The sequence below is a fragment of the Bradyrhizobium sp. WSM2793 genome (genome assembly GCF_000379585.1).
Taxonomy (GTDB): domain Bacteria; phylum Pseudomonadota; class Alphaproteobacteria; order Rhizobiales; family Xanthobacteraceae; genus Bradyrhizobium.
On sequence record NZ_KB902812.1, the window covers coordinates 1 to 48,945 of the forward strand.

Here is a 48,945-nt window from a genome sequence, read left to right on the forward strand (position 1 = left end):
CTCCCATCTTTCAAAAAACCGCAGGTTGGGGTTTGGCTATCATCAGCCAGAGTATAGCGGCTACGGCAGTGAACGCTGGAATGCCGAAGGCGAACCATAGCCAAAAAATTCGGTGATATTCAGGAGGCAAAGGCGAGCCTTTTGCCGCCGCGATTGAGGCAATGTCCCTAAGGCGCATTTGCATCCAAACAACGGGCAGCCATAGCGCCCCTGTGATGAGATACAGCACGATCGACCAAACGATCCATCCTTCCCAGAAGGAGTAACCGACGTGCAGCACAAGCAGCGAGCCTGTGACGGGCTGTGCAACGACGGCAGTGGCTGTGAAGATAAAATCCGCAATCACAACAATTCGGGCGACGCCCGCGATCACGGAGGGCTTTCCGCCGAGGTGAGCTGCAAGCATGAAGAATGCAATGCCGGATCCCGTGCCAAGCAAGACAGCGGCGCCGACGATATGTAAGTACTTGAGAACGAAGTACAGCATCATCGATCTTCAAGAACAGCTAGCGCTGCGAAATGCAGGACGATAATCGGCCAGATTTTCAGCATCGGCCCTAGAGGGTCGGCCCATAGGCGAGGCACAAGTATGGTCCCGATGATCGCGTAAGTGAAGGAAATCGCGATGGCCGCATAGACGCCGTACCGGCTGGTTGGGCGATAGGCAATCGCGAGTCCAATCACCAGGTCGGATAATGCGCCGGCGACCACCGTGAGCGCCGCACTCGCTCCTTCGACGCCGCCCTCGCCCATGAGACCCATACCGTAGCCCCAGCCCGGCCCGAGCGAGACAAAGGCAGTCGAGATCCAGAATAGAGACAACACAATAAGTATCGCTGGCTTGAGCAAATACATCCGCGCAAACCAGCGTTCCTGCACTGAAGCTGGTTCGGAGGCGAAGAACTCCGGCAGGCCTCTTGGATGCAGCCCAAGCCGCCGCATGTCTTCGAGATCGCCGACCGCGCCCCGCCTGATCTCCCGCTCGGCAGTGCTTCGTACGGGAGGCCGCCAGCCCAACAGCGAAATCATGTCACCGAATTTGTACATCACGCTCGAAGCGAAGTTCGGCAAACGGATCTCGCGCGCCGGAGGCCAACGGTACCAACGGCGGATCAGTGCAATGACTTCATGGAAAGAATGGCGATGCGGGCCGACCAGTTCGACAATTGTCCGTGTCGGCGCACCGGGCTCTAGAAAATGCTGCACTGTTTGCACGACGTCCTCGAGCAGGACGATCTGGAGCTGTCCCGTGTTCGGCATCACCGGCAGAGCCGGCAGGGCCGCCAAGCCTCGCATGAGCGCGCTGGCCCCATAGGCCGCCCGACCGATCACGACAGACGGCCGCAAGATGATCCAGTCGAGGTCACGCCCCATCAGAGCCTTGTCGCCAGATAATTTCGTTTCTGAAAACGCGCTGGGAGTTTGCCGGTCTACCCCGATTGCGGAGAAATGGATGACGCGGCGGATTTTGAGTTGCTCACAGGCGGCAAAAAGATTCGCAATGCCCTGATGATGGACCATTGACGTGGAATCCTTTGGGCTATCTTGGAGTACCCCGGCGCAATTCACTACGGCCTCTACGCCATCGAGGTGGGGCAGCCAATAAGACGGAGACGTCGCCTGGTTAAGGTCGACCGAGATAGCACTCGGACTCCCAAAATCCACGCTTCTACTCATAGAAACAATTGAATGGCCGCGCGAGGATAGGTAAGCCACAATCGCGGATCCCAATAGTCCTGTCCCTCCGATGACAGCAACCTTCATTGATGGTCCTCCGCGTTCGGAGCTAAGCCCTGTTCCGCGATCGCAAACCTCGAACGAATTCCTCCATATAGGGAAGGACTTCAAACAGCAGGACTGCGAATAAGAATGCAGCCACGTAGGTCCAGGGTAATGGCTCTCGCTTCAAGACGAGTTCGTAGCGTGCGGGCTCAGACCCCATCCCCCAGAGGCTAAGGAATTGCGGCCAGTTCAAGATAATCACGATGACCATCGCCATGAGGGGCATCAGTTCAAGAAAACTATGGACCTGCTGTTCGATGGGCGTGATGAGCCGCTTATGGCTAGCGAATGTTGTGTCCCAGAGGGCTGTCAGCTGATGCGCAACAAAGCCCGCGATCATAGTCGCGATAATAAGAGCGTTAATCTCCAAAAAAATCGCCGCCAGCATCGGTATCGCCAGCTCGATCAACATCAATAGATGAAGCAGAGTTTCCTTATAACCGCTCGTTATCTCAATCCGAGAAGCGCGATGGCAAAGGTAATCAGCAAAGCCGGCCAATAGCCAAAGGGGCAGCACAAAGTACAGCAATATGGTTTCGGCTGCTGCGAAATGAGACATTCGGCAAGCGCTCTCCTCTCTACAGGCTGCCTGGAGTGCGGAGGGGTTATGACCTGTCCTCATTTCGCAACTCCTGGTTCGCCAACTGGAAGAATTCTTCCTCCCTGCCTTCGGGTTTGCCGTTCCGCCCATATTTCATAAGTGCGCTTCTCGATTTTCTTTTCGGTCGGTTGGGCCACCACGACCTCCTTCAACTCTGTAGGGATCGTGGGGTTGTCGGCTAATCGCGACCTCTTCAACAGTTCGCGCCAGCGATGGCTGGGCCGTCTGCTGCCGAAGCTCCATATTTTTCACTCGTCGGGGCGAATCCCCCCTCCGCTGATAAGCACGACAAGTCCGCGAGGTTCCTTCGCTGAATGAACGCGGCGGGCGCGGCTTGCGTTCCTCGCTTCTCACTTCCCAGTGCACGGTCAGGGAATGATCTGCAGCGATCCCGTGCTCTTATTTCCTGCCTGTCGCGCTCCGGTCTCGAAACGGCGTAGCGCGCGTTCACTTGCTGGATGAGGTCGAGCCGGGGCGTTGTTCGGAGTCGTGGTGGTGGTCTGATGTCCGACATCGCGTCCATTGTAGAAGACTGCCGCGACGACCGCTATGACGAAGATGGCGCCGACCATCCAGCCACTGCGCTGTTCTGCCGTGACCGAACGATGGTGTGGTCGTTCTGATCCATGCTGTTCTCCCGTGACTGCCTTCGAAAACATGTCGCCGGGAGAGATGTTCCTAACTCGGCTTGCTCGGTCGCGGCACAACATCTACCGATCGAAGACGCATCGGTTGGCCTCCCGGCGGGCGACAGGATAGTCGACGATGCATCGGATGCCTGGCGTCGGCGGGCGACCATGACGCCGACACCAATGCCGCGGCCAGGGACCGGAGCGGTGCCGCGATGGCGATGTCCCGCAGTTGCTGGGGAAATGAGCGCTGTGGCTGCCTTCGCAGGTGCTCCATGCCGCGGGGTTTCCGCTCTCCGGGCGCCGGTTGCTGCCGAGGGGTTACCAACGCTGGGATCATCAGAAAGGCCGGATGCTTCGGTCATTGCGGACGCGTCTTTCAGGTCCATGGGAAACCTCGTGTGGCAGGTTCGAAGCAACCGTTCGCTGCCCGTGCGGTTCCTCGATCGGCTTGCAACAACAGAAGCGCGAAAATAACCCCATGCACAGTAAGCCACAATGGAATCAATGGATTAGCGGCCGATCGCGACGTACTTCTGTTTTTTCGAATCCAGCTTGACGCGTCGGGCAAAATACTCCTAGACAGACATCATCCCGAAACGGTACGTCCTGAATTGCTAGCCGCAACCAGGATTGCTGAACGCGGGCGCCGCCCCGCACCTGTGTGCATTGGAACAGATGAACGGCTGACGGCCAACGTGGCCCCCGACGCATAGCTCGAGAGCGGGTTGGGCAGCAGCACATAGGCCGCCGCGAGCTCGGAGGGCTTTCCGGCGCGCTGCGTCGGCACCTGCTTGCCGAAATTTTTGACGGAGTCCTCCGGCACGGTCGACGGAATGAGGGGGCCAGATCGGCCCGGGAGCGGCTCCGGAGTTTGCGCCGGTGACGGAAGCGACGGCAAGCGTTCCTGACCCGCAGTCAGACCTCTTCGTCCAAGCGCCATATGTCGGCGCTAGGACCGACCGAGCGTGTGCACGATCGGTCGAAGCTCGCCGCTCTCGTCTAGATCGAGCGTCGCAAGCGTGATCGGAAGCTTGAAGCGTCGCGGCCCGGCGCCCCCGGGATTGAGATAAAGTACCTCGTCAACCGTCCTGACGCTCCCCGGTGCGAATGACCGCAAATCACGGCAGCGGTGCCCTCAGGCGCAGGTTTGCTCCCGAGCCCGTTCAGATCATGCAGGATGTAGAAGTCGTACCGGCCGAGGCGCACAGTCTCCGTATCCCGATAGTCCCGCGCCCAATGGCCGGTATCGACATTCCCCCGAATCGCAGTGACAGGCGCAATCGTGCGCAGCCCTTCGAGCACCTGCCCGGCACCGATATCGCGGGCATGAATGATATGCGCGACTCCGTTAAGGCAAGGCGCCACTTCTGGCCGTAGGAGCCCGTGCGTGTCCGAGATCACCCCAATTCTGATCACAGCGCTCTCATGACGTCCCGCCGCGTTCCCGCGCTTAGGAACCACGGCAGCTTGCTCGCAGTTGGCGTCGTAGCGAATGCGCCCAGCTTGACCGGAACACCGAAGCGAGGCAACGCCGCGATGATCGACAAAAGCTGATGGCAAGGTGATCGAACGCGGAGGACGATATATGTTCGAAGACCTTCGCGCGATCGCCCAGCCCGGAGCGATGATTGCCATAGTCCTTGTCTTGCTGCTGATGGCCGTGGCTGACGGGGCAATCTTCATCGCAGCCAGGGGCTGGCCCTTCTGACTTGTGAGACCAGCCGCCTCGCTGCAATAGGAACCTTCATAGGATTGACCGGTTCGCCCTGCAACAGGAGAGCACGGCGAACATCGATGCCCGTCCGGATACGAACGGCTCTGGTGCCATTTACGACGTTGCCGCTGGCCGCATGTGCCGGCCGCCAGTCCGTGCTCGATCCGCAGGGACTTCAATCTGACGAGATCCTCCACACCCTCTTCATCTTCCTGATCGTGGCGGCCGTCGTCTGGATCGCCGTGGTGATCGTGCTTTGCGTGAGCATGCTGCGCCGGAAGCGCGGGGCTGACCAACCCCTCGCACTGGACGCGCCCTTTGAGCAAACGACCGGCCGCGTCGTCTTTGCCTTGGGGCTCGCAACCCTCGTCATCGTGCTCGGGCTCTCGATCGTCAGCTATGCCGGTCAGCGCACCGTCTTCGCCAAGGACGAGCACGCTCTCACCCTCAAGATTATAGGCCATCAATGGTGGTGGGAAGTCCGATACGAGGACGACAGCCCCGACAAGAGCTTCGTCACCGCGAACGAGGTCCGCATTCCGACCGGGCAACCGGTGAAGGTCGAGCTTGAATCCGCCGATGTGATCCACAGCTTCTGGGTCCCGAGCCTGACCGGAAAGATGGATCTGATCACCGGGCAGAAGAACGAGCTTCAATTCACGGCGAAAAATGCCGGCGTCTATCGCGGCCAATGCGCCGAATTTTGCGGCCTTCAGCACGCGCACATGGCCTTCGCCGTGCTCGCGCTATCGCCGGACGAATTCGGCCGCTGGCGCGATCACGAAAACCAGAGCGCAAGCAGCCCGACCGACCCGCTCGGCAAGCAGGGCGAGCAGCTGTTCCGCGGAAGAGGCTGTGCGCTCTGCCATACCGTCCGCGGGACGCTTGCCGGCGGGCAGCTCGGCCCCGACCTCACTCACGTCGGAAACCGAACAACGCTTGCAGCCGGAACGCTGCCGATGTCATCGGCAACCCTCGCCGCCTGGATCGCCGATCCCCAGCACATCAAACCCGGCAACATGATGCCGAGGATGCCGCTGCAATCGGATGAGCTCATCGCGATCCTTCACTATCTGGAGCAGCTCAAGTGAGCATGGTGGCCGAGCAACGCGAGCTGCGCGATGACGCTCTGAATGGTCTCCAGCTTTCGACCCGGCTCGAGGGCATCTGGCGCACACCTTCCGGCTTTTTCGGCGCACTGATGTCGGTGGACCACAAGGTCGTGGGGCGCCGCTACATCGTCACGGCATTCGCGTTCCTGCTGCTCGGAGGACTTCTCGCGGTGCTCATGCGCGTTCAGCTCGCCCGACCCGAGAACACGTTCCTGTCGGCGGACAAGTACAACCAGATCTTCACGATGCACGGCTCGACGATGATGTTCCTGTTCGCCGTGCCTATCATGGAGGCCTTCGCCGTCTATCTCGTCCCGCTGATGGTCGGAACGCGAAACCTTGCTTTCCCGCGCCTGAATGCCTTCAGCTACTGGATGTTCCTGTTCGGAGGCTGCTTCCTCTGGATCTCCTTTGCGGTGAACGTCGGCCCTGATGTCGGCTGGTTTGCCTATGTTCCGCTGGCATCGCTGCAGTACACGCCGACGAAGCGCCCAGATGTCTGGGCGCAGATGATCACCTTCACCGAGGTCGCCGCGCTCGCGGTTTCCGTCGAGATCGTCGTGACCGTGTTCAAGCAGCGTGCGCCCGGCATGACGCTCGACCGTATCCCCCTCTTCGTCTGGGCGATACTGGTTACGGCGCTCCTCGTAATGTTCGCGATGCCGTCAATCATGGTCGCATCGACGTCGCTGATCCTGGACCGCCTCGTCAACACGCGCTTTTACGATTCGTCTTCGGGCGGGCATCCCCTGCTCTGGCAGCATCTGTTCTGGTTCTTCGGCCACCCCGAGGTCTACATCATCTTCATTCCCGGTACGGGCATGGTCTCGGCGATCCTCGCCACATTCGCGCGCCGGCCGGTGGTGGGCTACCCGGTCATCATCCTTTCGCTGATCGCGACGGGCTTTTTGTCGTTCGGCCTGTGGGTCCACCACATGTTCGTAACCGGTCTGCCCCAACTCGGCGCCGGCCTGTTCACGGCGTCCAGCATGCTGATCGCGGTGCCAAGCGGTCTACAGATATTTTGTTGGCTGGCAACGCTCTGGGATGGCCGCCCGGTCTACCGCACCCCGCTCCTGTTCGTGATCGGCTTTATCGTCATTTTCGTGCTTGGCGGACTGTCCGGCGTGATGGTCGCGTCGGTCCCAATCGACACCCAGGTACATGACACCTATTTCGTCGTCGCCCACTTCCATTACGTCCTGATCGGCGGCGCCGTATTCCCGCTCATTGGCGCGGTCTACTATTGGTTTCCCAAGATCACCGGCCGGATGCTGAGCGAGTGGCTCGGCCGCTGGAACTTCTGGCTCGCCTTTGTCGGCTTCAATGTCGCGTTCTTCCCGATGCACATTCTCGGGTTGATCGGGATGCCGCGCCGCGTCTACACCTACACCGCCGACATGGATTGGGCGCACCTCAACCTGCTGTCCAGCGGCGGAGCCGCTATTTTTGCGCTCAGCTTTGCGCTGCTGCTCGTCAATGTGATCCTCAGTCTGCGCAGCGGCACGCTGGCGGGCGATAATCCCTGGGATGCCTCCACCCTGGAGTGGGCGACGTCCTCACCGCCGCCGCCGCAGAATTTCGACCGCATTCCCGTGGTCAAGCACCGCGATCCGCTCTGGCTCGACAACGCGAGCCTGGCTGTCGTTGCCGGCCTCAGCGTCGAGCGGCGAGAGGTGCTCCTGACATCGCTGGCCGAAGCGGAGCCGCAGATCCGGGAGGCGTCTCCCGAGCCGAGCATCTGGCCGCTCCTGACGGCCATCGCGACAACGGTGTTCTTCATCGGCTCGATCTTTACGCCTTGGGCAGTGCTGTGGGGCACGCCGCCGGTGGCTGTCGCCTTGATCGGCTGGTTCTGGCCGGCCGGCAGCAAGGAGGACGAAGAGTGAGACAAACAATCGTCTGCAATGTCGCCGAGCTGCCTACCTATGGCTACGGTCCGCGCAGCGGCCCCTGGTGGGGCGCCATCGGCTTCATGGCGCTGGAGGGGATGGGATTTGCCATCGCGATCGGCGCCTACCTCTATCTCTATGCCGTCAATCCGAACTGGCCGATTGGCGCAGCGCCTCCCGATCTTTGGCCCGGCACGGCCGAGACCATCATCTATCTCCTGAGCATCATTCCGAACGAGATGACCAATCGCGTCGCTCATCGGCAGGACCTTGCGAAAGTACGCCCAGGCCTCATCGTGATGGCGCTGATCGGAATTGCCCTGCTCGTCCTGCGCGGCTTCGAATTCGCTCATCTCAACACGCGCTGGGACAACTCGGCCTACGGATCGATCGTCTGGTTGATCCTGGGACTGCACACGACCCACCTTGCCACCGACGTCGGCGACACGATCGTGCTGGCAGTGCTGATGTTCACCCGGCACGCCAAGCCGCGCCGGTTCAGCGACGTCACCGATAACGTGTTCTACTGGAATTTTGTCGTGCTGGCCTGGCTGCCACTCTACGTCCTGCTCGACTGGGTGCCGCGCCTATGACCGCCGCCGAAAGACATACCAGACTGCTTTATTGGTCCGGTGTCGCCCTGGGGCCGCTAGCCTGGGGCATCAACCTGCAAGGCGTCTATGCGCTCGCCCATTTCTCGTGCGAGACGACGAAGCTTACCGGCACGATCATGAGCACGGTCCTGGTCGTTGTCGCCCTCGCGGGCACAGTGATATCGGCACGCGCGGTCCGGCGCGGCGCGGGGGCTCAGTGGACCGATGCCCAAGGCGGCGGCCCCCGGACGTTCATGGCGTGGCTCGGCGTCGGCTCCGGCGTGCTGTTTGCGCTGGTGATCCTAAACCAGCTTGCGGCATCGCTCATGATCAGCCCATGCCTGCGCTGAGCCTGTTGGCGTTCCTGCTTGGCCTCATGGCAACGCCTGCAATGGCGCACGGCATCGCGGACGTCGACACGGGCTCGCTCTGGAGCTCCGATCCCTGGCTACTGGCGCCGCTTTATGTCGTCGGCATCGGCTTCTATGTCGGCACGCAGCGGCTGTGGCGCCATGCCGGCGGCGGCCGCGGTGTCAGCTTCCGTCAGGTCGGCGCATTCTGGACTGGATGGCTGGTGGTCGCGCTCACGCTGACATCGCCGCTGCATTGGCTCGGGGAGCGCCTGTTCACGGCGCACATGATTGAGCACGAGCTGCTCATGGTGGTCGGCGCGCCGCTGATAGCCTACGCCCGGATCAACGGGCCGATAATGTGGAGCCTGCCCGCCTCGCTGCGTCCCGCTGCGGGCCGTCTCTTGTGTTGGTCGACTCTGGCGCGGCCATGGGCCGTCATCAGCCATCCTGTCAGCGCGACCGCCCTGCATGGTTTGGCGCTCTGGGCTTGGCACGCGCCGCCTCTCTATGCGTGGGCACTCGAAAACACCGCCATCCACCGCCTCCAGCACATCAGCTTCTTCGCGACCGCGCTGTTGTTCTGGTGGGTGCTTTTCCATGGCCGCGGCGTCGGACGCAGCCTGCGGCTGCGGGACGGGATCGCGATCGCTTGCCTGTTCGTCACCGTCCTGCATTCCGGCGTGCTCGGAGCACTGCTGACGCTGTCGACACGCATTTGGGTTCCGGGACAAGGCGCACTCGCCAGCGAATTCGGTTTGTCTCCCCTGGAAGATCAGCAGCTCGCGGGCATTTTGATGTGGGTGCCCATGGGTATGCTCTACACCGGCGCAGCGCTGTTCTTCGCCTATCGTTGGCTCATCACGATTCCTGCGCACTGCCACATTCCAGCGGCTCGGCATGCCGGCTGAATGACCTTAGACTCACGGCGAACATAGGAACCGCAGCTGTAATGCAACGTTCGCCAGCTGACTCTCGACCATCCCGTGGAGGCCATATGGGCATACGAACCGTCCGAGCGACTGTTATCATCGCGGCCGCTCTTGCGATGCTGCAAGGCGCGACAGCGCAAGATCAGCCGCGCCCGGGAATGTCATGTCCGGTCGACCATGATCAGCTGGCGGACATCCTGAAGAAAAGCGTCAAGCCCAGCGGCGGCCCCAGCAATGGCGGCCTCGACAACAACGAGTGGGCTGCCGTGGTGAACCGGCAGGGAGTGGTTTGCGCCGTCGCCTACAGCGGCAGCAAGGTCGACGACCAATGGCTCGGCAGCCGCGCCATCGCCGCCGAGAAGGCCAACACGGCAAATGCGTTCAGCCTGAAAAACAAGGCGATGGCCACTGCCAATCTCTACGCGGGCGCCCAACCCGGCGGCTTCCTGTTCGGCGCGGCGCTCAGCAATCCGCCGTCTCCGGAAGTTATCTATGCGGGCACGCCAGAGGAGTTCAGCACGGCAAAAGATCCGATGGTCGGCAAGCCCGTTGGCGGCGTAATCGTGTTCGGCGGCGGGCTCGCACTCTATGACGGCAACGGCATTGCCGGCGCGCTCGGCGTCAGCGGCGACAGCTCTTGTGCGGATCACAATGTCGCCTGGCGCGTGCGACACTTCCTCGGCCTCGATCACGTGCCGGCCGGCGTCAGCCCCAACATGAAGGACGCGATCATCTACGACATCGGGCCTGACGGCAAAAGCCCGTCGGGCTTCGGTCATCCCAAGTGCAACGGCAAGGAAGACCAGATCGCCGTCGATCTCGGTGCCGGCGTCTCGGGAAATGTCGTGAGATAGCGACACTCCGCAGAGCTTAGGAACCAAGCGGAAGCCAAACGTTTGTACGTTCGCAAACCGGCCTGGGCAAGGCCTCGTCGATGCCGTGGAGATCTTCACTTATGTTAGGTTTCGGCCTCAGGCGATTGCTGTGGGGAGTACTGAGTACGCTCTGCGCAGGCCTCGCATTGTTATCGCCTAGCTTTGCCCAGACCGATCTGGCCAGTCGCATGAAGGATCCCGATCAGTGGCCGATGGCTGCGCGCGACTACGCCAACACCCGTTACAGCGAGCTCGATCAGATCAACGCAGGCAATGCCTCACGCCTGCAGCTCGCTTGGACGTTCTCGATCGGAGCGGATCGCGGTCAGGAGGCCGCCCCCCTTGTGGTCGACGGGACCATGTATGTGGTCGGCCCCTATGCCGGCCCCTACCCGAACCGTGTGTTCGCGCTGGACGCAACAACGGGCGAGTTGAAATGGTCTTATGCGCCGAAGCCGGAGCCTGCTGCGGCGGGCGTTGCCTGTTGCGACGTCGTGAATCGCGGGCTTGCCTTCGACAACGGCAAGATCTTCCTCAATACGCTCGACAATCATTCCGTCGCACTCGATGCCAAAACGGGGAAGGAGCTTTGGCACACGAAGCTCGGCGAGATCAACAAGGGCGAGACCATCACGATGGCGCCCGTCATCGTCAAGGGCAAGGTTCTCATCGGCAACAGCGGCGGAGAGATGGGCGTGCGCGGCTGGGTTACCGCGCTCGACGAGAACACCGGAGCCATCGCCTGGCGCGCCTACGCCACGGGTCCCGACAAGGACGTCTTGATCGGCGACGACTTCAAGCCGTTCTACGACAACCTCAAGGGCAAGGATCTCGGCGTCAATAGCTGGCCTGCCGACCGCTGGCAGGTGGGCGGCGGCACCATGTGGGGATGGATCTCCTACGATCCCGACCTCAACCTGATCTACTACGGCACCGCAAATCCCAGTCCATGGAATGCGAACCAGCGTAGCGGCGACAATCTCTGGAGCACGACCATTTTCGCGCGCGATCCCGACAATGGCCATGCCAAATGGGCGTATCAGGTCAACCCGCACGATCTGTTCGATCATGACGAGATCAACGAGAACGTATTGGTCGACCTCGAGCTGAATGGTCAGCCGCGCAAGGTGCTGATTCATCCTGGCCGCAACGGCTACATGTACGTCATGGACCGCGCCACCGGCGAAGTGATCTCGGCGGACGCCTATGAATTCGTGAACGCCTACAAGGGCGTTGACTTCAAGACCGGCAAGATCATCCCGAATGAGGAGAAGACTCCCCTGGCCGGCAAGACGGTCGAGAACATCTGCCCGAGCGCGCCGGGCGCCAAGGATTGGCAGCCGTCAGCGTGGTCACCGCGCACCAAGCTTCTGTACGTTCCACATCAGCATCTCTGCATGAACTTCAAGGCGTCGCAGGTCGGTTATATCGCCGGCACGCCCTATGTCGGTGCCGATGTCGACATGTATGCCGGCCCGGGCGGCCATCGCGGCGAGTTCATGGCGTGGGATCCGGTCGCGCGCAAGAAGGTCTGGGAAATTCACGAAAAGCTGCCGGTCTGGAGTGGCGCGCTGGTGACTGCAGGCGACGTCGCCTTCTACGGAACGATGGACCGCCTGTTTAAGGCAGTGGACGCCAAAAAGGGCAACGTGCTCTGGCAGTTCCGCGCAGGCTCCGGGTTCGTCGGTCAACCAATCTCCTATCGCGGCTCGGATGGGCAGCAATACATCGCAATCCTCTCAGGTGTCGGCGGCTGGCCCGGCGTGGTGGCGAATGTAGAGGTCGATCAGCGCGTACGCAATGGTGCGCTCGGTTTCACCGGTGCGATGCAGGATCTTCCGTTCTACACCACGGGCGGCAGCGAGCTCCTGGTGTTCAAGCTCGGCGGCGCCAGTGGTCAGGACAACAGCCATGCACCTCCGCAGTGATTGCGCCGCCCTTACTCTTGCACTTGCGCTTGCCGGCCTGACCGGAATCGCGTTCCCCGCATTCGCCGCGCCGAATGGCACGCTTCGTGTCTGCGCCGATCCAAACAATCTGCCATTTTCCAACAACACGGAAGCCGGCTTCGAGAACAAGCTTGCCTCCATGGTGGCCGAGGCGCTGGGACGCTCGGTGTCCTTCACCTGGTGGGCACAGCGTCGGGGCTTCATCCGCAACACGCTCAAGACGGAAAAATGCGACGTCGTGATAGGGGTGCCTTCCGGCTACGAGCTCGTGGAGACCACAAAACCCTATTATCGCTCCACCTACGTCTTCGTCAGCCGCCAGGACGCGCATCTCGATCTGTCTTCGCTGCTCGACCCGCGCCTGCATCGTCTGGTGATCGGCGTTCATCTCGTAGGCGATGAGGGCAACAATCCACCGCCGGCGCAGGCGCTCGGCGAGCTGGGCATCGTCGACAATGTTCGCGGCTATTCGATCTATGGAGATTATCGTCAGGCCAATCCGCCTGCACGCCTGATCGAGGCGGTCGCGCGCGGCGAGATCGACGTCGCCGCGGCCTGGGGTCCGCTCGCCGGATACTTTTCCGGGCACTCCAGGGTGCCGCTGACGGTTACGCCGATCCAGGACGGCGAGCGTTTTGCGCCTCAGCAGTTTGAGTTCGCCATCTCGATGGGGGTACGCAAAGGAGACCGCGCGCTCCGCGATCAACTGAATGCTTACATCGACGAGCATCGGTCCGAGATTGCCGCACTGTTACGGAGCTACGGCGTGCCTATGGTCGACGTGCCGGTCGCAGCCTCCGGAGGACGTCAATGATGTCTGCGCCGCGCACGAGCGCCCTGTCCCTCCTGCTTGCGGCCGTCCTGAACGGCCCAGCTCTCGCCCAGCAAACCCTGCCACAATCTCAGGAGGCGCAGACGCCGATGTTGGCGCCGCGCCCGAATTTCGGCGGCAGCGTCGGCAATGGCCGACCGGGCGTGTTCATGCAGGTGCCCGTGACCACTCTTTTGCCGGGTGCGCAGCCGGATCCGCCTATGATCAAGAACCCGGTGCAGGGTGACCCCAATGCCGAGCAACGCGGGATGACCTATTTCGTCAATTTCAATTGCGTCGGCTGCCACGCGCCGAATGGCGGCGGCGGCATGGGCCCGGCTCTGAGCAACAACCTCTTCACCTACGGCTCGCAGCCCGAGAACATCTACCTGTCGATCTATCAGGGGCGCCCCAATGGCATGCCGGCCTGGGGCGGGGTGCTGCCGGACAGCGTGATCTGGGATCTCGTCACCTATATCGGCAAGATCAGCAACGAGCCCAGCCGGCAATGGGGTCGGACCTTCTCGGCCAATCCGCTGTCGCCTGAGGTCGAGCAAGTCCCGAGCGAGCAAGTCTCGACGACCGATCCGTGGTCCGCCACGAAGACCTTCAATTTCGGCCAAAAACCCTGATTAGAAAAGGGAGCAGCCGATGGTGAGTCCGACGACTCGATTACTCATCGCTTCGCTGCTGGCCGTGACCGCTGCGGCCTGCGAGGCAGGCAGGGCCACCGGCCCCGACAATTTCATGGGCGATGCGCGCCGTGGCACCGAGCTCGTCAAACAATATCACTGCGGCAGCTGCCACGACATTCCCGGCATCGCAGGTGCCGACGGCAATGTCGGCCCGCCGCTGCAGCGGATCGGCACGCGGAGCTACATCGCCAGCTATATCCAGAATTCGCCGGACAACATGGCCGACTGGATCGAAGATCCGCAGCGGGCGTTGCCGGGCAACGCCATGCCCAGAATGGGCATCCCGCAGAAGGACGCACGCGACATTGCCGCGTTTCTCTATACGCTGAAGTAAACCACATGAATTCCATCCACCGTTCGGCAAGATTGCTTCGCGACGCCGATACTGGCCACCACCGTTGTGATTGTGGCGATCATCGGATTGGCACTCATCGGCGGCGGCGCTTGGCTCGCGACGCTTGGCGGCTCCGTCTACTATCTCGTTGCCGGCATCACGCTCCTCCTCACGAGCTGGCTGCTCGCGCGCAGGGGCGCTCTGGGTCTATGCCGCGCTGCTGCTCGGCACCTTGGCGTGGGCGGTCTGGAAGCCGGGCTGGATTTCTGGTCGCTCGCGCTCGCGGCGACGTGCTTGCACCATTGGGCGTCTGGCTGCTGTTGCCGTTCATCGCGGGCCGCCTGATACCGCAGATGCGGACCGCGCAATGGGCGCTCGGCCTGGTGCTGATCGTGGCCGCTGGCGTGCTCGCTTTCTCCCTGGCGCGCGATCGTCACGACCTTGCCGACACCATCGCGGACGCCGGCGCCATTGCCTCCTCCGAAGCAGCCCCGCCCACCGCCGGCGAGGACCGGACGGGTTATGGCGGCAGCGGTTTCAGCGCGCGCTATTCCGCGCTCGCCAGATAACTATAGCCAATGTAAAGCATCTCAAGCCTCGCCTGGGAGTTCCGCAAAGGCGATCACAAGGGTCCTGATGATCCCGACGAGATCACCAACGAGGCAACGCCGCTCAAGATCGGTGATCTGCTCTACACCTGCTCGCCGCACCAGATCGTGTTCGAGCTCGATGCGGCGACCGGCCAGTTGCGCTGGAAGTTCGATCCACAGGTCCAGCACAACAAGGCCTTCCAGCACATGACCTGCCGCGGCGTGTCCTATCACGCCACGAAGCCGGGCGCCGTGACGGCCGACGGCGCGACGGCGCCAGGCGATTGTCCGGAGCGCATCTTCGTGCCGACCGATGACGGCCGGATCTTTGCGCTGGATGCCCAAAGTGGCTCGCCTTGTGCCAGCTTCGGCGATCATGGGCAGATCGACCTCAAGGAAGGTAGCGAGGTCCAGACGTTCGGCTTCTACGAGGGTACCTCGCCGCCCGTCGTGACCGACAAGGTACTGATCGTCGGTGGTGCCGTCATCGATAATTATTCCGACAAGGTCCCGTCAGGCGTGATCCGCAGCTTCGACATCTATTCGGGGCGGCTGATCTGGGCCTTCGACGCCAGCAACCCGATCCGAACGGTGAGCTCGCCGTGAAATGGTGTGACGCCGACGGCATCTCGGCGGTCGATGAAAATCTCGGGCTCGTCTATGTCCCGCCCGGCTCGAGCTCTCCAGATATCTGGGGCGGTGGCCGTTCGCCTGACAAGGAGCACTACGATTCAGCGCTGATCGCACTCGACATCACGACCGGGAAGCTGCGCTGGTCATTCCAGAACGTGCATCACGATGTCTGGGACATGGACATGCCCTCGCAGCCGAGCCGGGTCGATCTCCGTTCGAATGGGCGGCACCACGCCCGCGATCTTTATCCCGGCAAAAGCCGGCGACGGGCGGCCAATCGACGCCGATGACGTATGAGGCAGGCGGCAAGCAATATGTCGTGACGGTCGATGGCGGGCACGGCTCGTTCGGCACCAAGCTCGGCGCCTACGTGCGGGCCTACGCGCTGCCATGATGCCCGTCGGTACGATGCGTGGATGCTCGGCGACGTCTTATCCCGCTCTGCCGGCGCGGACGAGCAACTGCCAAGGCTACGATGGCCGCACACGCTGCTATTCCAAGCACAGCTAGCCCTGCGCTGATGACCCCAGCCGGCGGAAGCTGCTTCCGCGCCAGCCAACCCATCGACCGACGTGCCCGGCGGAGACGCCTCGATCATGCTTCCCTCGCTAATCGGAGCCCGGCGCGCGCGCGACAAGAGAAACCGGAACGCGCCTCCGAGCAAATCCTCGGTCAGCTTCGGCGCCACGGCGTAGGCCATCTGACCGGCACGGGCCGGCCACCCGACGGCCATTTCATCGCGCGGCGCGCGAACCAGGCTCAAAAAGGTCTGGGCAACGTCTTCGGACTGGTATAACAATGGGCCCGGATCGAGCCTCTTCCCGGACATGTTGGCGCCGTGGACGAATCCCGGCGTATCCACCATCGCCGGGAACACACCGCAGACATGGATGTGAGGATGTGCCCCGAGCTCCTGCCGCAGGCTTGCCGTGAATCCCCGCAGGCCGAACTTGCTTGCTGTATAGGCCGCAGCGAACGGTGTCGGCGCCCATCCTCCAAGCGAGATATTGTTGATCAGGACGCCTCGCTTCTGGCGCAGGAAGATCGGAAGGACTGCGAAGGCGCCGTGCATCGCTCCCAGCAGATTGACCTCAACAGTCCGGCGATGAAGTGCAAGATCGGCGTCCTGGTAGGCGCCGAACACACCCGTGCCGGCATTGTTGATCCAGACGTCGATCCCGCCGAAGGCGTCCTCCGCCTGCCTGGCCAGTCGCTGCACCGCCTCGGCATCGCTGACGTCGGTCGGGACTTCCAGGGCGCGGCCTCCCAGCGCCTCGCACTCCGCCGCTAGGCCACTCAGGACCTCGCCGCGCCGCGCGGCGAGCGCAACGCTCGCCCCTTCCCGCGCAAATGCCAGCGCCGCAGCCCGGCCTATTCCGCTGGATGCCCCCGTAATGACCACGCGCGTGCCTGCCATTGACCGGGTTGGCGATCGCGAAGTGCTCCTAGGAAGCAGCCATCGCAGTGACCGGCGGAGACGCTGTGCGCCGCCGGTTTCGAACCAGTCGCCGTGGGCAAAAATGACCCGCTCGGGCGCAAGGCCCACGAGCCGCTCTGCCGCGGCTTGGACGGAACGGCCGCCCAGGCGCAACAACATCCGCAAATAGATCGGTGCAATCCCGTCCGGCTTGGCGATGCCAAGCAGGCTTGCGGCGGCCTGATTCGAGCGAGGAAGATGATGAGGATCAAGATTTTGCACGAGATCCGTCAGGACCAATGTGCGGCTCCGTTTGTCGAATATCTCCACCTCGGAAAATATCGGGGCCTGCAACGAGACGGTCTCAAGCTCGACCGCCCACTCTTCAGGGGTGGTTTCGCCGAGCTCGCGATCAATGCGAAGGCCGGCCTCGCGTGCCTGCTTCCGCGCCGAAATTCCGCGCGCCGCGAAGGTCCGTGCTTGCGGCAACTCTCTCTGCCAAGCAGGCAAAAACGTCCAATGCGCAACGTTCGGCGCCATCAAATATTCGATCGAACCCAGACGTTCCAGCTCATCGCGCAGAGCTCGCGAATATCGCACCGGCGAGTGCAGGATAAGGTCGCCGTTCGACAACCGGATGACCGTCATGCGAACAGGCAGGCGCAAGCCCGCTGCACTGATGGGTGCATCGTCGGCGATCCAGATGTCGTCCGTAGCCCTCGTCAGGGTAGCAGTCAGTGGGGCGGCATCAACTTCGTGCATGAGCGTCTTCCGGTGGAGACCTTGCTCAAATCCCCGGGTAGGACGCTCGTTCCTCTCACCTATACCTCCGCGCGACGGAGGCTTCGGACAAAGCCCTGGAACCGGCCTGCCTGAGGTCGTCAAAAGACGTCTGTCCTCTTGTCGCCGCTTCCAGAAGCTTCGAGGCCACGTGAGTCCGGGCACCAATCTCGCGACAGAAGATGGTTTTGCAAACTTCCTCGAGCACGGCGCGCAAAAGCGCCGTCGGATCGGTGTCGAACATCCGCCTCCAGCTGAAGACCTAAGACTAAGGCAACGGGGACGGCGGGAGATTCAACATTGTTAAAGATCGAGCGACCCGTAGATAAATTTTCGCGCGGTTTGCAGCGGCCTCCTAGTGTGATCTCCTTTCCGTGGGAACATTGAAGATCGTCGAAGGTCGACTTGTATCCGCCGATGCATACGCATGGATCTATAGACAGTATCACAGGTTATTGCCTGCCCTTTTCCATTTGAGTCAGAGTTGGTGGAGGCGCGGGCGATCGGAAGACCAATGCAGACTGGATTTGCTTTTTCCAGGCTCGCCGATCACCTGGCGAGTCTCGGTGACGTGACCGCCGACGATCTCGATCTGCTGGCAGAGATGCCGAGCACGATCGCGCACCTCAATTCACATCAGGCGATCCTGCGCCACGGCGACGACAGCCATCAATGCTGCGTGCTGCTCCAGGGTTATCTGTCCTGGCAGGATGCCCAGCGAGCAAACGGGCAGATCACATCGATCTCTGTGCCCGGCGACATCGCTGACCTCCAGACACTCTACCGGCCCCGCGTCAACGGCAACCTCATTGCGCTCGGCCCCGCCGTTGTCGCGCTCGTGCCACATCGCTTCTTCCGCGAGCTATCAGCTCGCTCGCCTGCATTGTCGCGTACCCTGCTGCTAATGCTGCTTCGTGACCACGCCATACAGCGCAACTGGACCATCAACCTCGGCAGCCGGGATGCGTTGACACGAGTGGCCCACCTGCTCTGCGAGATCACCACGCGACTGCAAAATGTCGGGCTCGCCAAGGATTTGCGGTTGTCTTCGCCCTTCACCCAATCCGACCTCGCCGCCGCCTGCAGCATCTCTCCCGTCCACGCCAACCGCACCATCCAGGCGCTACGGCAGGGCAACCTGTTGCAATGGCAGGGCAAGACTCTGGTGATCTCGGACTGGCCCGGGCTGGTTCGGCTGGCGGGCTTCGAGCCCAACTATCTTGGCGTCCGGCCGCGCGATCAAAGCGCGCGGCCAGCCCAACTGGAATCGGATAAAGCGGCCGTCGTGCCGGCCTAACGGTATTTATGCGACCCTTTGCTTGCAATTCGCACGCGCCCGCAATGCTTCGGCCACCTCAGAGATGACAGCGCCCCAGTCGCCAGCCGCCTTTTGACGAAACAACCGCAAGCTCGGATACCAAAGTGAGCGGCACCCTGAGGATGGCCACCGCCAGTCACAGTCGGCGTGCAGCAGCACCCAGGCCTCGCATCCGAGTGCGCCCGCGAGATGTGCGACCATGGTATCCACGCAAATGGCCAGATCGAGCTGGCAAAGAAGATGGCCGAGGGTCGGGATGTCCGGCGTACTGATGTCGCACGCGCCGATCCGGATGAGATCTTCAGCCGGCGCATCCCTCTGAAGCGAGTGAAGCGCTACGCTAGGGACAGCGAGATGTCGCAGCATTGCGGGCGGAATCGCCCGTCGCTTGTCCCATTGGCCAACTTCCCAGACCAGGCCGACGGCAAAAACTTCGCCGTCGACTGAAACCGGCGTGCTCCTCGCTGGCAGAGTCAAATATGGCGCGGGCATCGCGACTTGCTCTCGCCCTACCTTGAGAGCGTGCGGTACCTCCATAATCTCTATATCCACCTCGAAATCTGTTTCGGGCGTCCCCTCTTGGAGCACAAGTGCGCGATCGACGCCTGTCGCGCGCTCCACCAGCGGTAAGAGTCCGGCCTGACACCAGACCGTGACGCTGCGCGCCAAGTCGCGGAGAGGCTGCATGAAGCGCAGAAATTGGAGGGTGTCGCCGAGCCCGTGGTAGCAGCGCACCAGCACGTGCCTGTCCGTGAGCGGCTCTCCACGCCAGATCCGCTGGAGATGACGCGGGCCAGTGTGCTTTGGCGGATATGCCAGCACTGCCAGATCGCGGTCGTTGATGGCCCAGGCGCGCGCGAAATCGCCCGCGCGCATCGCCTCCACCCAATCGTTCGCCATCGCCGGCGATCCGGCTAGCGGCGGACGAATTTGTGGAAACGGCTCAGCTTGCCGTCCCTGGTCCGGTCCTGGTGCAGCAAGGCAATATCAGCCTGATCGAATTTATCGAAGAGTTCGTCCCAGCCGATACGGTCGAGGCCCTCATCCGGCGGATCGAAATCGATACGCAGGATGCCGGCATGCCCGTCCTCCTCGGTTGCCTTGACCGTCGCCGGCTGGCCACCGCGCTCATCCACCCATTTGCGCATCGCAGCGTGGTCGGTGGTCTGCTGGGCTTCGCTGCTCTGGGTTTTGGACGTCATGCGGCACCTCGCCTGTTGGTAGGTCCGGCAATGTCACGGCATCGCATCGAACCATCTGCCGTGAAACGCGGGTCGGCAAGATTTGTTCTTTACGGCGCGACACGGCTGATGCGAGACGACCTGCATCATCTTCTTCATCTTCATCCAAGATGATCTTCGTTCCTTTCATGCAGCCCCGGATTCTATCCCAGGTTAAGCCCGGTGCATTTTCTTGCCCGGAATCGATCCGCGCGCAGGCATAGCGGCTTGGACGCAGGAACGAACATACCTTCCGGCACGTTCGCCGACCTACTTACGCTGACACCACGCGCCGGAGGTTTTCGTCCATGCACTCCCGTCTTCAGGACAGGCGGCGCGTACGCGTCGGTATCGTCGGCGTCGGCAACTGCGCAAGCTCGTTCGTCCAGGGTCTCACCTACTATCGGAACGCCAATTCGAACGAGCCTGTGCCCGGCCTGATGAACGTCGACCTCGGCGGGTACCACATCAACGATATCCAGATCGCATCGGCCTTCGACGTCAACGCCAGCAAGGTCGGGCGCGACGTCGCCGATGCCATCTTTGCCAAGCCAAACAACACGCATCGCTTCGCTGATGTCGATCAGACTGGCGTGGTTGTTCAACGTGGCCCGGTGATGGACGGCATCGGTCATTATCTCGAAGATGACGTTCCGGTCGCTGACGTGCCGGAGGCCGATGTTTCGGAAGTCCTGGCGATGTCGCGCACCGACGTTCTGGTGTCCTACCTGCCCGTCGGCTCACAACGCGCAAGCGAATGGTATGCGGCACGCGCGATCGAAGCCGGCTGCGGTTACGTCAATTGCATCCCTGTCTTCATCGCCTCAAATCCGGACTGGCGGCGGCGGTTCGACGATGCCGGCCTTCCGATCATCGGCGACGACATCAAGAGCCAGGTCGGCGCGACTATCCTGCACCGCGTGCTTGCCAATTTGTTTCGCGACCGCGGCGTGCGGCTAGACCGCACATATCAGCTTAATGTCGGCGGCAACACCGATTTCAAGAATATGCTGGAACGCGAGCGGCTGACTTCGAAGAAGATATCCAAGACCCAGGCGGTCACCAGCCAGTTCGACGTCCCGATGGATCCCGACAACATTCACGTCGGGCCGAGCGACCACGTACCCTGGCTGACCGATCGCAAGCTCGCCTTCATCCGGCTCGAAGGCACGACGTTCGGCGGCGTGCCGCTGAGCGCCGAGGTCAAGCTCGAAGTGTGGGACTCACCGAACTCGGCGGGCGTCGTGATCGACGCGGTCCGCTGCGCAAAACTCGCCATGGACCGCGGCCAGGGCGGCGCCCTGACCGGCCCTTCGAGCTATTTCATGAAATCGCCGCCGCAGCAGTTCACCGACGAAGAGGCTGGACGGCGGACGCGCGCCTTCATCGACGACAAGGCGTACAGCTAATGGTCGGGATCATCCATCTTGTCCGCCATGGTCACCACGCCCTGCTCGGCCACACGTTGTGCGGCCGGATGAACGGCGTCACACTTGATGACATCGGTTGCGAGGAAGTCGCGCGTTGTGCGACCAACGTCAGTCCGCAGCCTGCCTTGATCCAGTCGAGCCCGCAGCGGCGCTGCACGCAATCGGCCTCCATTCTTGCGGCCCACTTCGGATCGGCGATCGAGATCGTTCCCGCGCTCGACGAGCTCGACTATGGCGAATGGACCGGACGATCGTTCGAGGAACTCGGCAGGGATCCGCGATGGTCACGCTGGAACAGGCGGCGCGGCAGCACCCGCCCACCCGGAGGCGAGAGCATGCGGTCGCTCCAGAATCGCGTCGTCGGCCATTTGGAGCAACTGCGCAACGATAATTCGACTGGCGCCGTCATCGCCGTCAGTCATGCCGAGCCGATCCGTGCGGCGCTGCTGCATTACGCACGCAGGCGTCTTGACGACTTCCTGTCGATCGAGATCGATCCATCCAGCATCAGCACTCTCAGCGCTGACAGAGGCGGGTTCAGGATTACCGGGATCAACCAGCGGGTGCCGGCGTGAAGATCGTCATTTTTGGACTGACGATCTCGTCCTCCTGGGGCAACGGCCACGCCACACTCTGGCGCGGCCTCTGCAAGCATCTGACGCGTCTCGGCCACATCGTCGTCTTCTACGAGCGCGACGTGCCCTATTATGCCGATGCCCGGGACTTCAATGAATTGCCCGGTGGGCAGCTGCGGCTTTTTTCGAATTGGGAGGAGACCCGCTCCCTCGCCCGCAATGACATCGCGGATGCCGATGTTGCGATCGTGACGTCCTACTGTCCCGACGCAATTGCGGCGACCGACCTGATCATCTCCGAAGGGCGCGCCTTACCCGTCTTCTATGATCTGGATACCCCGATCACGCTGGCGCGGCTCATGGCGGGAGAATCCGTTCCCTACATGGGTCTGCGAGGTCTACGCGACTTCGCGCTTGTCCTCAGCTTCACCGGCGGACCGCGCGTCGTCCAGGAGTTTCGCGACCGACTTGGGGCCCACGACATACGTCCCCTGTACGGCCACGTCGATAGCGATATTCACCGCCCAGTGCCGTCCGAGCCGCACTATCGCGCGGATCTGTCCTATCTCGGCACCTACTCCGAAGACCGCCAACACGGGCTCGAGGCGCTATTCGTCGAACCGGCGCGAGCGCGGCAAGACCTGCGCTTCCTGATTGGTGGAGCACAATATCCTGACGACTTTCCGTGGTCGCCGAACATCTACTTCGTGCGGCATCTGCCGCCATCGGAGCATGCGCCTTTCTTTGCGTCCTCACGCATGACCCTCAACGTCACGCGCAAAGCCATGGCGGAGATGGGCTGGTGCCCCTCCGGCCGTCTGTTCGAGGCGGCGGCCTGCGGCGTCCCGCTCCTGAGCGATGATTGGCCAGGCATCGTAGAGTTCTTCACGCCCGGCAGGGAGATCCTGATCGCCCGCGATGCACAGGACACTTTGGCTGCGTTGGCGCTGTCGAGCCCCGACCTCCAGTCCATCGCCAAGCGCGCCTATGAGCGGACGATGGATCAGCACACATCCGACAAACGGGCGCGCGAGCTGGTGGCGCTGCTCGAGCAGGCGGTATCCAGCGGCGCGCGTTACCAGCAATCCGAGGAGGCCTGACATGTGGGGCATCGTTCCGGCCGCGGGCCGCGGCAGTCGTATCCAGCCGCTGGCTTTCTCCAAGGAGTTGCTGCCCGTCGGCAGCCGGTGCGACGATGGCACCGAGCGGCCCTGCGCGGTCTCCGAGTATCTGCTGGAGCGCCTGATCCTCGGCGGCGCGGACAAGATCTGCTTCGTGATCTCGCCTGGCAAGTCCGACATTCTCGAATATTTTGGCGATCACTACGGCAGCGCCCAGCTCGCCTATGTCGTCCAGCCCGACGCCTCCGGCCTGTGCGACGCCGTCTTCAGGGCAGGCACCGTCGTTGGCCATGATGAAGACGTCGTCGTCGGCCTGCCCGATACCGTCTGGTTTCCGAAAGCCGCCTTGCAGGCGCTTCCCGGCGCCGACCTCTCCTTCCTGCTCTTTCCCGTCGAGCGTCCGGAATTCTTCGACGCCGTCGTGCTCGACGGCGACAGCGTGCGGGAGATCCAGGTCAAGCAGCCGAACCCGACATCGCGATGGATCTGGGGCGCGTTCAGGATGTCCGCCCACGGCTTCCGCGAACTGCATGCACTCTGGATCGACCGGGACAAGCTGGACGAATACTTCGGCACGTTGGTCAATGCTTATCTCCAGGCCGGCGGCAGTGGCATCGGGATCAAGGCAGGCGAGTCCTATGTCGATGTCGGGACCGTCGGCGGCTATCGCACGGCAATGGCGGTCCTTGCGGAGAGCACAGGCGCCGACAGTCGATCGAGATTGCGGGCTGGCGTCGCGGATGGAACTCGACCGATCGCTGCAATGGAGAATGGAGCGACTGCATGACGAGAGCGCTACTCACGCGCGAGGAAATTCGCAGGCGCATCGACGCGCTCGGGCCGTGGTTTCACAATCTCGACCTCAACGGTGTGCCGACCGCCCCCACACACTTCCTGGGCGACTATCCCAACGTGAAATGGCACCGCTTCGCGGCAATCATACCGGACCGGCTCGATGGCAAGAGCGTACTCGACATCGGCTGCAACGCCGGCTTCTACGCCATGGAGATGAAGCGGCGGGGCGCCGAGCGCGTGCTTGGCCTCGATACCGACGAGGAGTACCTCGCTCAGGCGCGCTTCGCCACCGAGGTAAACGGCCTCAGGATCGAATTCCGCCAGATGTCGACCTACGACGTCGGACAGCTCCGCGAGAAGTTCGATCTCGTGATCTTCATGGGCGTGCTCTATCATCTGCGTCATCCGCTGCTGGCGCTGGATCTCATCCATGAGCACGTCGCCACGGATCTCCTGCTGTTCCAGTCGATGCAGCGCGGCACCAGCCATGTCGATACGATCGACAAGAATTACGATTTCTGGACCACCGACCAGTTCGATTCCGCCGGCTATCCCAAGCTGCACTTCATCGAGCACAAATATGCCGACGATCCCACCAATTGGTGGGTGCCGAACCGAGCCTGCGTTGAGGCCATGCTGCGCAGCGCCGGCTTCGCGATCACCGCCCATCCTGAGGAGGAAGTCTACCTCTGCAGGCGAACCGATCGGCCTCAAATCGACGGTCCCGTCTATCCATCCCGGAGTACTAGCTGATGATCGAGGCCGCCAAGATCTGGAACGAGCCGAACAACAAATCACATTGGGATCTTCAGATCGATCCGGATTGGTCTATGTTCGCGGACCTCGCCATTGCGGCCGGCAAGGCGATCCGCAGTACTCGGCCCGCACTGCCCATCGTGCTTGGCGGCATCTCGCCGATCGACCCCTCCTTCATGCGCAAAATGCAGAGCCGCGACGTTCTCGACCATTTCCACGCGGTCGCCGTACACGGCTTTCCGCTCGACTGGAACCTGTGGCGGATCGGCGAGTGGCCGGCCAAGATCGAGGAGATCAAGGCGGTCACCGCGCTTCCCGTCTGGGTCACCGAGGTCGGCGTCTCCTCGTTCGGCGCCGAAGAGGTGCAGGCCTGGGGCCTGTCGCGCACCGCCGAGCTCCTGATCGGCCGCGCGCCGCGCATTCACTGGTACAGCCTTTATGACCTTCCCTCCGCATGGGAAGCCACGACGCGGCACAAGGAAGCTGAGGGCTCGTCCTATTACAGGCATTTCCACATGGGCCTGCTGCGTGAGGATGGCACGCCGAAGGCGGCCGCCAATCTGTTCGGCGCCTATGCCCCGGCCATGGGGCTGTGCCAGTGGTTTCACTTTGAGGATCATCGCCTCGACAATGCCGTGCAATGGATGCGCCGTCTCGGCGTGACCCATCTCAGGACTGGCCTGTCATGGGCTGACAGTTTCCGTCCGAATGCGCTAGATTGGTTCGATCGCCAGATGGAGACGCTGGCGGAATTTCAGGTCACCGTCACGTTCTGCTTCACGCCCGAGCATCGAGGCATCGAGCCGCATCACACCAGCCCGCCGCTCGATGTCAATGAATTCGCCGATTTCTGCGCATCGATGGTCGATCGTTACTGCTCGAAGACCGGTCTTGCCGCCTCGCCAGCATCGGCCGATCCTCCCATCAGAGAGCCAACATGCGTGCCCTGATCCTGGTCATGGACTCCGTCGGCATCGGCGGTGCGCCGGATGCCGCACGCTATGCCGACGATGGCGCCGACACCGTCGGTCACATCGCGGACGCCTGCGCGGCTGGGCGGGCCGACAGCAACGCCCGCGAGGGTCCGCTCTATCTGCCCAATCTCGTCGCGCTGGGCCTTGGCCAAGCCTGCAGCCTCGCTAACGGTCGCGTGCCGCCGGGCCTGGACGGTCAGGTCGAGCACCGGCAATTTGGCTGCGCAAGCGAAATCTCGAAGGGCAAGGATACACCGTCGGGCCATTGGGAGATCTCCGGAGTGCCGGTCCCGTTCGAATGGGGCTATTTCCCCCGAACCAAACCCTGCTTTCCCGCGGATCTGACGAACGCATTGTGCGATCAGGCCGGGCTACCCGGGATCCATGGAGATTGCCACGCGTCCGGTACAGAGATCATCGCCGAGTTCGGCGAGCGCCACATGCGAACGGGAATGCCGATCTGCTACACCTCAGCCGACAGCGTGTTCCAGATCGCAGCGCATGAGCAGACTTTCGGGCTCGAACGTCTGTACGAGATTTGCGCAATCGCAAGACGACTGATCAATCCCCTCAACATCGGCCGCGTCATTGCCCGCCCTTTCGTCGGCACAAGCGCGAGCCACTTCAAGCGGACGGCGCACCGGCGCGATTTTTCCGTGCTGCCCCCTGAAAACACCATCCTCGACCACGCCGCGAGCGCCGGCCGTGACATCGTGACCATCGGCAAGATCGACGACATCTTTGCTCATCGCGCGACAGGGCGAAACTTGCGCGGCGATGGCAACATGGCGCTCTTCGATGCCACACTGAGGGGACTGGCGAGCCTTGCGGATGGCGGATTGCTATTCGCCAACTTCATCGACTTCGACACGCTCTACGGCCACCGCCGAGACGTTACCGGCTATGCCACGGCACTGGAAGCCTTCGACGATCGCCTGCCCGAACTATTGTCCCGATTGCGCAGCGATGATCTTCTCATCATCACCGCCGATCACGGCTGCGATCCCACCTGGAGCGGCACCGATCACACCCGCGAGCAGGTGCCAATCCTGGCCTGGACGACGCAATCTTCTTCTCCCGTCGGCCGCCGCACCGGCTTTGCCGATATCGGCGCCACCGCGGCAAGGCATCTTGACCTGCCCCAGCCGCTTCACGGGGTGCATTTCTAGACGTCGTCAGCACACCGATTCACTTGGGCTATTGATCCAGGTTATAGAAATATTCGTTTGTACAATTCCCAGGAACGAACATTCCTTGCATTGCTTCTGAGTCCATACGTGACCGGCGCGCGGGTCATCCGACCAGTCAGCAAGGTGCGCTTCACCAGACATCATCGACCGATCTGAGCGGATCGGTCTTAAGGCTGCACGGAGCGGTGAATGACGCGGGTATTGATTACGGGTGGCGCTGGTTTCATCGGCTCTCATGCGACGGACATTCTGCTGGCGGCGGGCTACGAAGTCCGTCTGCTCGACAACCTTTCGCCTCAGGTTCACGGCAGTAACTGCCAGCGTCCCTCCTATCTCGCCAAAGATGCCGAGCTCATTGTTGGTGACATCACTGACAGCGTGTCCGTGGACCACGCGCTGCGCGGCGCCGACATGGTCTTGCATCTTGCTTCCGCCGTCGGCGTCGGCCAGAGCATGTACGACATTGAGCCCTATGTGCGGACGAATGAGCTGGGCACCGCCGTACTGCTCCAAGCCTTGTCGAAGCGCCCCGTCGAGAGGCTGGTCGTCGCCTCGTCCATGAGCATCTATGGCGAAGGCCTCTATCGAAGGCCCGATCAAAGCGTCGTTGCCTGCGACGAACGATCAATCGAACAGCTCCGCCGACGGGAATGGGGGTTGCGGGACACAGCCGGGCATCCGCTCGAGCCAGTGCCTACGCCGGAGACCAAGTTGCCTTCACTCAGCTCCGTCTATGCGCTGAACAAGTATGCACAGGAACGCATGTGCCTGATCACCGGCAAGGCTTACGGTATTCCGACCGTCGCGCTGCGCTTCTTCAATGTGTTCGGCCCCCGTCAGGCGTTGTCGAATCCCTATACCGGCGTACTCGCCATCTTCGCCGCGCGGCTCCTCAACGGGCGCCCCCCGCTCGTGTTCGAGGATGGCGAGCAACGTCGCGATTTCGTTCACGTGCATGATGTCGCCCGCGCCTGCCGCATCGCGTTGGAAGCCGAACATGCGCATGATGTCTTCAACGTCGGCTCGGGCCAAAGCAGGAGCATCCTGTCGGTAGCCGATGATCTCGCCCAGGTCATGGGGCGCAGCGACATCGCCCCCGAGATCACGCTCAAATACCGCGCCGGCGACATCAGGCACTGCTTCGCAGACATCGGCAAATCGCGCGACCTTCTCGGCTTCGAGCCGCACGTGGCGTTCAAGGACGGCCTGGAGGAACTCGCGGATTATCTCGCATACCAGGTTGCCGACGACCAGGCGGCACGGGCGACGCAGGAGCTGCTACAACGAGGGTTGGTTGCGTGATAAATGAGCAAGATAGCAGGCCCGTGCTAATCACCGGAGGCTGCGGCTTCATCGGCTGTAATCTTGCCGACCGGCTGGCGGAGCGCGGCGAGCGTGTATTGGTGCTGGACAATCTAGCTCGCGCGGGCGTGCGCGAAAACGCGCAATGGCTGAAATCCAGGCACGGCGACCTCATCACCATCGCAGTGGCCGACGTCCGCGAGCTGATCCCGGTGATCGACGCCGTACGCGATGCCCGCGCCGTGCTGCATTTGGCAGCTCAGGTCGCCGTCACGGACAGCGTGAGCGATCCCGCTGCCGATTTCGAGATCAACGCACGCGGCACCCTGAACGTGCTCGAAGCGGTTCGGCTTCACAACAGCACCGCGCCGATCGTATTCGCGTCCACCAACAAGGTCTATGGCCGCCTGATCGAGGACAGTGAGATCGCCCTCACCGGCCGTCGTTACACGCCCACTAGCGCCCTGCTGGCGGACGGCATCTCCGAGAACGCGCCGCTCGACTTCTACAGCCCCTATGGCTGCTCCAAGGGAACCGCCGATCAGTACGTCCATGACTATGCGCGAGTCTACGGGCTCCAGACCGTGGTGATGCGCATGAGCTGCATCTACGGCCCCCGCCAGTTCGGCACTGAGGATCAGGGCTGGATCGCGCACTTCCTGCTGAGCGCGATCCGCGGCAAGCCGTTGACGATCTATGGTGATGGCTATCAGGTTCGCGACGCCTTGCACGTGTCGGATGCCGCCGCGGCCTGGCTCGCGGTGCTCGATCGCATCGCGCTCGCGCGGGGACGCGTATTCAATCTCGGCGGCGGGCCCGCCAACGCGGTCAGCCTTCGCGAGCTCATCGACCATATCACGGAACTGACCGGCCGTGAAATCGCTTACAGCTTTGCCGATTGGCGTCCGGGCGATCAGCCCTGGTACGTCACCGACACCCGTGCTTTGTCGACCGCACTCGGTTGGGCACCGCGGGTTTCGCTGACGGAGGGCCTCCGCTCGCTCCACGCCTGGCTCGACAGTCGTTTTGGAGCAGCTCAAGGTAACCGCGAGGCCCTGGCATGAGGCGCGTCGCCCTGATCAATCCGAATTGGGATTTCGGCGGCAGCATCTATTTCGGGTGCCGGTCCCCCCACCTTCCGCTCGAGCTCGGCATCTGCGAGCATTATCTGAGAGCGGCCGGGCACCGGACGCTGTTGCTCGATGCGCACATGTTCGATCTGTCGTTGCGGGACATCGAGGCCGAACTGCGTGCGTTCGAGCCCGACATGATCGTCATCACGACGGCGCCGACCTATCTGTTCTGGCGTTGCGCGCCACCGGAGCTGCGCGTTCCGCAGGAGCTCGCATCGGCGGCGCGGGATCTAGCGCCAGTCCTGGCCGCAGTAGGTCCGCACGGCTCAACGACCCCACGGGCGGCGCTCAGGAAGCTCGGCGTCGACTTGGTCGTAATGGGGGAATGCGAAGGATCCTTGTTGAGGCTCGCAAACGGCGAGCGAGACTTTCCCGGTCTGTGCTTTGCCGACGGTGGCTCAATCCGCGTCAATGGCGGTCCTCAAGCTGTCGAGTTCAGGGATCAGCCGGCGCTCGCTTGGCCGGACGAGATGATCCGGCGTCATTATCACCACCATCACCGTTTCGACGCCGAGCCGGTCGGCCCCGGCGCGGAGGTCGAGGCTTCGCGGGGATGCCCCTACAACTGTACGTTCTGCGCCAAGGAGAATTTCCGCAACGCCTACCGCAAGCGCCCTCCCGCGATCATCCTTGATGAGATCGACAGCCTGCGCGGCCAAGGCGTCGAATATATCTACTTCATCGACGAGATATTCCTTCCGAATGCGGAACTGCTGGAAGGGCTGAGTACGCGCGGCCTCAAATTCGGCGTGCAGACGCGGATCGATCTCTGGAAGCCAGACATGCTCGCGCTGCTCGGCCGCGCCGGCTGCGTTTCGATCGAGGCTGGAATCGAGAGCCTCACGGTCGAGGGACGGGCGGCGCTCGCCAAGAATTGCAAGATGACCACCGATCAGCTTGCCGACCGGCTGGTCGAGGCCCGGCGCCACGTCCCCTTCGTACAGGCCAATCTGATCGAGGTGCCCGAGGACGACGATCCCGTCGTGCAGCGTTGGCGCAGCAAGATGCAGAATGCCGGCATCTGGGCCAACGACCCGGTCCCGCTTTATCCCTATCCGGGCTCGCCGGACTATCAAAAGCTGTGGGGCGAAGCCGACGATTTCGCCTGGGAGCGCGCGCACCGGCATTATCTCGGAATGTACGACCAGTTCAGCGACGTGCAGAACGATCGGCCGATGCCCCTCGATGCCCTCGAACATCCGGTGGCGCCATGAGCCGAGATGCGGACATCAAAATCCTGATGACGACCGACACCGTCGGGGGCGTATGGACCTATTCCTGCGCCCTCGCCGCGAGCCTTGCCGCCTCGGGCGCCGAAGTAACCTTGGCAACCATGGGCCCGCCCGCGCGCGCCGACCAGCGCGAGATGCTGCGCGACTCTCGAGTCCGCCTCGTCGAAACCGACCTCGCTTTGGAGTGGCAAGATCCGGAAGGACGCGACTTTCCCAAGGCCGAACGTGTCCTCGCCGGCCTCGAAGCGAGGCTCAGGCCCGACGTCGCCCACCTCAACAGTTTTCGGGAGGCAACCCTGCCGTGGCATGCGCCGACCGTTCTCGTCGCGCATTCCTGCGTCAACTCATGGGCGCTGGCCTGCCAGGATTCGGCATGGCTCGGCGAGCCCCGATGGGCGCGTTACACGGACCGGGTGGCCGCTGCGCTCAACAGTGCGCAGGCATGGGTTTGCCCGAGCCAATCCTTTCACGATGACATCGTCGAGATCTATCACCCGCGCTCTCCCGGCGCCGTGATCTGGAATGGGATTGCGGCTGGCGCCGCGCCAAGCCGAAAGCGGGAGCTGATCTTCGCGGCCGGTCGCCTGTGGGATCGTGCCAAGAATATCGAAGTCTTGGCTGAGGCTGCGCCAGGACTGGATTGGCCGGTCGAGGTCGCGGGCCCGGCGGAGATAGATCCCCTCGGCATCGCCTGGCTTGGTCCATTGCCGCACAGCGCCCTGCGCGAACATCTCCGACACGCCGCAATCTTCGTCAGCCCAGCGCTGTACGAGCCGTTCGGCCTCTCCGTTCTGGAGGCGGCCGCCGCCGGCTGCGCGCTCGTGCTGTCGGATATTCCAACGTTCCGGGAATTGTGGAGTGGAGCAGCGCTCTTCTTCGATGCCGGCGACAGTCAGGCCTTGCACCGAATCCTCGTCAAACTCTGCGCCGATGATCTCGAAAGGACGCGCCTGCAACGCGCTGCGTATGAACATTCCCTGACCTATTCCCTGGCGCGCACGACCAGCGCCTATCTGAAGCTCTACGAGGGGCTGCACGCCTCCGATCGCAGGTCAACGCAAGCCGGTCAGATCGAGGTGCGCGCATGAAATGCGTTCTGTTCTACCACGCATTCACCTCCTGCTGGAACAACGGCAACGCCCATTTCCTGCGCGGCTATGCCCGCGAGCTGCATGCACTCGGCCACGAGGTCGTGGTGTTCGAGCCGGTCGATGGCTGGAGCCGGTTGAATGCCATCCGCGAAAGCGCCAGTCAGGCCCTGCAAGACATCCGCCGGCTCTTCCCCGGCATCTCCATTCGTCGCTACGATGCTTCGCTCGATTTCGATGAGGCTCTGGATGGTGCCGATCTCGTCGTCGTGCACGAATGGAATTCGCCCGACGTGATCGGGCAGATCGGATATAGGCGCGCGCACGGCGCCCCCTTCACGCTGCTGTTCCACGACACCCATCATCGGGCGGTCACCGCGCCGGACGAGCTCGCGCAGTTCGACCTCGACGCGTTCGACGGTGTGCTCGCCTTCGGCGAGGTGCTTCGTCAGATCTACATGAATCTCGGCTGGGCAGATCGTGCCTATACCTGGCACGAGGCAGCCGACACGGCCATGTATCATCCCTTGCCGCATATCGAGCGCACCGACGATCTGGTCTGGATCGGCAATTGGGGCGACGGCGAACGCAGCGCCGAACTCAACGAGTTTCTGGTCGAGCCCGTTGCTGAACTGAAGCTGAGCGCGAGCGTCTACGGCGTTCGCTACTCTGATGCCGCTCTCCAGACCATCCAGGCCGCGGGCATCCGCTATGGAGGCTGGCTGCCGGCGCACTGGGCGTCGGTCGCCTTCGCGGGAGCGCGCGCGACCGTTCACGTTCCTCGCGGGCCCTATGTGCGCTCGCTTCCGGGGATCCCCACCATTCGGGTGTTCGAGGCGCTCGCCTGCGGCATTCCCCTGATCTCGGCCCCCTGGTCCGACGTGGAAGGCCTGTTTCCTGATGGCGCCTATCTCCAGGCCGCCAGTGGCGAAGAGATGAAGCGCGCGCTCCGTTCTGTGCTCGATGATCGGGAGATGTCCGCCGCCATGCTGGCCGCCGGGCTGCGGACGATCCGGGAGCGCCATACTTGCCGTCATCGCGCACAACAGCTCGTGGGCATTGTGGAGGCCATTCGCACCTCCGCCGATTCGTCCCGGCCTCTGCGATACATTGGAGCCTCCGCATGAAGATCTGCTTCTTCGGATCCAGCCTCGTCTCCTCCTACTGGAACGGTGCCGCCACCTATTATCGCGGCATGCTCAAGCAGATTGCGGCACTCGGACACGACATCACCTTCTTCGAACCCGACGCGTTCGAGCGGCAGGCCCATCGCGACATCGCCGATCCCGATTGGGCTAGGGTCGTCGTGTACCCCGCAACGTCCGATGGTTGGCGCGGCTCGCTCGATGCGGCGGCGCGATCGGCCGACATGCTGATCAAGGCCAGCGGCGTCGGCGTCTTCGATCAGGAGCTAGAGATCGCCGTCGCCGCCCTGCCCTCCCGAACCCTACGGATCTACTGGGATGTCGATGCCCCCGCCACTCTCGAAGCGATGGCGAACGATCCGAGCCATCATCTGCGCGGTGCGATCCCCTCCTACGACACGGTCCTGACCTACGGCGGCGGCGACGGCGTCGTCTCGGCTTACCGCGCCATGGGCGCGCGGGACTGCGTGCCGATCTACAACGCGCTCGATCCTGAGACGCATTTTCCATTCCCGCCAAGACCGGACTTCGCCTGCGATCTCAGCCTGCTGGCAAACCGCCTGCCTGATCGCGAACAGCGGGTCGAACACTTCTTTCTCGACGTCGCACTCGAGCTGCCGGACAAGTCGTTCCTGCTCGGCGGCTCCGGCTGGGAGACCAAGGACACGGCAAGCAATCTCCGCAAGATCGGCCATGTCGGCACCGGCGAGCACAACGCCTTCTTCGGCTCCGGACTTGCCACCCTCAACGTCAATCGCGACAGCATGGCGCGCTGCGGCTTCTCGCCGCCGACGCGGGTGTTCGAGGCGATCGGGGCCGGCGCCTGCCTGATCACCGATCAATGGCCGGGTATCGACCATTTTCTCGAGCCGGATCGCGAGGTGCTGGTGGCTGCGAGCGGAGCTGAGGTGGCGGGCCATCTCGGCGCGCTCAGCGCCGATCGCGCCGCCGCGATCGCCAACCGTGCCCGCGCACGCGTCCTGAGCAAACACACCTATCGGCATCGCGCCCGCCAGTTCAACCAACTCTTTTTCGGAAGCAGCTCGCGCATCGAGGCAGCAGAATGAACCTCAGTATCGTCGTCGTCGGTCTTTCGGTCACCTCGTCGTGGGGCAATGGTCACGCCACGACCTATCGCGCCCTGATCGAGGCCCTGGCGCGACGAGGTCACCATGTCACCTTCCTCGAGCGCGACGTCCACTGGTATCGTGAGCATCGCGATCTGACCAAGCCGTCGTCGTGGACGGTCGAGCTTTACCAGTCGCTGAAGGACGTGCCTCGCCGCTTCGGCAAGCTGATCCGGGGCGCCGACCTCGTCATCATCGGTTCTTATGTGCCCGACGGCATTGCCATTTCCGAGTGGATCACGAGTCAGGCGCGGGGAATCACCGCGTTCTATGACATCGACACGCCCGTAACGCTCGCGAGGCTCGACGAAGGCCTGAACTACCTGTCAGCCGCAATGATCCCACGCTTCGACCTCTATCTGTCATTCGCCGGCGGGCCCGTGCCCAACATGATCGAGGAGCGGTATGGCAGCCCGATGGCCCGAGTTCTCTATTGCAGCGCCGACACCGAGGCTTACGCTCCGCTGCAGGCGGAGGTTAGATGGGCCCTCGGCTATCTCGGCACCTATAGTGAGGACCGGCAGCCCGTCCTCGAACAGCTGCTCCTGTCCCCGGCGCGCACGCTGCCGTCAGAGCAGTTCGCGGTCGCAGGGGCGCAATATCCCGCTGATATCGTCTGGCCCGACAATGTCGTGCGGATCGAGCACCTCGCGCCAAAACAGCACCCGGAGTTTTATGCGGAACAGCGCTTCACCCTCAACGCGACCCGCGCCGACATGCGTGCGTTGGGCTTCTCGCCGAGCGTTCGCCTGTTCGAAGCCGCTGCCTGCGGCACGCCCGTGATCTCTGACCAATGGCCGGGAATCGAAACCATCTTCGCACCGTCGCGGGAAATCCTGCTGGCCTCAAGCCCGCGCGACGTCATCGAGATCCTGCGCGACATGCCCGAGGAGCGTCGGCGCACTATTGCGGAATGCGCACGCCGACGCGTTCTGACCGGTCACACCGCCGATCACCGGGCCTGCCAGCTGGAGGGTTACTACGCCGAAGCAGCCGCGCACCGCCGCCGCAAATCCCCGCGGCCTGCCGCCAGCCGTCCCATTCAAGTCGCCGAAGAGAGCCTGCAATGAAACTCCAGACCCGCATCCCTACGCTCCGCCGCTCGCCGACCGTGCTCATTGCTGGCGGTGCCGGCTTCATCGGCTCTCATCTCTGCGATTCGCTTTTGCAACATGGCTACGCCGTGATCTGCCTCGACAATCTCTTCACGGGGAGCATCGACAACATCAGGCCACTGCTGAACCATCCGAACTTCCGGTTCATCGAGCATGACGTGCAGGAGGAGATCGAGATCGACGGGGAAATTGACCGCATTTACAGCCTCGCCTGCCCAGCTTCGCCCCGGCATTATCAGAAGGATCCGGTCGGCACGATGAAGACATGCGTGCTCGGTACCATCAACCTGCTCGAGCTCGCGCACCGGAAGGGTGCCCGCGTCCTGCAAGCTTCCACGAGCGAAGTCTACGGTGATCCGGAGGTGCACCCACAGCCGGAATCCTATCTCGGTAACGTCAACCCAATCGGGCCACGAGCCTGCTACGACGAGGGCAAGCGCGCCGCCGAAACACTGATGTTCGACTACAACCGCACGCGGGGGACCGAGATCAAGGTGGCGCGCATCTTCAACACCTACGGCCCACGCATGCTGGAGAACGATGGCCGTGTCGTCTCCAACTTCATCGTGCAGGCCCTGCGCGGGGAGCCGATTACGATCTATGGCGGCGGTACGCAGACCAGAAGCTTCTGCTTCGTCGATGATCTCGTGCGAGGCCTCCAGTTGCTGATGGAAAGCTCCTCATCGGTGACCGGTCCCTGCAACCTCGGCAATCCGCACGAGGTGACGATCGAAGCTATAGCCCGAGAGGTTCTGACGTATACGGACTCGGCCTCGCCGCTCCGCTTCGAGCCGCTGCCAAAAGACGATCCAAAGCGCCGCAAGCCCGCCATTGACACCGCTATGCGGCTGTTGGGATGGCGCCCGCGGGTGGCACTGAAGGATGGTCTTCAAGCCACGATCGCCTATTTCGCGATGCGCATCGCGGGCGAGCCACCGACGCTCGTGCCAGCTCTCGCGCAGCGAAAGAGAGGTCCGGCGCGCAGCCTGCTCAGTCCCGAATAGCCAGCTGAGAGCCAGAAGCGCTCGTTCCGGCTCTGGCGTCTCGCGGCAGGAGCGCCGTTGCGCCTGCTTAGTCCTTGCTCTCTTCGATCTTGTCGAGAACGCGCTCCGGCGCGATATCTGAGGCGGCTTCCTGAAGCTCTTCGTTCTGCCGGGAATCTATCTCCATTTTGCGGGCCATTTCATTCAGGAGCGCGACCACCTTCGTGATCTCATGTTCGGTGAGGAGACTGATCTGCAGATCCAACTCCGCCCTTCTATCCGCTTCGGCCGCCATACGATTTTGAGAGATCAGAACAAAGGTCGAAAGAAAGATTGCCTCTACAGAGGCAATCATAGCGAGCACTACAAAGCTCTGGTCCCATGGCACAATTCCTGGAAGCCATCCGAGGTTTGCGGCTATCCAAAATCCAAAAGCGAATAAGTGCAGGTAAACAAACTGCATGCTGCCGGTAAACGAAGTTATCGCATCGGCGACCTTTTGCTGAATAGACGCGTCGGATTGCTCGCGCTTCCTTCGCTCGACTAGAGCGTGGATATTCCGCTCGAGAGCCGGCGTCAGCCCGGGTGCAGCTTGTGGACGGGGCGCTAAGTGTTTCTTCATGACGTGGAAACCGGCGCACCCGCCCGCGGTTCCTATAGCTTGGCTGCCCCGACGCCGCGCAATTGACGATCGCCTGGCCGACGCCCGGCGTGCAAGACCTCGGCGAGGTGGAGCAACAAGATAGAGCCGCGACCTCAGGGCTGGCTGGGCGCGGGAGGGATCGAGCCTCCGAATGGCGGAATCAACACCTGCTTGATTAATGAAAGCGGGTTTGGAAAAGGGGCTCAAAATGCCTTCTAATAAGTTCAATAGTTTAACGGCCGTTTTCAAATGAAAACAGTGCTCAACGTGGTTCGCTATCGCCTCTTCGTTATCGAGCTTTTCCTACGACAAGATCAAGACCGACATCGAAACTGCTAACCTGGATTCCTCACGCGCATACATAAGACGTTGGTCGAAATTCAAGATCAATTGCTGGGCATAGCGATTGCTACTCGTCGTCGTATCCCAGCTAAAGTCGGTGACCACCTGAGGCGTCGAAGCGTGGACGAACTTTGCGATTCTCGTCGGGGCTTGGATTCGTGGTTTTTCTGTTCGTTTCGATCGTCAATCAGTTCTTTACTCTAAGCGCAATCGCCAGCGAAGTCGTGCGGCAGCGGCGCAGACTCGAAAGCGACTTCGGGGCCATTGGGCAGCCTCAGCACCATTTCATGAATGCCGGCGACCTTCGCCGCCTCGATGCGCCGCGACATGTCATCGAGGAATGTTGCATCGGCATTTGCTCTCGACCGGCCTGTCGGCCGACATGTATTCTTCACGTTCTGCGGCAAGTTCGAGCCCTGGGCAAAGAGCCGGTGCTCGGGCCATCAGGGCCGGACAGCGGCGCTCAGGTGGAGTAGATGAACGAGCCGCCCGTGACGAATGCCCTGAGCTGAAGTCGAATAGCGGACCGCTGATCTGCTTTCAACTGGAACATTGGCAAAAGGCCTCCTGGGTCGGACCGGAGGCCTTCTGGCTCGCTGGGATACATCCGCCCGAGTGCGGTTGCCGGAGTTGCCGTTCTATGTCCACGGTTTGCTCTGCGTTGCGGACCTTCTTGAGAAGCTCGTTCTTCTCAGCGTCGGTCGGCTCGGGGTCAGCTCGCTTCCTCATGTGCTCCTCGAATTGAGCCAAGCGGTCTCAGAGTGAGTTTGTTTGCTTGATCGGCCTGCGCTTCGATCCCATCGCGTTTCTTTTCTTAATTTGATGAGGATAGAAACGTTTTCAGCACCGCGCAAGCTAAGGTCGTTTCGTGCCCGTGCCGTTCGAGCACTTCGATGCGCTTTTCTTTGTCGGTAATATTTCGCTCGCCTTGCAATAGATGGCGCTCTGCTTCGTCTGAATGTTGGAGTTGGCGGGACCGATCCATTGCTCTTCTCCCTTCAGGCGGGAGACAAAACGGTCTCGGCCACCAGCGCCTATGCAGAGCCTCGGTCCGATGATGAGAGGATGGCTGGTCCTTTGGAGCCTTTGCAAGGGCAATTTCTTAGGACCCACCGCGCGCCGGTTCTCCACCGAACCCGAGGCGTAATGCTCGAACCGGCGGTCGCGGTCGTGCGTGACGGGACAGCTCGCGAGCCGCGTGCTCTCATTAAGGATACGGAGCGACCGCTGTATAGCCTCCCGAGAATGAGCGATCATCGCGATGTCCATTGGTGTTGTTCTAAATATTCGAGGTACTCTAGCTTAGGCGTCTTTGTCTGTCAGGCAATCGAGCTCGTAAGCTGCGCGAGCAACACCGGCTAAATTCACCGCGTACGCAACATATCGCATGGCATTTCCCAGGCGCGGAAAGCTGCCCATACGAGTCTTTCGCGGGCCCATAGTTCCACGGCGACGGCAAACTTGGCGGCGTTGGTCGATCGAAAAAAACGGCCCCAGCGTCCGGCGGCGGCTGGGGCCGTTGGAATGCTCCGGCACCAAGGGGGGCTTTGAACCGGAGCACAGCACCAAACCGGTGGCTTGCTCCTAGTTCCTAGGGAAGAGGAGGTCTTGCGAGAACCGGCCCATCGCCAAACGCGCGTTCGAACGATGGGCCGTCCCGGGTGGATGTCGCGAAGCTGGAGTGATCCAGATATCGCGCCACACGCCGAAATCTTAGATCCGCGCGGCCCGAGAGTTGTTCCTTGCTGAATAAGGTAGCCGCAGCACGTGGGCGCTTTAGTTCGGCCTCTCTCGACTCGGCTGGTCCAAAACAGCTTCTTGCAGTTGAGGGACCGAAAGATGGCAATAGCCCCGTCCGGTGAATCGACTACGTCAACGAACAGCATGGTTTTTTGCATGCGGAACAGGTCGGCAGAGGCTTAGTTTTTTCTCTTGTATGGTCATCCCGCCCGAAAGCAAGAACAGCGGAAGAGGTTTCTATGGTGCCTTTGGAGGCTCCGGGCGCCATGTGTTCGGCACCTCGTGCTCCAGCAATGTCCTTGAGACTGCGATTTGCTCCCGAGACCGGGAGATCATTTTCCTAGCCAATTGGCTCGCATCAGCCTGATGCATCTCTTGCGAGTCCAGATACTCGTCGAACTGTTTCTTGGTGAACATGACGGCATCCACGCTGCGCCCGGTCAATTTACGCTAGAAACAGATTAGGACAGTGCAAAAGTGAACTTACTCTGGCGGCCGCAAGCCTGGCGATCGTATTCAGTCACTCAGATGTGGGCGCTATGGAGAGCGCCGCAGAGTTAAGCAAACCCGTCGCTCACTCGAGGGTTAGCCGAAGAGGGCCGCCAAGCTGAAAGCACTGGCCGACCAATTGCCCTCTGGGGCGGAACATGAGGGCTTGCTCAAGCGAGCCAAGCTTGTCGAGACGGGGGCACTTCTCTCGGCCGTTTACGAAACGTTCCCGGGCCGATTTGGTTCCGAAGACGAAACTAGGCCACGCCTCGGGAGCCAGGGCCTGCGTCGCTTAGTGCTCGGAAGGCTTCTCCCTCTGGGCTTTGCGCGCTATGTCCATCCACTCTCCTGCGAGCTTCAACCAAGCCCTTTTATCGACCTCGCGCGTGGCTTTCCCAGCCTCGTCTAGGCAGTCGTGCGCTTGCTGAAGGTATCTTGCAAATCAGCTTCGCTCATCGCGATCAATGCGACCGCGAAAGGAAGGTGCCTACAAAGGTAAGCCGTAGGTGAGCCTTGAGGCAGATCCTGCGGCCTAGGCACGACGTTCCGCACGATAGGCGCGGCACGGACCCTTGCTAGCACAGTGGCCCGCTAGCGCGAACCGGCGGGCCGCTTGTCACTGCCTCAGCCGTTTCGGGTCAGCAGGAGCTGCTCCAGTCCATCCTCGATCACTCGGAGATCCTCAAGTAAAGCATCTCGAGAGTCGGGCGGGTTCACGCCTGATGTGGACTGTAGCTGTTCGAGCAACTGGCGCCGAAGGTCTCGCATATTTTCTAGGGCTTGCCGGTTGTTCAAACGCACATAAGCCGAAACGATCAATCCAATGCTTGTGGCCAATGGGTAGATCCAAATGCAAGATTCTAAAATAGATTGCATCGTAGTCCATTCAAGCTATTCCGCAAGCACCCATCAAATAGCATCTTGGTGACCAATTAGGCCCAGGGTGTTCTGGGACGGGGCCGTGGGGGACATACGCGGCCTTGTTGCTTGTGGTTGAGGGCCCGCGAGCTCTGCCAGCTCCGGCGGGTCCTCCCTCATTTTGATGCACGTTAAGCCTGCTGCCGATTGTGAACTAGATCATATTGCGTGTCAGAAATGCAGCGATAGGATCATCCACCGGGGCTGGCTGCATGTTTTCTTAGACTTTTTCACCCGGTTTCATTTTGGCCATGCGCGGGCCGCAGCGAGAACGTCGCTGCGGCCAGTAAAATCGCTGCGTTTCAATCACCAGCAAAGTTTGTGGGCACCAACAATTTCGGTGCTCGTCACAAAACCGCGATCGTCAATCGTACCGCGGGACCCGTTGACGGCTGGTCACGCCTAAGTCTTCGGCGGTGCGTCATCAGCCGCTGCCCGTCGCGCATTCTGTGGGTTCGCCGCCGGCGTTTCATGCCGCCCCCGCAACTCGCTATGCCAGCGTGCGTCTTACCATCTCAAGGCGCGTCAGCATCTCGGCCGAATGAAAACACGGCGAACCTCAAATGATGATCTTCGATTGCGGCGTTCAACATCAACTCGGCGGCTATCCTACGATCATGAAGCTCTATGCCTTCGACGTCCTCACCCTCGGGTTGTACCCGTCCGGCAGGCGCGGCTCAGATCAGGGCATACACTGGCCAAGCCATGGGCGGCGACGACTTGCGAGATATGCCGCTGCATCTGCGAAAGATGAATCTCCAGCGGCTGTTCGCGCGCAGGCCGGAGGGCATATCCGTGGTCGCCTCGGTGTAGCTTTCAACAATTCGCTGCTTTACGTGACGGTGGTGCGGCCTAGGCGGATATGGACCACATTACGTGCTCGCGACGCGCTGTTCGAGACCGTCTCCACCACCCGCACCGGCTGGCCGTCGGCGCAGGCTGGGAATACGGGTTCACGCCCAATTGGTCGGGCCGTGTTGAGTACCGCTACACCGATTTCGACACCTTCCGGAACAACTCCACCGTCTCGTTCCCCGGCTTCTCCTACGAGCACGATCCGGTGTTCCACACCGTGCGTGCAGGTGTCAGCTTATCGCTTCGGCGGCCCGGTGGTCGCGAAGTACTGATCTGCCCAACCCAATCAAATCAGCAGCTCAAAGCCCCGGCGTCGTCCGGGGCTTTTGTTGTCGGATAGTTAGCAGCTCCTGCGACGCTGTTGGTGGCCGGCCATTGGTCGTTAAGGAAGAGGTGCAGGCGATCGTAACTTCAACAGCGCCGTTCACCTCGGGAGTCAATATCGCGCGCCATGACACCGCTCATGCAGCCGGTCACACATGCGCCGAACTTCAACCACCACGACCAGTTTTGCGAAGGCATATTCGGCTGGTTGCCGGAAGACTCCATCCAATAGTTCGCGGAACAGCAATTCCGGGCAATTACCGTCAACCACGTTGACAAATGGGAGAGAGCGCCGGAGCGCACAGTGCCCAGACCGGAAATCCAAAGCTGGTCACGGTGTAATTCGCTCTTCGGCCCTGAGCCGAACCACGCTGAGCCTATTGTGATGTCGGCTCTCGAGGGCAGACCGAACGCGCCGCCGTCGCTGCCTTGACCGCTGCTTGTGACCTAACCGGACATCGGGCGCCCAAAACGATACGGTTTAGCCTATCAAATTGGTCGGTTTCATCACTATGATGGTCTCATGATCTTGGGGTCGAGCATGAGACGGCGCGAGTTCATAGGGCTTCTCGGCGGCGCAGTTGCGGCTTGGCCAGCCGCCCGCGCGCAACAGGCCGGGCGACAGTATCGCATTGCAATCTTGGCGCCTCCGGGATTGCAAGTCTTCCTCGATGAACTTGGTCGAGCCGGTTTTGTGGAGGGCCGTAATGTTGAAATTGTCAGGCGCGACCTTGGCCTGGATGCTGCTTCTTACGAGACGATCGCCAATGAGCTGACCAAAACGCGGCCGGATGTGCTCATGGTAACCGGTCCGGAAGCAGCGCGTGCTGCGCAGAAATCAACTCAACGCATTCCTATCGTGGCGCTGGCGGATGATTTGCTTGGCAGCAACCTCGTCGCCTCCATGCCTCGCCCTGATGGAAACACAACGGGAGTCGCAATCTTCGCATTTCAGCTCGATGGAAAGCGATTGGAGCTGTTGCATGAAGCGATCCCCAGAGCTCGAAGGATAGCCGTCTTTGCCGATCGCGAGCCAATACGAAGCATCGACGCTCTCAAGACTGCTGCCCGCGCATTCGGCGTTGAGACCGTTCCATTTACCGCGCGCTCTGAGGACGACGTCGTTCGGGCGATAGATGCCATGAAAGCGGCCTCGGTCGATGCAGTCAACATTCTGGCATCACCCATTTTATCGTCGTTCCGTTTTCTCATCCGTGACCGGCTCGACACGCGTCGCCTACCGGCTATTTGGCAGTGGCCCGAAGGGGCCGAGGACGGCGGCCTGATTGCGTATGGTCCGCGTCTCAGCGTGGTTTTTCGCCAATGTGCTCGTCAGGTCGCGAAGCTGTTGCGCGGTGCCAAGGTGATTGATGTGCCTGTCGAGCAACCGACCGATTTTGAGTTGATCATCAATCTCAAAACCGCAAAAGCACTCGGCCTCGAAATACCAGCGATGCTGCTTGGCCGCGCTGACCAGGTGATTGACTGACTTCGCTTAGTGGCCCGAACGGCGAAGCTGCCGTTCGCCGATTTGAGGTCTGCTGCACAGCGTTTAGCAGACGCGAATTGCTCGATCTGAGCTTTTCTCAGTTTGACCCATAGCTGGCCTTCAGGGCGATGTCGCTGATGGCTGCTTATGCACGAAGTAGACCGTTTTGGACGTTCTCATTCCAAGCTGGGGCGCCGTTGTTCCCATTCAACGGGCGGCGCTGGCCTGTTTAGCAGGAACTAACGAAGCCTCAGCGGCATTTGTTGAGCATGCCCAAGTACTTCTTCCACGTCCACAATCTCGCGCCGAACAAAGATGAGGAAGGCGAAGACCTTCCAGACGACGAAGCCGCTTGGCATGAAGCCACGAGCTACGCGGGCGCGCTGTTAAACGACATCGATGGCAAGTTCCGGTCCGGCCAAGAATGGAGCCTAGAGGTAGCGAACGAAGCCGGGAAACCGCTCTACTTCATCAGCATCACGTCAAAGCAAATGAAGTAAGGCCGCCTCCCTTGGTGCAACTGACCGCTTGGTCTATCTCAAGGAGTGCCAGTTCCAACGCCGCGCGATGCGCCAAATTAATTTGGGATGCGGCCGAGTTCGTCTATGCTTGCCACATGCGCAGTGAAGATGAATACCGACGCCAAGCGGCTGAAGCTCAAAAGGAAGCCGACAGAACCCTCAGTGACGACGACCGGGCCTCTTGGTTGCGCGTGGCTCAGGGTTGGCTGAGCCTTCTCCCCAAACGCCCGCAACCGGACGCAGACTCCTTTGAAGCCAGAGCGAAATCGGAAGGAACGGGACAGCCGGATTCAGACGCTTCAAATTAGGCGCGGACTCAAGTTCTCGGTGCTGCTTCCAAGCGCGATGCTTTTCAATCCAGCGGCGGCCGTCTTGTAGTATGGTATCGGATGTACCGCGCGATGCTTGAAGAACACCTGGCCATAGCGGAGCGCCACATTGCCTCCGGGGTGAAGCTTCTCGCCAAGCAGGAAGCGCTCATCGCCGAACTGGAGCGGCACTGCCACGATAGCAAAGGCGCAAAGGCAGTGCTGGCCAGAATGATGGAAACGCAGTCCCTCCATATAGACGACCGGGATCGCATATTGAGGGAATTGGGAGATTAAACCCATTGATTTGGATCAATGGCCACCGGCCTTACCGGTCAAGCATCAGGCATGGATGCCCCCAAACCAGAGACACGTCCCACTCCCAAGCTGACGCGTTTGGAAGAGGCCCGACGCATCATCGACGAGTACGCGGCCGACCTCCGAGCGATAAATCATCAAGCTCCGCCAACAAATGAATTAATTGGGCCTTGTGTATCCTTTGGTACTTTGCAGGCGAAGGAATATTGCTACTAATTCCCGAACAGAGAGGCGGGCAATGGAGGGGCTAAAGGACTCGCTGGGCCAACTCGAAGCCCCTGTCTGCCCCAATTGCCACGTCGGCATGAGATGGTTTCGATCCGAGTTGGTGCAAGACGACGCACAACCGCTAATCGCTCACCTTTTCATTTGCCCTAATTGCAAGAGCGCCCAGCGGCGGCACAGCGAGGTTACGCCAGTTCGCATGCCTCCCGAAAAACTATTGAGCCCGCGCTTACGTGTGGTTGGATGAAGAGTAAGGCCGCCTCAGTGGGCGGCCTCTTTCATTCGGCCAACGCGACTTCCCTCTTCCGCTTTTTGCCCGAAGGCGAGGTTCGGGCGGCGTCCTAAGTTGTCGGCTCATTGGCCTAGGGCCCGGCGCTGTCACTCCTGCACGTGTACCCAAAGGTAGAACTTCTTGCATCGCTAGGAGCTTTATTCTGTAGGAACGTACGATCCTTTCGTGTATTACAAAGACACCTGCCTTGGATGGTTGAAGTGCCATCCAAATCCCTGGAACATCGGTTTCACGTCAGCACTCTGGCGTTTCGCCGCACTATGCGGCCTTTCAGCGACTTAGGTTCGTCGCTCCGAGGTTTTCAACCCGGCCTCAAGTCGATGGTCTTGGACTTCGCCATCGCACGGTCCACCATGCATCCCACCGAAATGCTGATCCGCAGATTGCAGGTCGATACCCAACTTTGCGATGACGATGCCAAAGCCATCCGTTCTCTCAAGGTCGAGACCAAAGTGGTTCCTCCGGACACCTGTCTGGTGTCGGAAGGGGATCGTCCCACTCATTGCTGTCTGATCATCCAGGGATTCGCATGCCGCTCCAAAGTCGCTCACAATGGGAAACGGCAGATCCTTTCCTTTCACATCCCAGGCGACATCCCGGATCTGCAGAGTCTGTTTTTGAAGACGATGGATCATGACCTCGCAACGATGTCTCCAGCAACGGTCGGCTACATTCCTCATTCCGCCTTGGAACACCTGGTCCGGACGCACCCCTCAATCGCCTGCGCGCTGTGGCGGGAGACGCTGGTCGACGCCGCCATCTTCCGTGAGTGGATCGTCAACATGGGCGTGCGGTCAGCCGCCGCACGCATGGCGCACCTTCTCGCCGAGTTGCGGCAGCGCATGGCCGCAGTCGGGCTGTCGAACGGAGAAGAGTTCGAGTTTCCTGTGACGCAATCCGAGCTAGGCGAGGCGCTTGGCTTAAGCACGGTGCACGTGAACAGAGTCTTGCAGGCATTCCGTGCAGAACGGGTGCTCGACCTGCAGAAGAACTTCGTGACGATCGAGGACTATGAGAAGGTTGTCGAAGCGTCGGGCTTCGACGAGAGCTATCTCTACCTGACTAGGAACGTTCCCTCGTCATAAGAGCTTTGGTCAGCAATGCGCTTCTATTTCTCTCAACCTGGAAACCCTCCCGACGAAGAGGGGGTCGAGTTCGTGGACGCTGACGCGGCCGTCAGAGAGGCCGCGCAGACTGCGCTTTTGCTGGCCCGTGACCAGCAGGATCTGACGGATCCACTCACTCTGACGGTCTCGTCCGAGGATGGGACGATTGGCAGCGTTACCGTGAAGGTTTCCATCGCCCGAACGCCTACGCGGTGAGTCTGCTGTTGGCCCTTGGCTGACTTCAGCCCTGAGAGCGGCGATGTCCACTTCCCAGAGATGACCTGACCAAGGTCATGCTGACTGCCGAGGGCAGCTTTTTACCCGGAGCGGAAATTCGGTTGTGCGGTGGGTGCGGTGTCCCTAAGGGAGTGGACGGGTCAGGAACGAGCGAGAGGCATTTGCGTTTTCGGACAAACGGTCAAGTCTGAAATGCCCCTATCCCCTGATCCATGCGGTGAGTTCCAGGAGGCGGAGCCCGAATCGGTTCTGTTCGCGATGTTCAACGGTGACGACCGTATCGAGTGCAGGGTCGCATTGTCTGCGTTGCGAGATCGCGCCGTTGCGGACGGCATTGACCCAAACGACATAGCTGCCACGTTTAGGAGGCATCGGTCGACGATCGAGCAGATCGCAAGCCGGCAGTTCGACGCGGGCAAGGAGCTGCCGGTTGTCGAGACAGAGCAGCTCACAACCGTAAAGGCCTGATGGCAGAGAAAGCGACCTCCCCTGCGCCGAAACAAGCCGACCAAGGCTCCGGCAGTCGTGGGGGAGACCAGACGCTAGACGGTTCTTGCCACGAGCACCGCGTGGGACCCAAAGCTGATGAGTCGCAAACACAAAGATGAACGCTCAGACTGAACGTCCATCAATCATCAAAGTTACTCTAGACGGGAGGCGGAGTTTATGGGTGTCGAGCGTATGCAACCACCCGGATATTGGCAGATGCGAGCGGAAGAGTTTCGCACAAGGCGGATAATGCCAGCACAGGCAGACCAGGGACGCCCTGCGCAAAGTGGCTGATGACTATGCAGAATTAGCCCAGCGCGCCGACCAGTCCCAGCGCCAGCCAAGGCGTCCGCCGCCGAGATGCCACGGTGCAGCTTCTGCAGTGTGGCCAAGGCCGTGCAGAGTGCGACGAGGCCATGCCGACTAGGATATCGATGTCGCCATAAGGCGATTCACCTAGCCGAGATACGATACGTCCTTTGCCCGCGAGGCCAGCTCGGCTTCCATCTTGTCGCCCCGGCTTGATTGTTCGCGATGAAGTCAGCCAGTTCGTCGCGAGTCATTTCAGAGAGCAACTTTGCTGAGAGGACGTCTCCTTGCGGCTGGGAGCGATGTGCCCTGCTCGATCCAAGTCCTTAATCGAGAGATCAGCCCGAACCCGCGCACTCACGCTCGCGTCTTCTCGATCAACTTGGCGGATTCGCCGGCAGGGCGTCGTCCTTTGAGGAACCTCGCGGCAGTTCGAGACTGCCTGGTCAAAGCTGGCGCCGACCTTTGAGCGAGGAACAGCTCGCTCCTCGTCGCCGTACACCTCTTGAGCGGCCGCATTATGGGGCTTCATGGTTGAGACGAAATTCGACAGAGCCATGAAGGAATTTGTCTGGAATATATTAGAGATCCAATCCCAATTGGAGGACATTCACTCCGTGTGGGCGCGGCTGCTCGGTATCACCGAGCCGCAGGAGCTCATGTTGATGGCGATAATGGACTTGGACGAGGACATGGCATTGAGGGAATTGACCTCGCCAAGAAGTTACGGGTCCATCCTACGTTTGTAGCAAGTCAGACCAAGAGTCTCGCAAAGGTTGGCCTTCTTAATCGCCGGACTCGGTCGGATGATGCCCGCTTCGTGCAGATGTCAGCAACGAGCAAGCGATTGCTGCAATAGCTAAGCTAGCCGAAAAGAAGGCAAGCCTGAACTCAACGATTTCGCCGACCTTATGAAGGTAGGTTGGCTGAGTTGAACACTGCGCTTTTGGCAATTGGCAAGAATGTTCGACTGGCTGTCCGACTATTGGCGATCGAAGTCTTGTAATCTTACCAAGACACCAAAGCCCTCGGTGGTTTCCCGCCGAGGGCTCTGAGGAGCTCTCGGCAGTTTCCTACCAAGAGCTCCAATGTAGTCGCTAGAGCGAACCTTACCAGTTGCGCTGAGCGCGGAGGAGCAGGGTGATGGTGTCCTGATCCTTCAGCTCGTACACAGCGGCCGGCTTGGCCGTTGCGCCAGCACCGGCGTAACCAACCGTACCGGAGTACTTCTGGTCGAGGTGGGTCCAGTTCAGGTCAGCCGAGAACGTGAGGTTCTTGACAGGGGTCCAGCGGGTGATGACACCGACCTGCGCAACCGCGAAGTCGGGATTGCAGCCCGTGACACCTGCCTGCGAGACACCCGTTACGAACGTGCCACCCACGCCGCAGAGCGAGGTCTTGGCCAGCGAGCCGAACTGTGCCTGAGCGTAGGCACCGTACAGCGCGGTGTTCCAGTAGGGATCCCAGTTATGGGTGTAGGCACCACGGAAGCCCCAGGTCTTCACGGTTTCCTGCGACGAGCCGCCGCCCGCCGAGGTGAACACGGTGTCCGGAGCATAGGCGAAGCCGACGCTCTGGTAGGCAATGCCTGAGCTGCCGAACATCGAGTAGCTGCCGCCCGCCAGGTTCTGGAAGTTGTAGCGGGTCGCGCCATCGGTGTAGACGCCCGAAATGTTGATCACGTCACCCGCGCCGGTCGGGATGTTCTTGATCGACAGAGCGAGCTGAACAGCCCAACCCCACTTGTCGTCGGGGTGACCAGTGACTTCGGTCGGGCCGTAGTAGGCAACGTGGTTGTCGTGCGCAGCGACCGACGCCTGGAACAGACCCCAAGCCTGGTCGACACGAACCATACCGACGAGGTTCGGCGAACGCGAGCCGCCGATGTTGTTCGTGCCATATGCGCCACCGATAATACCGGCAGCAGACGCGCCTGCCAAGTTGACGTTACCGGCTTGGTAGTAGGCCGTCGCGTCTTCCGCCGAGAACGACGCCGTCACGCCCTGACCGAAGTCAGCGGTGTAGGTGAACTGGTTGACACCAGTGACCGTGCCGGAACCGCCGACGAGGCTGTCGAAGTTGTTGCCGGGATAGTTGGTCCAGGGCGCGTCGAACTGCGACACGGCCTTACCCATGGTGAAGCC

At 61.4% G+C, this 48,945-nt stretch carries 45 protein-coding genes and 4 pseudogenes; 36 read left to right on the plus strand and 13 right to left on the minus strand.

Annotated features, from left to right (window positions below; translation table 11 throughout):
- Positions 1-10: 10 nt before the first annotated feature.
- The 5 genes and pseudogenes from A3AS_RS0134315 to A3AS_RS47870 form a co-directional block, all read right to left on the minus strand.
- Complete coding sequence (locus A3AS_RS0134315) at positions 11-487, minus strand: DUF2269 domain-containing protein (protein WP_026202655.1); 477 nt, start codon at positions 485-487, stop codon at positions 11-13.
- A complete protein-coding gene (locus tag A3AS_RS0134320) occupies positions 487-1,764 on the minus strand; it encodes an SDR family oxidoreductase (RefSeq protein WP_026202656.1) in 1,278 nt (425 codons plus the stop codon). The genes A3AS_RS0134315 and A3AS_RS0134320 overlap by 1 nt, the downstream gene beginning before the upstream one ends.
- 22 nt (positions 1,765-1,786) lie before the next feature.
- Positions 1,787-2,341, minus strand: a complete 555-nt coding sequence (locus A3AS_RS0134325) for a hypothetical protein (protein WP_020508791.1) — start codon at positions 2,339-2,341, stop codon at positions 1,787-1,789.
- A gap of 1,356 nt (positions 2,342-3,697) precedes the next feature.
- Positions 3,698-3,884 (minus strand): annotated as a pseudogene (locus A3AS_RS49475) (NAD(P)-dependent oxidoreductase); the annotation flags it as partial.
- 80 nt (positions 3,885-3,964) lie between these two features.
- Positions 3,965-4,431, minus strand: a pseudogene (locus A3AS_RS47870) (metallophosphoesterase family protein).
- Between the two features lie 169 nt (positions 4,432-4,600).
- Between A3AS_RS47870 and A3AS_RS49870 the strand changes: the two are divergent.
- From A3AS_RS49870 to A3AS_RS49490, 14 genes are all read left to right on the plus strand, one after another.
- A complete protein-coding gene (locus tag A3AS_RS49870) occupies positions 4,601-4,723 on the plus strand; it encodes a hypothetical protein (protein ID WP_018322011.1) in 123 nt (40 codons plus the stop codon).
- 113 nt (positions 4,724-4,836) lie between these two features.
- A complete protein-coding gene (gene coxB, locus A3AS_RS0134345; RefSeq protein ID WP_245283345.1) occupies positions 4,837-5,820 on the plus strand; it encodes a cytochrome c oxidase subunit II in 984 nt (327 codons plus the stop codon).
- A gap of 2 nt (positions 5,821-5,822) precedes the next feature.
- On the plus strand, positions 5,823-7,730 hold the full coding sequence (gene ctaD, locus A3AS_RS0134350; protein WP_018322013.1) for a cytochrome c oxidase subunit I: 1,908 nt from the start codon (positions 5,823-5,825) through the stop codon (positions 7,728-7,730).
- Positions 7,727-8,326: a cytochrome c oxidase subunit 3 gene (locus A3AS_RS0134355; protein ID WP_018322014.1), complete on the plus strand. Its 600-nt coding sequence runs from the start codon at positions 7,727-7,729 to the stop codon at positions 8,324-8,326. Before ctaD ends, A3AS_RS0134355 begins: the two co-directional genes overlap by 4 nt.
- Entirely contained in the window at positions 8,323-8,676 is a 354-nt protein-coding gene (locus A3AS_RS0134360; RefSeq protein ID WP_018322015.1) for a hypothetical protein, read from the plus strand. The genes A3AS_RS0134355 and A3AS_RS0134360 overlap by 4 nt, the downstream gene beginning before the upstream one ends.
- Entirely contained in the window at positions 8,664-9,587 is a 924-nt protein-coding gene (locus A3AS_RS0134365) for a cytochrome c oxidase assembly protein (protein ID WP_018322016.1), read from the plus strand. The genes A3AS_RS0134360 and A3AS_RS0134365 overlap by 13 nt, the downstream gene beginning before the upstream one ends.
- A gap of 86 nt (positions 9,588-9,673) precedes the next feature.
- Entirely contained in the window at positions 9,674-10,462 is a 789-nt protein-coding gene (locus tag A3AS_RS0134370) for a heme-binding protein (RefSeq protein WP_026202660.1), read from the plus strand.
- A 101-nt stretch (positions 10,463-10,563) separates the two neighbouring features.
- On the plus strand, positions 10,564-12,411 hold the full coding sequence (locus tag A3AS_RS0134375) for a methanol/ethanol family PQQ-dependent dehydrogenase (RefSeq protein WP_026202661.1): 1,848 nt from the start codon (positions 10,564-10,566) through the stop codon (positions 12,409-12,411).
- Positions 12,395-13,246, plus strand: coding sequence for a substrate-binding domain-containing protein (locus A3AS_RS0134380; RefSeq protein WP_018322019.1), 852 nt, complete (start codon positions 12,395-12,397; stop codon positions 13,244-13,246). The genes A3AS_RS0134375 and A3AS_RS0134380 overlap by 17 nt, the downstream gene beginning before the upstream one ends.
- Positions 13,246-13,875, plus strand: a complete 630-nt coding sequence (locus A3AS_RS0134385; protein ID WP_026202662.1) for a cytochrome c — start codon at positions 13,246-13,248, stop codon at positions 13,873-13,875. The genes A3AS_RS0134380 and A3AS_RS0134385 overlap by 1 nt, the downstream gene beginning before the upstream one ends.
- 19 nt (positions 13,876-13,894) lie before the next feature.
- Entirely contained in the window at positions 13,895-14,272 is a 378-nt protein-coding gene (locus A3AS_RS0134390; RefSeq protein WP_018322021.1) for a cytochrome c family protein, read from the plus strand.
- Between the two features lie 290 nt (positions 14,273-14,562).
- A complete protein-coding gene (locus A3AS_RS49480; RefSeq protein ID WP_245283346.1) occupies positions 14,563-14,841 on the plus strand; it encodes a hypothetical protein in 279 nt (92 codons plus the stop codon).
- A 147-nt stretch (positions 14,842-14,988) separates the two neighbouring features.
- Positions 14,989-15,468 (plus strand): PQQ-binding-like beta-propeller repeat protein, encoded by a 480-nt coding sequence (locus tag A3AS_RS49485; RefSeq protein ID WP_026202665.1) that lies wholly within the window; start codon positions 14,989-14,991, stop codon positions 15,466-15,468.
- Positions 15,465-15,785 (plus strand): PQQ-binding-like beta-propeller repeat protein, encoded by a 321-nt coding sequence (locus A3AS_RS49490; RefSeq protein WP_026202666.1) that lies wholly within the window; start codon positions 15,465-15,467, stop codon positions 15,783-15,785. The genes A3AS_RS49485 and A3AS_RS49490 overlap by 4 nt, the downstream gene beginning before the upstream one ends.
- A gap of 88 nt (positions 15,786-15,873) precedes the next feature.
- On the opposite strand, the pseudogene A3AS_RS49495 reads toward A3AS_RS49490, so the two are convergent.
- Positions 15,874-16,912, minus strand: a pseudogene (locus A3AS_RS49495) (SDR family oxidoreductase).
- A 324-nt stretch (positions 16,913-17,236) separates the two neighbouring features.
- Positions 17,237-17,674, minus strand: a pseudogene (locus tag A3AS_RS49500) (DUF4336 domain-containing protein); the annotation flags it as partial.
- A 532-nt stretch (positions 17,675-18,206) separates the two neighbouring features.
- Here A3AS_RS49500 and A3AS_RS0134430 point away from each other — a divergent pair.
- Positions 18,207-18,989 carry a Crp/Fnr family transcriptional regulator gene (locus tag A3AS_RS0134430; RefSeq protein ID WP_018322023.1) on the plus strand — a complete coding sequence of 261 codons (783 nt, stop codon included), beginning with the start codon at positions 18,207-18,209 and terminating at the stop codon, positions 18,987-18,989.
- A gap of 6 nt (positions 18,990-18,995) precedes the next feature.
- Here the strand turns inward: A3AS_RS0134430 and A3AS_RS0134435 are convergent, their stop codons facing one another.
- Positions 18,996-19,910 (minus strand): hypothetical protein, encoded by a 915-nt coding sequence (locus tag A3AS_RS0134435; protein WP_018322024.1) that lies wholly within the window; start codon positions 19,908-19,910, stop codon positions 18,996-18,998.
- Between the two features lie 14 nt (positions 19,911-19,924).
- The gene (locus A3AS_RS0134440; RefSeq protein ID WP_018322025.1) at positions 19,925-20,212 is read right to left on the minus strand and encodes a hypothetical protein; all 288 of its coding nucleotides are present in this window, start codon (positions 20,210-20,212) and stop codon (positions 19,925-19,927) included.
- A gap of 326 nt (positions 20,213-20,538) precedes the next feature.
- On the opposite strand from A3AS_RS0134440, the gene A3AS_RS0134450 reads away from it, so the two are divergent.
- From A3AS_RS0134450 to A3AS_RS0134520, 15 genes are all read left to right on the plus strand, one after another.
- A complete protein-coding gene (locus tag A3AS_RS0134450; protein ID WP_018322027.1) occupies positions 20,539-21,639 on the plus strand; it encodes an inositol-3-phosphate synthase in 1,101 nt (366 codons plus the stop codon).
- Positions 21,639-22,235 carry a histidine phosphatase family protein gene (locus tag A3AS_RS0134455; protein ID WP_018322028.1) on the plus strand — a complete coding sequence of 199 codons (597 nt, stop codon included), beginning with the start codon at positions 21,639-21,641 and terminating at the stop codon, positions 22,233-22,235. The genes A3AS_RS0134450 and A3AS_RS0134455 overlap by 1 nt, the downstream gene beginning before the upstream one ends.
- Complete coding sequence (locus A3AS_RS0134460) at positions 22,232-23,335, plus strand: glycosyltransferase (protein ID WP_018322029.1); 1,104 nt, start codon at positions 22,232-22,234, stop codon at positions 23,333-23,335. The genes A3AS_RS0134455 and A3AS_RS0134460 overlap by 4 nt, the downstream gene beginning before the upstream one ends.
- A gap of 1 nt (position 23,336) precedes the next feature.
- A complete protein-coding gene (locus A3AS_RS0134465) occupies positions 23,337-24,143 on the plus strand; it encodes a sugar phosphate nucleotidyltransferase (RefSeq protein WP_018322030.1) in 807 nt (268 codons plus the stop codon).
- Positions 24,140-24,904 carry a TIGR04290 family methyltransferase gene (locus A3AS_RS0134470; protein ID WP_018322031.1) on the plus strand — a complete coding sequence of 255 codons (765 nt, stop codon included), beginning with the start codon at positions 24,140-24,142 and terminating at the stop codon, positions 24,902-24,904. The genes A3AS_RS0134465 and A3AS_RS0134470 overlap by 4 nt, the downstream gene beginning before the upstream one ends.
- Complete coding sequence (locus tag A3AS_RS0134475; RefSeq protein ID WP_018322032.1) at positions 24,904-25,857, plus strand: beta-xylosidase; 954 nt, start codon at positions 24,904-24,906, stop codon at positions 25,855-25,857. The genes A3AS_RS0134470 and A3AS_RS0134475 overlap by 1 nt, the downstream gene beginning before the upstream one ends.
- Positions 25,845-27,050, plus strand: coding sequence for a phosphopentomutase (locus A3AS_RS0134480; RefSeq protein WP_018322033.1), 1,206 nt, complete (start codon positions 25,845-25,847; stop codon positions 27,048-27,050). The genes A3AS_RS0134475 and A3AS_RS0134480 overlap by 13 nt, the downstream gene beginning before the upstream one ends.
- Positions 27,051-27,260: 210 nt before the next feature.
- Complete coding sequence (locus A3AS_RS0134485; protein ID WP_018322034.1) at positions 27,261-28,373, plus strand: NAD-dependent epimerase/dehydratase family protein; 1,113 nt, start codon at positions 27,261-27,263, stop codon at positions 28,371-28,373.
- Entirely contained in the window at positions 28,373-29,437 is a 1,065-nt protein-coding gene (locus tag A3AS_RS0134490) for an NAD-dependent epimerase/dehydratase family protein (protein ID WP_026202667.1), read from the plus strand. The genes A3AS_RS0134485 and A3AS_RS0134490 overlap by 1 nt, the downstream gene beginning before the upstream one ends.
- Positions 29,434-30,720: a TIGR04295 family B12-binding domain-containing radical SAM protein gene (locus A3AS_RS0134495; RefSeq protein ID WP_018322036.1), complete on the plus strand. Its 1,287-nt coding sequence runs from the start codon at positions 29,434-29,436 to the stop codon at positions 30,718-30,720. The genes A3AS_RS0134490 and A3AS_RS0134495 overlap by 4 nt, the downstream gene beginning before the upstream one ends.
- Positions 30,717-31,826, plus strand: a complete 1,110-nt coding sequence (locus A3AS_RS0134500) for a glycosyltransferase family 4 protein (RefSeq protein ID WP_018322037.1) — start codon at positions 30,717-30,719, stop codon at positions 31,824-31,826. Before A3AS_RS0134495 ends, A3AS_RS0134500 begins: the two co-directional genes overlap by 4 nt.
- Positions 31,823-32,953: a glycosyltransferase gene (locus A3AS_RS0134505; RefSeq protein WP_018322038.1), complete on the plus strand. Its 1,131-nt coding sequence runs from the start codon at positions 31,823-31,825 to the stop codon at positions 32,951-32,953. Before A3AS_RS0134500 ends, A3AS_RS0134505 begins: the two co-directional genes overlap by 4 nt.
- Positions 32,950-34,038 carry a glycosyltransferase gene (locus A3AS_RS0134510; RefSeq protein WP_018322039.1) on the plus strand — a complete coding sequence of 363 codons (1,089 nt, stop codon included), beginning with the start codon at positions 32,950-32,952 and terminating at the stop codon, positions 34,036-34,038. The genes A3AS_RS0134505 and A3AS_RS0134510 overlap by 4 nt, the downstream gene beginning before the upstream one ends.
- Positions 34,035-35,168 carry a glycosyltransferase gene (locus A3AS_RS0134515; protein ID WP_018322040.1) on the plus strand — a complete coding sequence of 378 codons (1,134 nt, stop codon included), beginning with the start codon at positions 34,035-34,037 and terminating at the stop codon, positions 35,166-35,168. The genes A3AS_RS0134510 and A3AS_RS0134515 overlap by 4 nt, the downstream gene beginning before the upstream one ends.
- Positions 35,165-36,217 carry a UDP-glucuronic acid decarboxylase family protein gene (locus tag A3AS_RS0134520; protein ID WP_018322041.1) on the plus strand — a complete coding sequence of 351 codons (1,053 nt, stop codon included), beginning with the start codon at positions 35,165-35,167 and terminating at the stop codon, positions 36,215-36,217. Before A3AS_RS0134515 ends, A3AS_RS0134520 begins: the two co-directional genes overlap by 4 nt.
- A 67-nt stretch (positions 36,218-36,284) precedes the next feature.
- Here the strand turns inward: A3AS_RS0134520 and A3AS_RS0134525 are convergent, their stop codons facing one another.
- The gene (locus A3AS_RS0134525) at positions 36,285-36,818 is read right to left on the minus strand and encodes a DUF1003 domain-containing protein (protein WP_018322042.1); all 534 of its coding nucleotides are present in this window, start codon (positions 36,816-36,818) and stop codon (positions 36,285-36,287) included.
- Positions 36,819-37,339: 521 nt separating this feature from the next.
- Here A3AS_RS0134525 and A3AS_RS47875 point away from each other — a divergent pair.
- Positions 37,340-37,657: a hypothetical protein gene (locus A3AS_RS47875; protein ID WP_157644473.1), complete on the plus strand. Its 318-nt coding sequence runs from the start codon at positions 37,340-37,342 to the stop codon at positions 37,655-37,657.
- A 338-nt stretch (positions 37,658-37,995) separates the two neighbouring features.
- On the opposite strand, the gene A3AS_RS48650 is transcribed toward A3AS_RS47875, so the two are convergent.
- Positions 37,996-38,166 (minus strand): hypothetical protein, encoded by a 171-nt coding sequence (locus A3AS_RS48650; protein WP_198293752.1) that lies wholly within the window; start codon positions 38,164-38,166, stop codon positions 37,996-37,998.
- A 3,882-nt stretch (positions 38,167-42,048) separates the two neighbouring features.
- On the opposite strand from A3AS_RS48650, the gene A3AS_RS0134555 reads away from it, so the two are divergent.
- Together A3AS_RS0134555 and A3AS_RS0134560 are read left to right on the plus strand one after the other, a co-directional pair.
- On the plus strand, positions 42,049-42,996 hold the full coding sequence (locus A3AS_RS0134555; RefSeq protein WP_157644474.1) for an ABC transporter substrate-binding protein: 948 nt from the start codon (positions 42,049-42,051) through the stop codon (positions 42,994-42,996).
- A gap of 269 nt (positions 42,997-43,265) precedes the next feature.
- Complete coding sequence (locus tag A3AS_RS0134560; protein WP_018322050.1) at positions 43,266-43,496, plus strand: hypothetical protein; 231 nt, start codon at positions 43,266-43,268, stop codon at positions 43,494-43,496.
- A 320-nt stretch (positions 43,497-43,816) separates the two neighbouring features.
- Here the strand turns inward: A3AS_RS0134560 and A3AS_RS47880 are convergent, their stop codons facing one another.
- Positions 43,817-44,128, minus strand: coding sequence for a hypothetical protein (locus A3AS_RS47880; protein ID WP_157644475.1), 312 nt, complete (start codon positions 44,126-44,128; stop codon positions 43,817-43,819).
- Positions 44,129-44,860: 732 nt separating this feature from the next.
- Here A3AS_RS47880 and A3AS_RS0134575 point away from each other — a divergent pair.
- The 3 genes from A3AS_RS0134575 to A3AS_RS0134585 all read left to right on the plus strand — a co-directional run bounded on the left by A3AS_RS0134575 (position 44,861) and on the right by A3AS_RS0134585 (position 46,471).
- Positions 44,861-45,745, plus strand: coding sequence for a Crp/Fnr family transcriptional regulator (locus A3AS_RS0134575; RefSeq protein WP_245283348.1), 885 nt, complete (start codon positions 44,861-44,863; stop codon positions 45,743-45,745).
- Positions 45,746-45,760: 15 nt separating this feature from the next.
- Positions 45,761-45,982, plus strand: a complete 222-nt coding sequence (locus A3AS_RS48815) for a hypothetical protein (RefSeq protein ID WP_018322054.1) — start codon at positions 45,761-45,763, stop codon at positions 45,980-45,982.
- Between the two features lie 213 nt (positions 45,983-46,195).
- The gene (locus tag A3AS_RS0134585) at positions 46,196-46,471 is read left to right on the plus strand and encodes a DUF1488 family protein (protein ID WP_018322055.1); all 276 of its coding nucleotides are present in this window, start codon (positions 46,196-46,198) and stop codon (positions 46,469-46,471) included.
- Positions 46,472-47,910: 1,439 nt separating this feature from the next.
- On the opposite strand, the gene A3AS_RS0134595 is transcribed toward A3AS_RS0134585, so the two are convergent.
- On the minus strand, positions 47,911-48,945 hold a 1,035-nt coding region (locus A3AS_RS0134595), incomplete at its 5' end, for a porin (protein ID WP_018322056.1).

Excerpts from the sequence above, each read along its gene's own strand:
- A3AS_RS0134315 (WP_026202655.1), bottom strand. The coding sequence starts at position 487 with ATGCTGTACTTCGTTCTCAAGTACTTACATATCGTCGGCGCCGCTGTC.
- A3AS_RS0134320 (WP_026202656.1), bottom strand. The coding sequence starts at position 1,764 with ATGAAGGTTGCTGTCATCGGAGGGACAGGACTATTGGGATCCGCGATT.
- A3AS_RS0134325 (WP_020508791.1), bottom strand. The coding sequence starts at position 2,341 with ATGTCTCATTTCGCAGCAGCCGAAACCATATTGCTGTACTTTGTGCTG.
- A3AS_RS49870 (WP_018322011.1), top strand. The coding sequence starts at position 4,601 with ATGTTCGAAGACCTTCGCGCGATCGCCCAGCCCGGAGCGATGATTGCC.
- ctaD (WP_018322013.1), top strand. The coding sequence starts at position 5,823 with ATGGTGGCCGAGCAACGCGAGCTGCGCGATGACGCTCTGAATGGTCTC.
- A3AS_RS0134360 (WP_018322015.1), top strand. The coding sequence starts at position 8,323 with ATGACCGCCGCCGAAAGACATACCAGACTGCTTTATTGGTCCGGTGTC.
- A3AS_RS0134365 (WP_018322016.1), top strand. The coding sequence starts at position 8,664 with ATGCCTGCGCTGAGCCTGTTGGCGTTCCTGCTTGGCCTCATGGCAACG.
- A3AS_RS0134370 (WP_026202660.1), top strand. The coding sequence starts at position 9,674 with ATGGGCATACGAACCGTCCGAGCGACTGTTATCATCGCGGCCGCTCTT.
- A3AS_RS0134375 (WP_026202661.1), top strand. The coding sequence starts at position 10,564 with ATGTTAGGTTTCGGCCTCAGGCGATTGCTGTGGGGAGTACTGAGTACG.
- A3AS_RS0134380 (WP_018322019.1), top strand. The coding sequence starts at position 12,395 with ATGCACCTCCGCAGTGATTGCGCCGCCCTTACTCTTGCACTTGCGCTT.
- A3AS_RS0134385 (WP_026202662.1), top strand. The coding sequence starts at position 13,246 with ATGTCTGCGCCGCGCACGAGCGCCCTGTCCCTCCTGCTTGCGGCCGTC.
- A3AS_RS0134390 (WP_018322021.1), top strand. The coding sequence starts at position 13,895 with ATGGTGAGTCCGACGACTCGATTACTCATCGCTTCGCTGCTGGCCGTG.
- A3AS_RS0134430 (WP_018322023.1), top strand. The coding sequence starts at position 18,207 with ATGCAGACTGGATTTGCTTTTTCCAGGCTCGCCGATCACCTGGCGAGT.
- A3AS_RS0134435 (WP_018322024.1), bottom strand. The coding sequence starts at position 19,910 with ATGGCGAACGATTGGGTGGAGGCGATGCGCGCGGGCGATTTCGCGCGC.
- A3AS_RS0134440 (WP_018322025.1), bottom strand. The coding sequence starts at position 20,212 with ATGACGTCCAAAACCCAGAGCAGCGAAGCCCAGCAGACCACCGACCAC.
- A3AS_RS0134450 (WP_018322027.1), top strand. The coding sequence starts at position 20,539 with ATGCACTCCCGTCTTCAGGACAGGCGGCGCGTACGCGTCGGTATCGTC.
- A3AS_RS0134455 (WP_018322028.1), top strand. The coding sequence starts at position 21,639 with ATGGTCGGGATCATCCATCTTGTCCGCCATGGTCACCACGCCCTGCTC.
- A3AS_RS0134465 (WP_018322030.1), top strand. The coding sequence starts at position 23,337 with ATGTGGGGCATCGTTCCGGCCGCGGGCCGCGGCAGTCGTATCCAGCCG.
- A3AS_RS0134470 (WP_018322031.1), top strand. The coding sequence starts at position 24,140 with ATGACGAGAGCGCTACTCACGCGCGAGGAAATTCGCAGGCGCATCGAC.
- A3AS_RS0134475 (WP_018322032.1), top strand. The coding sequence starts at position 24,904 with ATGATCGAGGCCGCCAAGATCTGGAACGAGCCGAACAACAAATCACAT.
- A3AS_RS0134480 (WP_018322033.1), top strand. The coding sequence starts at position 25,845 with ATGCGTGCCCTGATCCTGGTCATGGACTCCGTCGGCATCGGCGGTGCG.
- A3AS_RS0134485 (WP_018322034.1), top strand. The coding sequence starts at position 27,261 with ATGACGCGGGTATTGATTACGGGTGGCGCTGGTTTCATCGGCTCTCAT.
- A3AS_RS0134495 (WP_018322036.1), top strand. The coding sequence starts at position 29,434 with ATGAGGCGCGTCGCCCTGATCAATCCGAATTGGGATTTCGGCGGCAGC.
- A3AS_RS0134500 (WP_018322037.1), top strand. The coding sequence starts at position 30,717 with ATGAGCCGAGATGCGGACATCAAAATCCTGATGACGACCGACACCGTC.
- A3AS_RS0134505 (WP_018322038.1), top strand. The coding sequence starts at position 31,823 with ATGAAATGCGTTCTGTTCTACCACGCATTCACCTCCTGCTGGAACAAC.
- A3AS_RS0134510 (WP_018322039.1), top strand. The coding sequence starts at position 32,950 with ATGAAGATCTGCTTCTTCGGATCCAGCCTCGTCTCCTCCTACTGGAAC.
- A3AS_RS0134515 (WP_018322040.1), top strand. The coding sequence starts at position 34,035 with ATGAACCTCAGTATCGTCGTCGTCGGTCTTTCGGTCACCTCGTCGTGG.
- A3AS_RS0134520 (WP_018322041.1), top strand. The coding sequence starts at position 35,165 with ATGAAACTCCAGACCCGCATCCCTACGCTCCGCCGCTCGCCGACCGTG.
- A3AS_RS0134525 (WP_018322042.1), bottom strand. The coding sequence starts at position 36,818 with ATGAAGAAACACTTAGCGCCCCGTCCACAAGCTGCACCCGGGCTGACG.
- A3AS_RS48650 (WP_198293752.1), bottom strand. The coding sequence starts at position 38,166 with ATGGATCGGTCCCGCCAACTCCAACATTCAGACGAAGCAGAGCGCCAT.
- A3AS_RS0134555 (WP_157644474.1), top strand. The coding sequence starts at position 42,049 with ATGAGACGGCGCGAGTTCATAGGGCTTCTCGGCGGCGCAGTTGCGGCT.
- A3AS_RS0134560 (WP_018322050.1), top strand. The coding sequence starts at position 43,266 with ATGCCCAAGTACTTCTTCCACGTCCACAATCTCGCGCCGAACAAAGAT.
- A3AS_RS47880 (WP_157644475.1), bottom strand. The coding sequence starts at position 44,128 with ATGGGTTTAATCTCCCAATTCCCTCAATATGCGATCCCGGTCGTCTAT.
- A3AS_RS48815 (WP_018322054.1), top strand. The coding sequence starts at position 45,761 with ATGCGCTTCTATTTCTCTCAACCTGGAAACCCTCCCGACGAAGAGGGG.
- A3AS_RS0134585 (WP_018322055.1), top strand. The coding sequence starts at position 46,196 with ATGCCCCTATCCCCTGATCCATGCGGTGAGTTCCAGGAGGCGGAGCCC.